The organism is Asticcacaulis sp. AC466, from assembly GCF_000495815.1.
In the GTDB taxonomy this organism is placed as follows: domain Bacteria; phylum Pseudomonadota; class Alphaproteobacteria; order Caulobacterales; family Caulobacteraceae; genus Asticcacaulis.
Map to the genome: position 1 here is coordinate 114,393 of NZ_AWGE01000013.1, position 56,388 is coordinate 170,780.

A 56,388-nucleotide genomic window follows, 5' to 3' on the forward strand; every position below is an offset into this window, starting at 1 on the left:
AAAGAACCAGGCCATCTTGTAGAGCGTTTTCTCTGAAAAGCCGTCCTTGCGCTTTTTCTCGATAAATTCGTGCGCGACGACACGCAAGGTGCTGCTCTTCTCCAGAATTTTTGCCTTTTCCTCGCGTTTCCGTTCCTCGTAGGGATCGACCGCGTTGGCAAGCAGGAGGCGGGCGTCGTCACGCCTCTGCCGCGCATCTTTAAGACTTATCTCCGGATAAGAACCGACGGACAGCACTTTCTCAGTGCCTTGCCATCGATACTTCACCCGCCAGAATTTTCCACCCGACGGCGTGACAAAAAGATAGAGACCGCCCTCATCGTAGAGCTTGAATGGCTTAGTTGTCGGCTTCGCATTGCGTGCCGTCATTTCCGATAGAGCCATGTTCCCTCCTGGAACTTAATAGCAACGTACCGTGTGACAGCTTTCGGGCTATACCCCCAATTATGCCCCAAAATCGCGTGGATGGGGGTGGAAACTGGTGGACGGCCGTGGCCTGCGACACGTATAACCTACCAGATTTTAAGGGATTTTTCAAGTAGTCCACAGGGCCTGTGGATAACCTTGGTGCCCCCGGTCGGACTCGAACCGACACTCCTCTCGGAACCGGATTTTGAATCCGGCGCGTCTACCAATTCCACCACAGGGGCAACTGAGGAAGAGCCGGGTTGATAATGGCTTTTGCCGCACCGTGCAAGCCGAAAAAACGCCTAAAATCAGAGAGACTTGTGCATGCTTATGTGGGGTAGGGTGACTTCGTCGAAGACATTGCCCTCTGCGGCGTACCCGTGCCGTTCATAGAAGGCCTGCGCCGTTAGGCGGGCGGCCAGGGTGATGCGGGTTTTGCCGGCGGCGCGGGCTGCGTCTTCGGCCGCGCTCAAAAGCTGCGCGCCTATGCCCTTGCCCTGCTGCTCATCGTCCACCGCCATCTGGCGCAGCTTGGCCGTCACATCGTCATAGGGCGCGATCAGCACCGTCCCCACCAGATCGTCGCCGTCAAAGGCCCCCAGATGCGTATCGTCTGCTTCGGCGGCCAGTTGCGCCGAGGTGAAGTCCAAACCGAGCGGCGTGCGCAGGATGGCGCGCCGCAGATTGATGGCAGCGGCGTAATCGGCGGAGCCGTGGGCAATGGGGCGAACGCGGAGGGGCATGGGCTTTTTCCTGAGTGTCGCGCCCTTTTAACGACCGCCCGTCCACTAGACAAGCGGCGCCCCGACAGACGCAGGCCGGTCAGACTTTCTGATGAGATGTTTATAAAAAAGCCTTAGGCCGGACATGGTTTCGTGAGACCATCCTCCCTAAATCTGCAAATCGAATATCGTCCCAGGAGACACCGCATGAGATCGTTCGGCAAGACCGTTGCCTTAGGCAGCGTCGGCATGGCGTTGGCCGCATCCACCCTGCTGGCCGGCTGTACACCGAAGCCAGGCCCGGATGAAGCCGCGTCGTCTCAATCCTCCGAATCGGCGGCCATGTCGATCACCGCCGCCGAAGCCGCGCAACACGCCGTGTCCAGCGCCATGTCGAGCTTCGATGCCACCGGCTATGTCGGCAAATGGACCGGGCCGGAAGGCACGTCGCTCACCATTACGCCATCCGGCACCCCGGCAGGCAGCGAATATGAGGTCGTCATCCAGAACCTCGACGGGCCGCGCACCTTCAAAGGCACCCTGGAAGGTGACGGCATCCACATCACTCGCGACGGCGCGCCCTTGGTCATCCATAAGGGCAATGGCGCGGCCACCGGCATGAAGTGGCTGGCGGAAAAAACCGATTGTCTGGTCGTTGCGGCCAACGAAGGCTATTGCAAGGGCTAGTCAAGAGGCCCCACATGTCGTAGGGGCTTTTGCCATCCGGGGCGGCATTTCGCGGCCCCAACCCAGTGAGGGCCCTATGGCGAACGACGAAGATGAACTGATTGTAAAAGATTCCAACGGTACGCAGTTGCACGATGGCGACAGCGTCACCCTGATCAAGGATCTTAAGGTCAAGGGCAGCGGCGGCGTGACCCTGAAACGCGGCACCCTGATCAAGAATATCCGCCTGACCTATGACGAGGCGGAAATTGAGTGCAATGCCGATAAGGTCAAGGGCCTGGTGCTGCGGACCGAATTTGTCAAGAAGGCGTAATCGCCCATAGTTTAAGCCCCGCCCCGTTTGCACGAGGCGGGGTTTTTTATGGGCGGGGTTTCTGTTTACGACAGGTCGCGGGTGGCCTGGACCTCGGCGTCGCCGCCGTGGCTGAGCGCCGTGCGGATGCCGGCGCCATAGGCCGGGTCGATCCGGTCGAAGTGGGCCAGGGCCCGTTCAACGATATGTTCCGGCACGCCCTTCATCGACCCGGCGATGTTTTCGCAGGTCCGGCGTTGCTGGCCTTCGTCGAACAGCCGGAACAGATTGCCGGCCTGGGTGTAGTCGTCATTGCCGTCGCGGTGGTTATACCGGTCGGCGTCGCCCGAAATCCGCAGCGGCGGTTCGCGGTATTCCGGCGCCTGGGTCGGGCCGCCCATGCTATTGGGTTCGTAATAGGCGTCCGGGTTCTTGAAGTTATCGAAGAACCGCATCTGCCCATCGGCATGATAGTGGTTGACCGGGCATTTCGGCGCATTGACCGGCAGGGCTTCGTAATGGGTGCCCAGACGGTAACGGTGCGCATCGGCGTAGGAAAAGATGCGCGCCTGAAGCACGCGATCCGGCGAAAACCCGATCCCCGGCACGATGTTGGAGGGCGAATAGGCGGCTTGCTCCACTTCGTTGAAGTAGTTGTCGGGGTTGCGGTTCAATTCCATGACGCCGACCGGAATCAGCGGATAATCGCCGTGCGGCCAGACCTTGGTGAGGTCGAACGGATTGTACGGCGTCGTTTCCGCTTCCAGTTCGGGCATGATCTGGACGAACAGGTCCCACTTCGGATACTTTCCTGTTTCTTGGCCGGCTTCGATCGCACCGAACAGCGCTTCCTGATAGCTTTCGCGGCTCTGGCCGATGATGTCCGCCGCCTGGGCATTGGTGTAATTGACCTTGCCCTGACGCGTCTTAAAGTGGAACTTGACCCAGAAACGTTCGCTGTCGGCATTGATGAAGCTATAGGTGTGCGACCCGTATCCGTTCATATGCATGGGCGAAATCGGCAGGCCGCGATCCGACATCAGGATCGTCACCTGATGCAGCGCTTCGGGGCTCAGCGACCAGTAGTCCCACATGGCCGTCGCCGACCGCAGATGGGTTTTCGGATGGCGCTTCTGCGTATGGATGAAATCCGGAAACTTGTACGGATCGCGGATGAAAAAGACCGGCGTATTATTGCCGACCAGGTCCCAATTGCCTTCCTCGGTATAGAACTTCACCGAAAAGCCGCGCACGTCGCGTTCGGCATCGGCCGCGCCCAATTCGCCGGCGACGGTCGAAAAACGCGTGATGAGCGGCGTCACCTTGCCGACTTCGCCAAATATCTTGGCGCGGGTATATTGGGTGATGTCGTGGGTGACGGTGAAGGTGCCATGCGCGCCCCAACCCTTGGCGTGCACAACGCGTTCGGGGATGCGTTCGCGGTTCTGGTGCGCCAGCTTTTCGAGCAACTGATAGTCCTGCATCAGAATCGGCCCGCGCGCTCCGGCGGTCAACGAATTCTGGTTATCGGCGATCGGCGCGCCAGCGGTGGTGGTTTGGTGAAACGGACATTTTGCGTCAGACATGGCGATCTCCTCAAATAGGCTCAGTTGATGAAGACCGTTGTGCCGGGTTTTGCCGCATAAATGAAATCAATACTATTTGTTTTTTATATAAGGAAAATCTATAAGGTTGCGCGGGTTCGGACGGACGATTAAATCGGTCGGGCGCAAGCGATGACAAGGACAGATCATGATGCATATCGAACAGGCCGCTCTGGCGGACAAGAGCGCGTGGTGGCCCTTATGGCAGGCCTATCTGACCTTCTATAACCATCCCTTGCCGGATGAGATCAGCGACCTGACCTTTGCGCGTTGTCTCGACCCGGAAGAGCCCATGCAGCTATTGCTGGCGCGCGAAGACGGCGTAACCCTGGGGTTCGTCACCCTGGTCTTTCATCGGTCGACCTGGGCGCGCACGACCTATTGCTACCTCGAAGACCTCTATGTCGATGAACGGGCGCGCGGCAAGGGCGTGGGGCGTGCCTTGATCGAAGCGGTATCCGATATCGCCCGCGCACAGGGTTCGGAACGGCTGTACTGGAATACGGACGCTGCTAATACGACGGCGCAGGGCCTGTACAACACACTGGCGGAAAAGACGGATTTCCTCGTCTACCGCCGGATGCTGGATTAGCAAAAAAGCCCCGGACCGCCGTCCGAGGCCTTTACTTATTTCAACGCCCCGTCCAGAGCCGCGTAAAAGGCGTCCGGCTGGTCCAGCATGACGAAGTGGCGGGCCTTGGCGATGCCGGTAAAGGTGATGTCGGTCTTACCGGCATAGTTGGCCTTGTAAATCGCCTCGGCGCCGTCATCGCTGGCGAAGATCACCGTGGCGGGAGCGGCGATGGCCTTCAGGTCGGGCCGCAAGTCGATGATCAGGTCTTCGTACAGAGCCTTAGCGAAGACGCGGCGGTCAGAGGTCAGGGACCAGTTCAGCACACGCGCCTGATTGTCCGGCGCGGTGACCAGGCGGGCGGTGCCGGCGGTCTGCTGAGCGGCAAACCCGTCGGCCGATGCGGCGATCAAGGTGTCGCGCATGACGGCGGCCTGAGGCTTGACCATATCGACCGTGGCCATCGGGTTGAATATGACGCCGACATAGGGCAGGGCATCGACGATAACGATCCGGCCGGTGTCTTCCGGGTGCGCCTTGGCCAGCATCAATGACATCAACCCGCCCAGCGAATGGCCGACCACGGTGGGTTTGTTGAGGTGGTTGGCCTTGATATAGGCGTCAATCGCCGCAACGGACGGCGCCAGGACCTCGCCATCGCCATTGGCCCCGGCGGGCACACCGGCGAACCCGGCCAGATTGATCACATGCAGGCGGTAATGCCCTTTGAGATGCGCGACCGTGCCGTCCCACGTGGCGCCTGACGACCCCAGCCCGGGAATGAGAATGACATCGGGGCCCGTGCCACTGACCTCAACCGTGAAACGGGCGTGGGCGGCGTCGGGATAGGGTGTGGCGGCGCGGGAATGGCCCGCCGATATGGCGGCCACAATCCCGACGATGATGGCGATCAGGGCCATGGGCCGGTTGAAAATACCGCGGCGAGGAAAAGAGCCGCAAAAGCGATTGAACATGAGAAGCTTCCTTTGGACGAAAATGAGGAGATCGGCAGGCAAGGGGGCGCTAAGGCGGTCTGCAAGGAGACGCCAGGGCTGAGACGGGATAAGACGGGGTGGCTTAGCTTTGGGACGGACGGTACGGGTTTTCGAAAATCTCTTCGACCGGCCGGTCGAACACGCCCGAAATCTTGTAGGCGAGGTCGAGCGATGGGGAATGCTTGTCGGTTTCCAGGGCGATGACGGCCTGGCGAGAGACGCCCAGTCGGGTGGCGAGATCGGCCTGGGTCAGGCCCATCTCGGTACGCAATTCACGCAGGATTTGTTTCATCAGCGCCCCCGCAGAATGAGGCTGATGATGCCGAAGGCTGCCCAGAACAGCACATAGACATAGTAGAGGTCGAAATGCTGGAGCCCGGCATAGTTTTCCAGAAAGCCATAGGCCGTGCAGATGAATAGCGTGATGCCGGTGGCCAGGATGAAGCGGCGCGTGATCTGGGCGCGAATGAACTCATCGCTCTTTTCGATATAGCGCAACATGGTCAGGATGGTGCCGCCGATCGGCAGGGCGGGCATGACGGCCAGCGCGTAGAGCAGGGGGCCTTCGGCGGTATAGCGGCGGAAGAAGATGCCATTGAAAATAATGGCGGCCATATACAGGACCATCCAGACACTCATGCCTATGGTATATTGGGCGGCGGGAGAACGAGAGGACATGCGGGCATCCATGGGATGAAGGGGTGATGTAAGGCTTACCTTACATCGGCATCATGTAATGTCAACCTTACATCTGGAAAAAATGTAAGGTGGAGGTGACATTTTAATTGGTACTGTATTGGGTATTACCTGGGCAACGCCACTTTCATCTTGGCAAGCCTCCTCGTCTATGACAGTGTTCCCCAACAGAAAACCAACAGGGGATGCGCATGGCGGCCGATATTCTGAAATTCGAAAAAAAGGAAAAACCGGCCGTAAAGCGAACCGCGTCTCAGACGCCGGGCAAGACGCGTTTCGAAGCGCTCGATATCCTGCGCGGCTTGTTCATTATCGGCATGTTGCTGGCCAACAATGCCGGGGACTGGTCGCATATCTGGGCGCCGTTCGACCACGCCGAATGGCATGGCTTCACCATGACCGATCTGGTCTTTCCCGGCTTCATGGTCTGCGTCGGTATTTCCATGACCTTGTCGATGGGGCGGCGCATGGAAGACGGCGGCAAAGCCCAGATGGCGGTACATATCGTTCGTCGGGCGGCCATTCTGATTGCGATTGGCCTGTTCCTGAACCTGCTGCCCAATTTCGATTTCGCCACGTGGCGCTTTCCGGGCGTCCTGCAACGCATCGGCCTGTGTTACGCTCTGGCGGCCGGGCTTGTGCTGATCCACAGTCACGCAGCGGGCGGTAAGCTGGTGCTGCACCCCCGGCCTTTGGCCATATGGGCGTTCGGACTGCTTGTCGGTTACGTGCTGCTGGTGAAGTTTGTCCCGGTGCCTGGCTATGGCGTCAACCGCTTCGATCCGGAAGGCGCCTGGTCATCCTATATCGACCGCATCATTCCGGGAATCCACCACATCTATCAGGGCGGCACCAATGAGAAAGGGCAGGTGGTCTATGACCCCGAAGGCCTGCTGTCGACCTTCCCGGCCATCTTTAATATTCTGGCCGGTATCCTGATCGGCCTGTTCATCCAGAAACAGACACCGGCCCGCGCCGTTGGCGGCACCCTGGTCGCCGGGCTGGCCCTGGTCATTTGCGCCCTGGCCATGGATGGCCAGGTGCCGATCATCAAGAAGCTGTGGACCCCGTCCTTTGCCCTGCTGACCAGCGGCCTGGCCATGATGATCCTGTCCGTTCTGATGCTGATTATGGACAAGATGGGCCACACCAAATGGGCCATGCCCATTCGCGTATTCGGCACCAATGCCATCTTGGCCTATGTCTTCGGCTGGCTGTTCTCGGTCTTCATGGGCGTGACCGGATGGACGCATCAGATGATCGTCTTCCTGACGCGCCTCATACCCGATCCCTATGCCATGTCCTTCGCTTACGCTCTGTTCACCGTCATCGTCTGCTGGTTGTTCGTACTGCCCTTCTATCTCAAGAAGATATTCCTCAAGGTATAGGTTTGGCGGTAGGGGCACTCTGCTTTAGCCCGGAACGTGCATGGCGCGTTTCGGGCTCAAAGGCAGGTGTAATAAAAGGGCAGGGGCGCTTTTACGGCAGCTTGGCCGAATCCATGGTCGCCACGACGTTTTTCAGGTTGGCGGCGTAATAGTGCTCTTCCGGCGCGATGTAGACGATATAGTAGTTCAATCCCTTGTCGGACACGGCCTGAGCCAGTCCGTGCAGATTGAGTCCTTCGGCCGTGCGCGCAGTGAATTCAAAACGCACGCCTTTGGCGCCGCTGATCGTCACCGGCTTCGGATTGCTGGTCTCGACCTTGAGGTAGTCCATGGTGGCCAGGGACGACGAGACGAATTCCATCTGCTCTGACAAAGACATGCTGAGCTTGCCGCGCGGCGCGGGGCTGTTCTTGGTGTCCCCGCGCATGGCGTTCACCATCAATGGATCGACGAAGGTCAGCCCGTCCGAAACATAGAGCCGGTTCAGCAATACCCCATCGATGGACAGGATGCGCACCTTGGGCGCGCGCCGGAAGAACAGCTTGCTGACATCCGCCCAATTGCGGTCCAGAGTCACGCTATATTTGCTGGCGACCGACATCTTGCCGGCCGGCACCAGGGGCGGTCCGGAGGCGCAGCCCGCCAACAGGATAGCAGCGGCGGCCGTCGCGGCGCCGAGTTTTAGCACGGTTTTCATGGTCATTTGGTTCCCCCAGATTTCAGTTCAGCGCCGGATTTCGGTTCGGCGCCAGATGTCGATTCGGCGACGCCGGCAGGCAGCATCAGATCCTTGGACATGGTATCGACCTGGTCCTGCACCATCCAGGCATCTTCGGCATTGGGCGCCAGGGCCAGATAGTGTTTGAACGCATCAATTGCCCCCAGAAAGTCGAACTGGTGACGATGGACATCCCCCAATTGGCGCCAGGTTTCCACAGGGGCATCGGGAAAGGTCAGGGCGGCCTTGTAGGCCAGGACGGCGTCGTCCATGTCCGTCGGTAACCCGCCGGCGCGGCGACCATTGCGCAGCCGTAAGGCCTCGCCCTTGTAGAAGTTGAGCAGGCCCATGTCCTGGCCATCGACGCTCAGGCGATTGACCAGATACAGCGTCTGGCCATAGTCCAGGCGACGCAAATCGTCCTTGAGCCACGCGCCGAGATAGGGCCGGATATGGTCGCGATAGGCGAGGCGGGCGGCCTTTTGCTCCTCCGCTGTTCTGAGCGACGGTTTGCCACCATTGAGTTCTGCGTCGCGCGCCTTGGCGGCGGCGATGCGGTCGGCTTCCACGGGATGGCTGTCGAAAATTGTCGCCCGCCCGCCCATGCGGCGAACCCGTTCGTAATCGGAGGCGGCTGTTTCATCCTGGATTTCGTGCCACAGATCGGCGGCGCTTCCGGTGAAATAGCCTGCCTTGTGGGCGTAGGCCAGTCCATAGGCATCGGCTTCACTTTCGCGCTCGCGCGAATAACTCATAAGGGCGGAAACCGTACCCAGATAGGTTAGGTCGATCAGCCCGCGCGTGATGTCGTTGATGCTGCGCATCGCCGAATAGGAATTGGCATTGGCGGTGGCCCCGGCGGAGATCGTAGCGATGACCAGGGTGGCAGCCAGGGCGAGATTCTGGCCGGTCCGGGTTGCTTCAAACTGCTTTAAGCTGTGTGAGTGACGAAAATGCGCTGTTTCGTGACCCAGCACCCCGGCCAGTTCATCCTCCGTCTCACACCGAAGCATCAGACCGGTCCAGACTTCGGTATATCCCGTTGGCGCCATGCTGGCGTTGAAAAAGGGGCGATCCATGACGTAAAGGCGGACGTCGCCATCATAGGGACCAGCGACGCGGCTAAGGACGCCGCGCACATAGCTGTTGAGCGCGGGGTCGGCGTTGCGTTCGCCAGAGGTTTTTGCGGCATGTTCCGCCTTTGCGACTTCGGCCCAGATGCCGCCTTCCAGCGTATCCGACGCCGGAGTCTGGCTCGGCTTGCGGTCCAGCGCGTCCAGCCCGGCATTCCCCGGCGCGGCGACCGCTACGCTTTCGCCCGCCCGCGCCTGTGAAATCAGGCAAGGCGTAAGAGCGATCGCCAAAGTCATGGGCAGGGCTATCGACGAGCGCCACGCCGTCCGGCCTCTTCGGCGTGTCCGTGCGAGCGGCCTTGCGCGTGTCACAGCGGCATCTTCTTGGCGAGTTCGTTCATCCAGACCTGCGCGCCGGCGGGTTCACGGATATCCACCCCGGCAGGCACGGCGACATTACTGTACCACACGACCTTGCCGGTCTTCATATCGACCAGGGTCATCTGGATCACCTGACCGCCCATAGGCATTGCGACGCCCAAGGCGGCCATGCCGACCATCATGGCGGCCCGGCCACCACTGGAATAGGTGCCTTTGGCGTCTACGAACATGACGTAGGACGGCGATGTGCCGTCGGCCGGCATCAAGGCTTTGATGCCGTCGCCCAGCGTCCAATCAAAGGTCGGCTTGGTCGGCATGATAAGGCCGGGTGTGATGTTCGATGTGATCGAGTTGCTCACCGCTTCGTTGAGCTTGAGCAATTGCACCGCATCGGGGTCTTCGTAGCTTTGGATATCGACCGTGGAGACCTTATATTTGCGCGTCGTCAACAGGTCGGTCAGCGCGGATGCCAGATGCTTGCGCGCGTCACGCGACCATTCTTCCTTCGGTTCCTGACCGCCGGCCGCTGTCAGAAGAGACAACGACACTTCGGGCTGAATCAGCAATATCGGTGTGCCTTCGGCCGGCTTTTCCATCTTCACGGATTGGATGCGGTCAATCGGACCGGCGTGAGCGGCAGGAACGGCAGCGGTCATGCCGGCGCACAAAAAAGCAAGCGCAAGCGCGCCGGTGGTCAAGGTACGTTTCATAAATTCCCCCATCAAATCGGTGCGGTCCGCGGATCTCGACGGTGCGCAAGAGCGATTCTGCTTTTTTCATATCGCGGCACGCGTATTTCGACAAGAAGATTGTTTCACAACTCTGACTGCCCCTTGTGGACAACGCGTTTGCCCCTTATAGTACTGACCGGTCAGTACTATAAGGTCGCCTGAATGTCCGAACCCTCAACCTCGTCCCGCCGCCGAGAGGCGCCGGAAGTCCGCCAGGCCGACATTCTCAATGCGGCTCTGGACGAATTTTCACGGCACGGATTCGAAGGCGCGCGCATGGAGGATGTGGCGCGCAATGCGCGCGTATCGAAAGGCACGGTCTACCTCTATTACCCAACCAAGCAGGCCTTGTTCGAAGCCTTGGTCATGCGCGATATCGCGCCGCGCGTCGCCACGGCGTCTCTCTTTCTCAAAGGCTATGATGGGCCTATCGAACCGGCGCTGATGCGGATGACCGAAATGGCCGCGGCGGCTATCGAGGCCGGCAAACTGCCGGTTTACCCCAAGTTGCTGATCGCCGAAGCCGGACGTTTTCCCGATCTGGCTGCCTTTTACCGCCGCGAAGTGGTGGGCAAGATGATCGATGCCCTGACCACCCTGTTTCAGCGCGCGCTTGACCGAGGCGAAATCAGCGGCATCACCGGCGAAATGGCGGCGCATCTGTTCATCGCGCCGCTGTTGAAATCGCTTATGTGGTCGCTTGTCTTTTCGCGGACGGACGCCGCGCCGTTTCCGCCACTGCCTTACCTGCAAACCCACGTTCAGGTCTTTCTGAGGGGACTCAATCATGGTGCGTAAATGTCTGCTTTTGGCAACCTGTCTCGTCCTGGCGGGGTGTCAGCAAACACCGGACAACAGCTATAGCGGCTATGTCGAAAGCCAGACGGTCAGTATCGCCGCCCCGCAATCGGGCTGGCTGTCGGCGGTCAATGTCGATCGTGGCGATACGGTGCGTGACGGTCAGCCCCTGTTCCGGCTCGATGCAACGCAGGCGCAATACGCCCTGAGCGGGGCGGAAAACCGCGCCACCTCGGCCCAAGCCCAGGCGGCGGATCTGGCCAAGGGCGCGCGTGACGCCGATATCGCGCCCCTGACGGCCCAGCGCGTCCAGGCCCAGTCACAGCTCGATCTGGCCCGCGCCAACGAAGCCCGCTACGCCCAACTGGAGCCCAAGGGCTACGTTTCGGCGACCCAGATGGACAGCTTGCGCGCCGCCACCAAATCGGCGCTGGCGCAACTGGCCAATATCGACCGTCAGATCGAAGAAAAACGCCTGGCCTCGCGCGTGGATCAGCAACGCTCCGCCCAGGCTCAGGCGGCGGCGGCCAAGGCCGACGTCGCCGGGGCGCAATATACGGTGGACGATCGCGACGTGAAGGCGCGCCTGACCGGGCTGGTCGATGAACGCCTGCGCGAACCTGGTGAATTTGTCGCGGCGGGCTCTGCGGTGCTGACCGTGCGCCCGCAAGGCCGCGAATTCGTGCGCTTCTACGTGCCGCAATCGGACCTGGCAAAATTCCGCGTCGGCGGTTCGGTGCGGATAGCGTGCGACGGATGCAAGGGCCAAACGGCCAAGGTGCGTTTCATTTCGCCGTCCGCCGAATTCACCCCTCCGGTGATTTATAGTGTGCGTGAACGCCAGAAACTGATGTTCCTGATCGAAGCCACGCCGGAAGCGCCCGACGCGCTCCATGCCGGCCAGCCCGTGGATGTGCGGCTGTGATGGGGGATGATTTCACCTTATACCGCCCCGCTGGCGGGGCGGGGTGTTGGGGGGCTGTCTGGCATCACCCCCAATATCGCACCCCCACATCTCAAGGGGTTCACCATGTCTGAGCCGGAGCTTGCCCCCGAACTGGCCCCCGAACTGGCCCCCGAACTGGCCATCGACGTGCGCGGCCTGACCAAGAGCTTCGGCAAGCTCAAGGTCGTGGACAATGTCGATATCGCCATGCCGCGCGGCCAGGTCTGGGGCTTTCTTGGCCCCAACGGCTCAGGCAAGACAACGACGATCCGCATGTTGTGCGGCCTGCTGCGGCCCGATGCGGGCGAGGGGACGTGTCTCGGCTACGACATCCTCAAGCAGAGCCGTCAGATCAAGAACAATGTCGGCTACATGACGCAGAAGTTTTCCTATTGGGAAGACCTGTCGATCCGCGAAAACCTCGAATTCGTCGCCAACCTGTACGGGCTGAAAAACCGCCATGAGGTGGTGGACCAGGCGCTCGAGACCCTGGGCCTGGCGTCACGCGCCAAACAATTGGCGGGCACCCTGTCCGGCGGCTGGAAGCAGCGTCTGGCCCTGGCGGCCTGCACTCTGCATAGCCCGAAGATGCTGATGCTGGATGAGCCGACCGCCGGTGTCGACCCCCAGGCGCGGCGCGATTTCTGGGACCAGATTCACCGCCTGTCGTCCCAGGGGCTGACCGTGCTGGTCTCCACCCACTACATGGACGAAGCCGAGCGCTGCGATCAGATCGTCTATATCGCCTACGGCAAGCTGATGGCGCAGGGACGGGTCGAAGATATCATTACGCAGTCGGGCCTCTATACCTTCATCGCCGAAGGCACCGGCGTGCGTGATTTGATGGAGCGCTTGCGCGGTGAGGCGGGCGCGGATCACGTCGCCTATTTCGGCAATGCGCTGCACGTCAGCGGCAGCGACCTGGCGGGCTTGCGCGATCTCGTTGCCCGTCATGCGGTGGCGGGCATTACCTGGCGCCAGGAACGGCCGAACCTTGAAGACGTCTTCATCCACCTGATGGGACAGTCCAAAGACAATAGTGTGAGGACCTGACATGAACTGGCTGCGTCGTATCCTCGCCATCCTGACCAAGGAATTCATTCAGATGCGGCGGGACCGCCTGACCTTCGGCATGATGATCGTCGTGCCGGTGGTGCAACTGGCCCTGTTCGGTTTCGCCATCAATTCCGATCCGCGCCACCTGCCGACCCTGCTATATCTCGAAGACAATTCGGCCATCGTCCGGTCGCTGACGGCCGGGCTGCAAAATTCCACCTATTTCGACATTACGGGTCAGGTCAGTACGGCCGAAGCGGCGACCCGCGCCTTGCAATCGGGGGACGCCGCCTTCGTCGTCACCGTGCCCGCCGGCTTTACCCGCGCCATGCTGCGCGGTGACCGGCCGCAATTGCTCATCGAAGCCGACGCCTCAGATCCGTCGGCCGCCAGCAATGCCGTCGCCATGCTGGATCAGATCGCCACCTCCGCCCTGAAACAGGACCTGAAGGGCGAATGGGCCGGCCTGGCCCAAGGACCGCCGCCCGTCGATATCGTCGTCCACCGCATGTATAATCCCGAAGGCATCTCACAGTACAATATCGTGCCGGGGTTGCTGGGGGTCATTCTGACCATGACCATGATCATGATCACCTCCATCGCCATGACGCGCGAAACCGAACGTGGCAATATGGAAAACCTGCTGGCCATGCCTGCCCGGCCGTGGGAGGTGATGGCGGGGAAAATCACCCCCTATGTCGGGGTCGGCCTGATCCAGACCGGCATTGTGTTGCTGGCGGCCTATTACATCTTCCATGTCCCGTTTGTCGGCTCGCCGTGGATCATGGCCTTGGGCGTGGGGTTGTTCATCATCGCCAATCTGGCGGTCGGCTTCACCTTTTCGACCATTGCGCGGTCCCAGATGCAGGCCATGCAGATGACCTTCTTCTTCTTCCTGCCTTCCATTCTGTTGTCGGGTTTCATGTTCCCGTTTCGCGGCATGCCCGGCTGGGCGCAGGACATCGGGCAGATCTTCCCGCTGACTCATTTTCTGCGGGTCGTGCGCGGGGTGATGCTGAAAGGCGCGGACTTCCATGCCCTATGGCCGAATATCTGGCCGATGCTGGTCTTCATCGTCGCCGCCATGACGGTGGCCATGCTGCGCTATCGCTCGACTTTGGATTAAATCGCTCGTCCACAGCTGTGTCGCGGACTGCCTTGACTCTCACTGGCAATGAGAACAAAATAAGAACAATTGTTCTGAGGAAGGCTGCCCATGTCCACGTCCTGGTTTTGTGAAACGCAGTTGCGCGACCTGCCGCAGGAGACGCGCATCCTGATCACTTGCGATAAGTGCGGCCGCCAGCGCGAGGAGGGCGTGCGGCAACTGGTCAACGAAGCGCGGGTCGGCGCCATGTATCTCGACCTCATCGAATGGGCCTTCAGTTGCGCCGATTTTCATTGCGGCGGCAGCGTCTCGTTCGGCGTGTTCACACCGGTCGTCCTGCCTGTCGTCCTGCAAGACAGGCCACCGGTGCGCCGGTGGGCCTGACCGGCCTTACCGTTCGGTCGGCAGGCCCGCCATCACCCAGGCGCGCAGACCGCCGGCCAGGTGGTGATGGATATCGATGCCCGCCGCCTGGCAGGCATTGGCGGCCGTCACCGAACGCACGCCGCCGGCGCACGACAGCACGACCGTCTTGCCCGCCTCAGTCGGCAGGTTGGCCGGGTCGAGCGTGGACAGCGGGTGATTCACCGCGCCCGCGATACGCTCGGCGGCGAATTCATGCGGTTCGCGTACATCGACCAGCAGGATTTCACCGGCGGCCAGCGCGGCATTGACCTGTTCGGGCGTCAGATTTTCGATGGGAGTGGACATGTCAGGACCTTTCACGAAGCGAGTTCGCCTCTATGCCATTTCGACGCGCCGTAGGGAAGCGCAAGCAAGGATATGGCTGTGATCGCGGATTGACTTTCGCGCCCAACCGCCTACGTTTAGCCGACAAGCTAATCGTTTTGCCCCGAAAGGCGTCACAGTATGCGTACCGTTCAGGCCGCCAAGATTTTCGCCGCCATGGCGTCCGAGCCCCGGCTGAAGATACTGGCCTATCTGTCGAAGGCGACGATGACCGCCGGTGAAATCGCCGAACGCTTCGATATGACCAAGCCATCCCTGTCCAAACACCTCGGCATACTGGAAAATGCCGGACTGATCACCGGTGTGAAGACGGGCAAATATATTCACTACAGCATCGTCGAAACCCATATCGTCAATGCGCTCGATGGCTACCTTCAGGAGGTCTGCCCCACGCGCAAGCCGCTGCGGCGCGAAAGTGCCGCCCGCGCGCATACCCCGGACGTCTCCGACGCCTGATTTTTTGCTTTGCCTGCCCGCAGATAGCGCTAACATGGCGGCAATCAATAATCGCGGGAGAGACGGATGCCAGGTAAACCGAATGGCAAGCGTGTTTGGGCGGGACTGCTGGGCGGGTTGTGTCTCCTGGCGGGGAGCGTAGGCGCGCACGCCGAATCGTATAGTTGGAAAACCATTCCCTTCCACGGCGGCGGCTTTGTCGACGGCTTCCTCTATCATCCGAAACAGCCTGGCATTCTCTATGCCCGCACCGATGTTGGCGGCATGTACCGCTACGACTATGCGGGGCAGCGTTGGGTGCCGCTGATGGACGGCTTCGGTAAGGCCGACTGGGACTGCTTCGGCACCATGACCATGGCGGTCGATCCGCAACATCCGGACCGGCTCTATGCCACCTGCGGGCTCTACGTCAACGATCACGCGCCGGATGGCGCGGTCATCCGCTCTGACGATCGCGGCGCGACCTGGGCCATCACCCGACTGGCGGGCGTCAAGCTCGGCGGCAATGCCATGGGCCGTGGCACCGGCGAACGGTTGCAGGTCGATCCGGCCAATGGCGACACCCTGTGGCTCGGCACCAACCGCGATGGCCTGTGGGTCAGCCACGACCGGGGCGTGACCTTTGCCCGCGCGGCCGGTTATGCGCCGAAATCGGTCAGCGTAGTGCGGATTTTCGACAGCACGATCTATGTGGGTTCGGGCGAAAGCGGCGACGGGCTTTACCGCTCGCTCGATGGCGGCAAGACGTTTGCGCGCGTACCCGGTTCGCCGAAACTGATCCCGCACCAGATGGCGGTCGCCGCGGACGGCACGGCCTTTATCACCTTCGCCGATGGGCTAGGGCCATGGGGCGTCAAAAACGGCGCAGTCTTCAAGCTAAACGGCGATGCCTGGACCGACATCACGCCGCAAAAGCCAGACGCAACCACCTCGTTCGGCTATTCCGGGCTCGACCTGTCGCCGGATGGCACCCTGGTCGTCTCGACCTCGTGCCGCTATGCCAGCCATGACGACATCTATGTCAGCCACGACGGCGGAGCGACGTGGCGCGCGGTCGGCGACACGGCCCGGCATGACCTTGGGGACCACGCGTGGCTGAAAGCCTATATGGGCGGATCGGACAAGGACGCTGGGGCGCGCAACCATATGGGGCACTGGCTCGACGCGGTGAAGATCAATCCCTTCAATCCGAAGGAGTTGATCTATGGCACCGGTTACGGCGTCTGGGTGGCCGATAATTTCGGCGCGAAGACCACGGACTTCGCCTTTCGCAATGATAATTTAGAGGAGACCGTCATCCTGGGGCTGGAAAGCCCGCCACAAGGGCCGCGCGTCCTCATGGCGGCGGGCGATGTCGGTGGCTCCGCCTTCACCGATCTGACGCGTACGCCCCAGGACGGCCTGTTCACCCCGACCAACAAGACCAACCCGTCGGTGGCTTTCGCGGCGAAAAAGCCCAACCTGATCGTGCGCAGCGTCGATTTCGAGGCGGCGCGCGGCTTCATATCGCAGGATGGTGCGCACACCTGGACGCCGCTGCCGTCCGCGCCACCGCCCATAGCGACACGCGACTGGGAAAAACACCGGGCGGGCAAGATCGCGATTTCCGCCGAAGGCACGGCCCTGGTTTGGGTGCCGGAAGGTGAGGGCGCCTATTTTTCCCACGATATGGGCCAGACCTGGACCCTGTCGCAAGGCTGGCCCAAAACGGAACGCGGCCAGGAAGCCATCGCCGACACGGTGAACGACGCCATCTTTTACGTCTACGACCGGGCGTCCGGCGTCGCGCATGTGTCACGCGACGGTGGCCGGACATTTACCGCTTTGTTCACAATAGACAATTCTGCTGGGGGAGGGCAATTGCGCGCCGTGCCCGAGCATACCGGGGACCTGTGGCTGGCCACGCCGTCGGGGCTTTACCACAGCGTCGATGGCCGACCGGCGAAGATGGCGGGTATCACCACAGCCTGGCAGGTCACGTTTGGCAAGGCCGCGCCCGGCCGGGTCTATCCGGCGGTCTTCCTGTGGGGCGTGGTCGGCGGCGTCGAAGGTCTGTGGCGCTCCGACGACACCGGTGCGACCTGGGAACGCATTAATGACGACGCGCACCGCTTCGGTCAGATGCGCGCCATCGCCGGCGATCCGCGTGAATATGGCACCCTCTATATCGCGCCGGATGGCCGGGGTATCATGGTGGGAAAGCGCGATTAAACGAACGAGAGCGGCCAGAAAAGGAGCTTCGCCATGGCTATCGTACTTACGGCGTTTGAACGTTCACCCGACGGAGGCCGGGGACTGGCGCGCGACACGCGTGTCCGTTGGGCGCTCGAAGAGGTGGTGCAGCCCTACGATGTGCGCCTGGTTTCGTTTCAGGACATGAAGGCGCCGGCGCATCTGGCGCTTCATCCCTTCGGTCAGATACCGACCTATGAGGAGGGGGATCTGGTCCTGTTCGAAACAGGCGCGATTGTGCTGCACATCGCGGAGCATCATCCGGGCCTGCTGCCTGAGGATGCCAACGCACGGGCACACGCCATCGCCTGGATGTTTGCCGCCCTCAATACCGTCGAGCCGCCCATCCTCGAATTTTCCACGGCCAAGCTGTTTGAAAAAGACCGGCCCTGGTCCGCCGAACGATTGCCCCTGGTCGTCGATCGCGTACGGGACCGGTTGAGGCCCTTGGTTGCCCATTTGGGCGAGGCCGAATGGCTCGACGGCGCGTTTAGCGCCGGCGATCTGTTGATGGTGTCGGTACTGCTCAGGCTGAAAACCTCCGGCCTATTGGACGAATTCCCGAACCTGGCCGCCTATGTCCGCCGGGGTGAGGCGCGACCGGCCTATATGCGGGCCTTCGCTGCGCAACTGGCAGTCAACACCCGCGCGGTGCCGGGAACTTGATCCGCCAAGGCGAAATGGGCCGTATGCGCCGGGGCGGCTTTATTTCGCCCCGAACGCATATAACCCGATCACCGTGCCGACAAAGCCGCCGGCCTTGGCCGTTGACAGATTGGTCGCGTCCACATCCGCCGTCACGACCGTGTCGCCTGAGCGGAAGGTGGCCTTGCCGTCCTTGAAGTCCGCCGTGAGCGTCACTTTTCCCGCAGGGGCGGGGATCGATGCCACCACCACGCCGTCGCGCGGATCGGTCGGCCCGGCGCGGCGGGTCACTTCCAATCGTTTCTGACCGTCGCGCAAGGCAATGCCGAAGAACAGGAAAAAATTGTCGTTCTGCAGCGCCAATATGCCCGCGCGGTCGCCTTCGGCATGGGGCGTGTAACTAAGCGTGGTCCGGAAGGTGGCTTCGTTATGCCGCTGGCGCAGGCCGATGAAGGCCGGATGCGACGACAGGTCGCCAAAGGCTTCGGGCAAGGCGGTCAAGCCCACGGTGGCGGTGTCGAACACCTCAAGGAAGGGCGTCTTCGGCGTCCGGACCTGAAGCCAGTCCAGCGGCGCCTGAACGGAATAGCTGTAGCCATAGTGATGCGAGAAGCGCGTGTAATGCGTCTCGGCCTCGGGTGTCTGGGCGGGCAGTTTGGGCCAGTCCACCAGGCGCGGGATCGCCTGGCCGTGCGGCAGGATCACCGGCCAGCCATCGGTCCAGGTGACGGGCAACAGGAAGGTTTCGCGCCCGGTATTGTACAGGTCACCCGTATAGGGCTGGGTGGCCAGGAAGACGGCGTACCAGTCGCCGGTCGGCGTTTGGACCAGATCGGCATGGCCCGCTGAGGTGATAGGGGCCGGCCGCGCCGGGTCGAGGTCGCGCTGCGTCAGGATGGGGTTGCCGCTCCACGGCACGTAGGGCCCGGTTACGCTGTCGGCGCGCAGAATGACTTCGCTGTGGTTTACGCTGGTGCCGCCTTCGGCCGCCATCAGATAGTAGTGGCCGCCCGTCTTGTAGATATGCGGCCCTTCGATCCATACCGGCTTTTTCGAAATATCGACCCCGCCATTGATCACCACCTTTCGCGGTCCGGTAAGGGTATTGGTCTTGGGGTCGAATTCCTGCAACCAGATGGCGCGGTGGCCGTCATAAAGCGGCGTGCCTTCCGGCGCGTCATTATAGACGATCCAGGCGCGGCCATCGTCGTCCCAGAACAGGCTGGGGTCGATGCCGCCGAACGGCAGCCATATCGGATCGCTCCACGGACCGGCGGCCGATTTGGCGGTGATCAGGAAGTTGCCCATGCAATCGACGCAGGTGTTGAGGATGTAGAAGGTATCGCCATGGTGGGTGATGTCGGGTGCAAACACGCCGCGCGATGTCGCCAGGCCCGAAAAGTCCAGCATACCCGGCCGGTCGATGGCGTTGCCGATCTGGGTCCAGTTGACCAGGTCGCGCGAGTGGAAAACCGGAATGCCGGGATAGTAGGCAAAGCTGGAATTGACCAGGTAATAGTCGTCGCCGACCCGCGTGATCGACGGGTCGGGATAGTAGCCGGGCAGGATCGGGTTTTCGTATTGGGGGCCAAGACGCGGCATGGTCGGCTTGGCCAGGCCGGGGCGCTGGCTGTCGAGGCGGATATCCGAAAACACGGCCTGTCCCGCCTTGGGTGTGGGAAGGGGACCGGACGCGGGCAGGGTGGTGCAGGCCGACAGAGCGGCGGCCAGGCTAAGTGCGGACAGGCTGAGTGCTGCGCGGGTGATGGCGATCTTCATGACTATCTTACCGGGCCGGGGCGTGAAGGAAGGCCTGGGCGATGGCTTCGCGCAGGGGCTTGGGGCGGAACTGGTCGTCGTACGGCGTGGGCCGCAACGGCAGCTTGTCGGCGCGCGGTGTGAAGCCCTGCAACCAGTTATACTGGTCGGGCATACCCCAGAACAGCACGTCCTTTGTTTGCTTGTAGCTCAGCATCTGGTCGAGATAGATGCGGCCGACCGTGGCGACGATGGCGTCGCGCTGTTCGATATCGCCCGTCGCTATTGTCTGGTCATCGACATCGAATTCGGTGATCAGCAGGTCGAGGTCTAGCGCCACCGTGGCGTCGAGGAAGTCTTTCCACTGGTTGACCTGACCGCCCAGAAGATCGTAGCCGTTGCCGATATGCGACTGTACGCCCAGGGCGTCGATCGGCACCTTATTGTCGCGGAACCAGCGCAGCAGCTTGAGCACGCCCTTGCGGTGGTTTTCATTGCCGGCTTCCCAGCTCATATAGTCGTTATAGACAAGCTGCGTCTTGGGCAGATGCTCGCGCGTCGCTTCGAAGGCGATACGCATCGTGTCCATGCCGAGCACGCGCGAAAAGGCGTTTTCGCGCACCTCGCCGGTCTTCGGATCGATGGTTTCGTTGACCACGTCCCATGAGGTGAGGCGATCGCCGTAATGATCGGCAACCGTGGCGATATAGTCGCGCAGCAGCTTTTCGGCGGCGACCTTCGGCTTGGGGCCAAAATCGTAGGTCTTCAGCCAGTTCGGCGTGAATTCGTCGCGCGCCCAGAACAGATTGTGGCCGCGCATGGCGATGTGATTGGCCTGCGCCCAGGCGAGCAATTCGTCGGCCGGTTTGAAATTGTAGTCGGTCGCGTTTTTGTTGTGCGTGACATACATCTTCAACTCGTTTTCCGGTACGATGATGTTGCATTCACGCAGGATCAGGTCGCGCACTTTCGGGTCGGCGAAAGCCTTCATGCCCACGGCCGTGCCGTAGCGAATCCCCTTGGCCGCAGCCAGATCCTTGAGCGCCGCCTCTGTGCTGGCAAAGGCGGGAAGGGCCGCAATCGCGCCGGTTGCGGCGCCGGCAGCCAAGGCCGCCCGGCGGGTGAGATTTCGATTCATGACATTTCCCTGTTGAATTTTTCTTTGTTACCGCTAACAGTGTCATTCTTCAATTGCGGCGTCAAGCGCAGGGGGGCATCAATCCCGGTACGCCTGACGTCTAACAAAAAAACACAGCAGGGATACCCCATGACGAAGATCACCGCCCCGGTCCTGACCCGCCGTTTGTTCGGCGCCTCCACGCTCGCTCTGTCCGCCGCCACGGCGTCGGGCGCCTTGGCCGCTTCGAAGAAAAAAGCGGAAAAGCTGCCGTACAAGGATGCGACTCTGCCGGTTGACGCGCGGGTTGATGACCTGCTTGGCCGCATGACCCTGGAGGAAAAAGTCGCGCAGATGCTGTGCGTGTGGCAAAAGAAGGGCGACATTCAGGACGCGGACGGCAAGTTCAATCCGTCAAAGGCGTCCGCCGTTTATCCGAATGGTTTGGGCATGGTGGCGCGTCCGTCCGACCAGCAAGGCTTGGCCACCACGACCGGCGCCGGTGATTCGGGCGCCATGGGCAACCGCAACGCCTTTGAAACCGCCACCCACGTCAATGCCATGCAGAAATGGGCAGTCGAACAAACCCGCCTCGGCATTCCCATGATCATGCACGAAGAAGCCTTGCACGGCTATGTTGCCAAAGACGCGACCTCCTTCCCGCAGGCGATCGGCCTGGCGTCCTCCTTCGATCCTGTCCTGGCGGAAAAGATCTTCTCGGTCGCTGCCCGTGAAATGCGCGCCCGCGGCGCCAATCTGGCCCTAGCGCCGGTTGTCGATGTGGCGCGTGAGCCGCGTTGGGGCCGCATCGAGGAAACCTATGGTGAAGACCCGTACCTCAGCGGCGAGATGGGCAAAGCGGCCGTCATCGGCTTCCAGGGGGAGACCCTCCCGCTGGCCAAGGACAAGGTGTTCGCCACCCTGAAGCATATGACCGGCCACGGCCAGCCCGAAAACGGCACCAATGTCGGTCCGGCCGAAGTGTCGGAACGCACCCTGCGCGAAGAGTTTTTCCCGCCGTTCGAAAAGATCGTCAAGGAAACCAATATCCGCGCGGTCATGCCGTCCTACAACGAAATCGACGGCGTGCCGTCCCACGCCAACAAATGGCTCCTGACCACCATCCTGCGTGGGGAGTGGGGCTTCAAGGGCGTCACCGTCTCCGACTATTTCGCCATCAACGAAATGATCACCCGGCACAAGCTGGTGCCCAATGTGACCGAAGCCGCCTATCGCGCCTTCAAGGCCGGGGTCGATATCGAAACCCCCGACAATCAGACCTATGGCACGCTGATCGATCTGGTGAAGGCGGGGCGCATTTCGGAAGACGAAATCACCGCCGTCGTGCGCCGCATCCTGGAAATCAAGGTGCAGTCCGGCCTGTTTGAAAACCCGTATGTCGATGCCAAGAAGGCCGACAGCCTGACCGCCACCCCGGACGCCGTTGCCCTGGCGCGTGAAGCGGCCACGCGTACGGTAGTGCTGTTGAAAAATAACGGCCTGCTGCCCCTCAACGGCAAAAAGGTCGGTAAGCTGCTGGTGCTCGGCGCCCACGCCAAGGATACGCCGATCGGCGGCTATTCCGATAAGCCGCGCCATGTCGTGTCCATCCTCGAAGGGCTCCAGGCCGAAGGCAAGGCGCAGGGCTTCGACGTCGCCTACAGCGAAGGTGTGCGTCTCACCGAACAGCGCATCTGGGGCCAGGACGTCATCAACTTCACGCCCGATGCCGTCAATGACAAGCTGATCAAGGATGCCGTCGAAGCCGCCAAGAGCGCCGACACCATCGTCATGGTTCTGGGCGATAACGAACAGACCTCGCGTGAGGCATGGGCCGACAATCATCTGGGCGACCGCGACTCGCTCGATCTGATCGGACGTCAGAACGATCTGGCCGCCGCCATCTTCGCTTTGAAAAAGCCAACCGTCGTCTTCCTGCTCAATGGCCGCCCTTTGTCGGTCAACATGGTCAACGAAAAGGCCGACGCCCTGATCGAAGGCTGGTATATGGGCCAGGAAACCGGCTGGGCCGCCGCCGATATCCTGTTCGGACGCGCCAATCCGGGCGGCAAGCTGCCGGTGTCGATTGCGCGCAATGTCGGGCAGCTGCCCATCTTCTATAATTACAAGCCGACCGCGCGCCGCGGCTATATCGACGGCGAAACCTCGCCGTTGTTCCCGTTCGGCTATGGTTTGAGCTACACCACCTTCGATATCTCCGCGCCCCGGCTGTCCAAGGCGACGATTGGCGTTTCGGATAGCGTCACCGTCTCCATCGACGTGCGCAATACCGGCGCGGTCAAGGGCGACGAAGTGGTCCAGCTCTATATCCGCGACGACATCTCCTCGGTCACGCGCCCGGTCAAGGAACTGAAACGCTTCAGCCGCATCACCCTCAATCCGGGCGAAAGCCGCACCGTGACGTTCGACCTGACACCGGCGGACCTGCAATTCTACAATATGGACATGCAGCGCGTCGTCGAACCGGGCACCTTTACGATTTCGGCAGGACCGAATAGTGTCGATCTGAAAACGGCGACTCTCACTGTAGCCTAAGGCTTTGTCCGGACATTCCGGACCTTTGCCGGACCAGGTGAGGGGCGCCGCACAGGCGGATCGTCCCTCATCTCACCCCTTTCCCGCTCGGGAAGGGAGGGGGGACCCTATTTGGACAGAGGCATTTATGACGGATATCAAGCGGCGCCACTTGTTGACCGGCGCACTGGCGGGTGGGGCGGCCATGACCCTGGCCGGCGCAGCGGCGGCCCAGAACAAGGGGCAGGACACATATGAATCCCAGGCGGTTCAGGCCGCCTTGCAGGATTACAAGGACCCGGCGACCCTGACGGTGCAGCCGGTCGGACAGGATTGGGCCCAGATGCGCCGTTACCGCCTTGCCAACGCCGATGCGATGAAATTGCCGGACAGTGCGCGCAAGGTGGTGATGATGGGCGATTCCATCACCGACGGCTGGCCGGGACAATCGGGCACCTTCTACGCCGATAACGGCCTGATCGGCCGCGGTATCGGCGGTCAGGTGACCGGACAGATGCTGGTGCGGTTCATGGCCGATGTGGTCGCCCTGCGCCCCAAGGCGGTCCACATCATGGCAGGCACCAATGACGTGGCCCAGAACCAGGACCCCTACGACCCGGTGGCCACGACCAACAACCTCCAGGCCATGGCCAATCTGGCCACCATCTATGGCATCAAGGTCATTATGGCGTCGGTCCCGCCTGCCGATCATTTCCCGTGGCGCCCCGAAGTCGGCAATCCGCATGAAAAATTCGTGGCGCTGAACAACTGGATCAAATCGGTCTGTTCGGCTCAGGGCTATACCTATGTCGATTACTGGCCGGCCCTGGCGACCGAAGCCGGCGCCCTGCGGCTCGATTTCGGCAATGACGGCGTGCACCCCAACAGCATCGCCTATGCTGCGATGGCGCCCTATACCCTGGCGGCCATCGCCGCCGCGCTTGCGTCCTGATGCGCCCAATCCCGGTCGTGACCGGCGTCGACCGTGCGCGGTTCGATGCCGACATCCTGCCGGCGGGCCAACCGGTCATCATGAAGGGGCTGGTCAATGACTGGCCCGCCGTTGCTCGGGCCCGTCAATCCGATGCGGCCGTTCGCGACTATCTGAAAGCCTTTGCCGCCCCCGGCAAGACCGTGCCCGTCTCGGTCCTGCCGCCGCTTTTCAAAGGCCGCTTCTTCTATAACGATGAGGTCGACGGCTATAATTTCACGACCGACACCCGGCCGCTGGCGGCCTTGCTCGACTGGCTGGTCGAAAATCGCGAGCGTGAGGATTTCGTCACCATCTACGCTCAGTCGATAATCCTCAAAGACTACATGCCGGGCTTCGAAGATGAAAACCGCCTGTCCCTGCTGGATACCTCCTTCGGACCGCGCATGTGGATAGGCAATCGTGTCCGCACCCAGACCCATTTCGACCCGTCGCATAATATCGCCTGCTTGGTGGCGGGGCGCCGGCGGTTCACCCTGTTTCCGCCCGATCAGATCGATAATCTCTATCCCGGTCCCTTCGACTTTGCGCCCGGTGGTGTGCCGGTCAGCATGGCCTCGTTGGAAGACCCGGATTTCGAACGGTTCCCTCGACTGAAAGACGCCCTGGACGCCGGTTTGCAAGGCGATCTGGAACCGGGGGATGCTCTGTTCGTGCCCTATGCGTGGTGGCACCATGTCCAATCGCGCGAAGGCTTCAATATTCTGGTCAATTACTGGTGGAACGAAGCGGGCAGCGACTGGTTGTCGCCGAACACCGCCCTCTATGCCGCCATACTGACCTTGCGCGACCTGCCGCCCGCCCAGAAACAGGTGTGGCGGCATATTCTCGATCGCTATGTCTTCGATGCGCCGGATGAGGCGGTGGCGCACCTGCCCGATAGCGGCAAGCACGGTTTCGGCCGGATAACACACGCCGTTCGTGACAAGTTACGCGCCTTGATCAAGGGGAGCTTACGCCTATGAAACTCTGGCTTATCGCTGCCATCTTGATGGTAACACCGGTGCGCGCCCTGGCCTGCGAGGGCGCTGTGGCGGTATGCGAAGGGACCGGCGACGGGTTCGCCCTGATCCGGGACGGGCAGCCGGCCAAGGTCTATGTCGATGCAGATGCCGCCGCTCCGGTGCGCCGGGTGGCCACGGACTTCGCCGCCGATCTGGAACGTGTATCCGGGCGCAAGGCCGATATTGTTCATGACCTGACGGGCGGCGGCGATATCGTGATCATCGGGGAACTGGGCCACTCCCAGGCTCTGGCGCAACTGGGCATCGATTCCGCCGCGATCGCGGGCAAGTGGGAAGCTTATTCCCAGACGGTGGTCGCGCGTAAGGCGGGCGGACAGCTTCTGGTCATTGCCGGGGCCGATCCGCGCGGCACCATTTACGGGACCTATGACATTTCCGCCCGTATGGGCGTTTCGCCCTGGTATTGGTGGGCTGACGTGCCGGTGGTGCACAAAGCCAACCTTTACGTCACGGCGGGCACGCGCAGCGACGCGCCCAAGGTCCGCTATCGCGGCTTTTTCATCAATGACGAAGAACCGGCCTTTGGCGGCTGGGCGCGTCAAAAATTCGGCGGCATCAATCATGATCTTTACGGCCACGTCTTCGAACTGAACCTGCGGCTGAAAGGCAATTATCTATGGCCGGCCATGTGGGGCAAGGCCTTTGCCGATGACGATCCCGAAAACCTGAAAACGGCGCAAGCCTATGGCATCGTGATGGGGACGTCGCACCACGAACCCATGACGCGCGCCCAGGAAGAATGGCATCGCCATTTGGATACAGGCATTACCGGCGGCAAATGGGACTACACGCAAAATGGCGACAATCTGAGGGCCTTCTGGCGCGGCGGCATCGAACGCATGCACGCCGGCGGCTTTGAAAACGTCGTAACCCTGGGGATGCGTGGCGACGGCGACGAGCCCATGACCGAAGGCACCGCGACGCAGCTTCTGGAAACCATCGTCGCCGATCAGCGCCGCATCATTGCCGATGTGACCGGAAAGCCGGCCTCGCAAACGCCGCAGGTCTGGGCGCTCTACAAGGAAGTGCAGGACTATTACGATCACGGCATGCAGGTGCCGGATGACGTGACCCTGTTGTTTTCCGACGACAACTGGGGCCAGATCCGCCGCCTGCCGCGCCTGATGGAGGGGAAGCCCGGTGAGACGCGGGCAGGGGGATATGGCGTCTATTACCACTTCGACTATGTCGGCGTGCCGCGTAACTATAAGTGGGTCAACACCAACCAGATCGAAAAGACCTGGCAGCAAATGGACCTGGCCTACGCCTCCGGCGCTGACCGCCTGTGGATCGTCAATGTCGGCGATATCAAGCCGATGGAATTTCCCTTGAGCTTCTTCATGGATATGGCCTGGAACCCCGAAGCCATGACGCCGGAGGCTTTGAAGGCCTATCCGGCGCGATGGGCCGCGCAACAATTCGGGCCGGACCATGCGGCGGACATCGGTGACATCCTGACGCGCTACAGCCAGTATAATGCGCGCAAGAAGCCGGAACTGATCGATGCCGCCGTGTTCGATCTGCCGTCGCTATCGGGTATGGAACGAGACTACGGAAAGTTGGCGGACAGAACAGAAACTCTGTCGGCCGCCCTCCCTGCCGATGCAAAAAATGCCTATTATCAGTTGGTTGAATATCCGGTTGTCGCCAGTGCCAACCTGTACTCCCTCTATTTCCATGTCGCTGAAAATCACCGCTATGCGGCGAAGGGAGAGCCCTGGGCCAATGTCGAAGCCGATGCCGCCGAAGCGGCTTTCCGAAAGGACGGCGCCTTGGCCGATGCCTATCACGCCCTGGCGGGTGGCAAGTGGGACCGGATGATGAGCCAGGTGCACACCGGTTACGATAACTGGCAGCAGCCGGACGCCCGGATCATGCCGCCCGTCAGCCGTCTGACGGTCAAACCTGGTACTCAGCTCGTCCGCCCGAAAGATCGCGTCCGACAAACCGTCAGCCCGACCGCCGCATCTGACGGACAGATTGCCATTGAAGCGGAACACTTCACGCGCAAAGCCGAAGCGGACGGCGTGCGCTGGCAGGTCATTCCCAATCTGGGGCGCACTCTGTCGTCCGTCGTGTCCCTGCCGCAGACGGCGGCTGCGACGACCGACCAGTCGGTTCGGCTGGAATACGACATCGACGTTAAGACGACGGCCGATGCGATGTTGCATCTCTATCTCGCTCCGACCTTCGACACACGTAACGCCGGCGGTTTGCGCATTGCGGTGGCGATAGATGACGGTCCGGCCCAGACCTTGAGCTTCGACCTCAAGCCCGACACGCCGCAATGGAGCCAGGCGGTAAAGGACAATATCGTTATCCTATCCGCGCCGTTCAAAGGCCTCACGGCAGGCCGCCATACGATCAAGGTCTTCCGCATCGACGGCAATGTGGTGCTGGAACGGCTTGTGCTTGATACCGGTGGTCAAAAAGCCTCCTATCTGGGGCCGCCGGAAACCCCGAGAGCGAAGTAATTAGACGTCAGACGTGATGACGCAAGGTCAGAGAACCTTGCTATGCTTAGTCAATAATCATAATGCCACGGCCTTCCATGACCTCTCCCAACGACCATGATCTGAGGCGCTCCCTCAGCGACCTCATGCATGAACGCACCTTGCCGATATACCGCACCCCTGTTGCGGTGCGCAGTTGGGTGTATCTGGTGACTGAGGCCGAGCGCGCGGCGGAAAGCGCCTGGATCGACCACCTCGATCCGGGGGCAGGCGATCGGTCGCGGCTGGCGCGCATCGGTGACACTGGCGGTGCGATATGGGAGCGCCACGGCGAATTTTCGACCTGGCTCAAATACGACACGGATATTTCCCTGTCGGCCGATGTCAAGAAAACGCTCGGCTTCGGCAAAATCCGCATGGCCGAGTTCGACTGGCTTGACGCCGCCCCCGGGTGGGTTTTCCGCAGCGTCGAGATTTCTGTCCTGCCTTACGAGCCCAAGGACGCCCAATTGCAGACGGTAATCGACCTAACCCAGGCGGTCTGTTGCGACGTGTTCGACGGCGCGGCCCGCATCTGGAGCGACTTCCGTATGCACGCCAAGGAAGACAAGCCGGGGGCAGGGCGCATCTACGTTCACGACAAGGGGCTGGAAAACGACGAAGCCTCGCGCCTGTTGCAGACTCTGCTAGAGATCGGCCATTACCGCAAGCTGGCCCTGCTGGGCTTTCCGGTGGCGCGCGAATTGATGACGTGGCTGAAGGGCGCAGAAGACCGTCTGGCGGCGCTCACCTCGGACATGGCCAGCCAGAGCGCATCCCAGGAAGAATTGCTGGAGCGCCTGATGGCGTTGTCGGCGGAGGTCGAGCAGCGTGTCAATGCCGTCCGGTTCCGCCAGGGCGCCACCGAAGCCTATGCCCGTCTGACGGCAGATCGTCTGGTGTCCTTACGCGAAAGCCGCGTCGCGGGCTTTTCGACCATGCAGGAATTTATCGAACGCCGCCTGCAACCGGCCATGCGGACGTGCGAGGCGGCGTCACGCCGGCTGGACGACATTTCGGCCCGCATCGGCCGCGTCAGTGACCTGTTACGGGCGCGCATTTCCATTTCGCTGGAGGTGCAGAACCAGGGGCTGCTCAAAAGCATGAATGTGCGCTCCAAGCTGCAAATGAAGCTGTCTGCCTTGGTCGAGGGACTGTCCGTCTTCGCCGTCAGCTATTACATCTTCAGCCTGGTCAAATACATCATCGATCCGCTGGTCGATCCGCATCTGTCCCATCTGCTTTATGGGCCGATCATCTTGGTCATACTGACGGCGGCATGGTTGTTCATCACCCACCGCAAGAAGTCGATCGGCCACGGCGAGGATTAGGGCTTGGAGACCTTGCCCAATCGCTTGGCGTTGGCCATGGCGCGCGAACGGATCGGTTGCAGGGCTTTCAACGCCGCCGTAGCGGTATGGTCGGACAGGCCGTTAGCACTCGTCGCCGCCCGTCGCAGCGACCGGGTCAGCTTGGCGTTGCGCGCCATGGCCTGGGTCAAGGTGGCGCTGGTGGCCAGGCTGAACAGGTCCGACTGAACCGCTGACATCCGACGCCAAACCTGCGCGCTCATCAACGGATTCAAAGTCATCATAGACAGGGCGACGGATTGCAAAGACTCCATGGCCGCCTCGACCTTTTCGGCGCCCATCAGGGTGAATTCGGCCGTATCCTTGGCGCTGGGCGGCCAACTGGATTGCGCCATGCGCGATGTCCGGTGGGTGATAACCTCCGCCGAGGCCAGCATCATGCCTGCAGTTTGCATGCCGAGATCGACCCAGAGGGCGAAGGGATTGAACAGTGAGGATTTTGCCATGGTGGCACTAAGCGCCTTGCCGTATAAGAAAGCCATGCGAAGGGGCGGGAAACTTACAATCGGGCGACGTATTAGCCGTCCATGGATGGGGCTGTGTCTGGCGGCGGTTCTTCTGCCTGGCGTAGCCTGCGCCGCTGCCGTGCAGGACGGTACGAAACCGTGGCCGGACGCGGTCGTGCCCTATCATTTCAACAGCGATCTTTTGAAACGCGCGGGCGCGAAGGGTGCCGACTGCACAGGATGGCAGACGTGGTCTGCCGCGACGTCGGCCGCCAAGGCCTGCCGCGCCATGGACGAATGGTCCACGGAAACGGGCGTGCGTTTCGTGCCCGACGAAAAGCGTCTGGACAGCCTGTATATCGTCGGCAGCGCCGACGCCACAAACGCGACGCTGGGGCACTTGCCCGCGTTCAACCAAGTCCAGATCGAACCTAAGGCGTCATACGGCTCTGTGTTGCACGAATTCGGCCACGTTCTTGGCCTCATGCATGAACATCAGCGGCCGGATCGCGATGCCTATCTCACCCTGTCGCCGTTCCTGAAAACCTATCTCGATCAGTGCTGGCTGTCTCTAAGTGATGTCTGCCGCGACGTTCGCAATGCCTTTCCGACGCTCAAGGTTCAGATGTCTTCGCCCTACGATCCCTGTTCCAACATGCATTACCTGGCCAATCAGGCGCCGCGTCATCGTGAGGACGCGCGCTGGTCGCGCATCTTTACCCTGACCGCCAAAGGCGAGGCAGCGCTGAAGGCATGCTTGCCGCAGTTTGCCGCCAGCCCGGCGCGTTGCCGGACGGTGGGGCAAAAATGCGCGATTGCGCGGGATGACGCAGCCATCGTCAGGCGGTTCCAGGGTGTTACGTCGTCGCGGTGATTTTCCGGTTGACACGGCGGTAGCTCTGCGAACAAATGCCGAACGCAGGTTGGGCTGCGGACACTCACCAGAAGGCGGGTAATAGAGACCGGTGCGGACGACGAAACGTCACGCGGGGCGAGTACCGTCATGAGTAAACTTTACGATTGCTGCTGGGTTGAGCTGGAAGGCCGCCCGCGCCCTGAACTGGTGATCCAGAAGAAGCTCAAGCCACGCCTCTTCGTCATTGGCGCGCATCTGTACGACGAAGATTGTAATCCACTGCCGGTCAATCCGGAGGCGCCGCGCGTCTTGGCCATTATGCACCCCCAGATGCGGGGCCGCAGCCGCGCGGGCTGATCCAATCCCTATCGTTTCCTTACGGCCTTTTCAGGTATTTGATGCGCAAAACGTCGCACAGGTGTCGGCTAGCCCTGTCAGATATAACTGTGCCGCTCTCATGTTTTATGTAGATATTTAAGTTTCCGAAGTAACGTTTCAAGCCTTTTGTTCTAAAAGAAACTGTGTCCTTGGCGATAACAGTGTTCGATTTAGTATTTGAATCGATTTCTCTATGGGTAATCCGCGGTACGTAGGGGGCGCGCATTACAATTTGGTAATTTATTTCCGCGTGAGTCCAAATATCGAAATAATTTTGGCCAAATAGCACTGTTCTGGATTAAATTTTCGTAATGTTACGCTAATTTGGTCAAATTTGCGACTAAATTGTACTAATTTTAATATACTTTGTCACACAGTTGTGACATTTGAGACTTGCCGCTTGCGGGGTACAGGCCGGCACACGCCTATAAATTGCAAACCCGGAGATGAAATTGAAAAAAGGAACTGCCCGTCGCACGCTGATGGCGACGACGACCATCTGCACGGCCCTTATGGCCGCGCCAGCCTTCCTCGCAACAATTGCAATCCTCGCGCCGGCTACGGCCGTTGCCCAGGACTATACCTCAGGCGCCCTGACCGGCACCGTCACAGATGCCGACGGCAAGCCCGTATCAGGTGCCACCATCACCCTGACCAATACCGCGCAAGGCCAGGCCCGCAACCTGACGTCCAATGCGTCCGGCGGCTTTTCGGCCAGCGGTCTGGCGCCCGGCAATTACGACATCGTCGTTTCTGCCGACGGCTATGACAATTATCAAGCCAGCGTCAACGTCGTCATTTCGCAGGAAGTTCGGCTCGAAGCCGCGCTGCAGGCGACTGGCGCAATTCAGACCGTCGTAGTCAAGGCCAAGCGCGTCCGCCAGGACTTCACCAAGACGACGACCGGCCTGGTTGTCGATCTCGACACCCTGATGTCGCAGCAACCGATCGCGCGCACCCTGACGGCCGTAACCATGCTGGCGCCCACCGTCACCAAGGGCAACCCCGGATTCGGCGACGTCGCCTCGTTCGGCGGCGGTTCGGTCGCTGAAAACGCCTACTATATCAACGGCCTTAATGTCACCAACCCCGACACCTATGTCGGCGGCGCCGATGTTCCGTTCGATTTCTACAAGACTATCGAAGTCAAGACCGGCGGTTATGCCGCCGAATTTGGTCGCGCCACGGGCGGCGTCGTCAATGCGACGACCAAGTCGGGCTCGAACGAGTTCATGTTTGCCGTCCATGGCAACTACCAACCGTCCGATCTGCGCTCCGACCAGGCCGATGCCTATAACCGCAACGGCAAGTTCGCCACCGCCCAGGACAACTCCTTGTCCGTCGAAGCTGGCGGCGCGATCATCAAGGATCACCTGTTCGCCTACGGTATGTATCAGGCGAGCGACACCTACACGACCCTGGCCAATACGCAGTCTGGCTACTACCAGAAGACCAAGAACACCGATCCCTTCTACGGTCTGAAGCTGGACGGCTACATTACGCCGACGCAGCATCTGGAGTTCACCTATTGGAATACACGTCGTACCGACAAGATCAACAAGTGGGACTTCGACGATGTCGCTGAGACCATTGGCGCTCCGAACGGCTATTCGACCGAAGCCCTGGGTGGCGAAAACTGGGTTGCCAAATATACCGGCAACGTCACGGACTGGTTCACTGTGTCCGCCGCCATCGGCGACATGAAGACGCGTGATAATATTATCCCGACCGACACAGCAAGCTACGCCGTCAAGGATCGTCGTACCGACGGCACAAACCCAACCATTTCGGCACAAAAGAACACCGGCGTCTCGATCGACAATGTCGAGCGCAAGTTCTGGCGCGCTGACGGCGACGTACGCTTCGACTTCGTGGGACGTCACCACGTCCGCTTTGGTATCGACCACGAAGAAAACAGCATGTTGAAGCAGGACTACCTGACCGGCGCTGTGCCTGTTCAATATAATTTCCGTACGCTCACCAAGACCAATGAAGACTATGTGCGCGTCATCTATGAAAATCTCGGCGGGCATGTTTCGGCTGAAAACCAGTCCTACTACCTCCAGGACTCGTGGGACGTCACCCCGAATCTGAACCTGCAGATCGGTGTGCGTAACGACGACTTCAAGCAGAACAACCTGTCGGGTCAGACCTATCTTGACCTCAAGAATAACATTGCGCCGCGTCTTGGTTTCTCGTGGGACCCGACGGGTGAAGGCCAATGGAAGGTCTATGGATCGTACGGCACCAACTTTATCCCGCCGGCTATGAACCTCGGCTATCGCGGCAAGGACCTGTACTACTACGCGGCCTTCAAGGCGCCGGTTGGGGGCTTCGTCCTCGATCCGACGACCGGCTTGCCGCAAGCGGTTGGGGAGCAGTTTGCCGAACTCGGGGATGCGCCGTGCCCCACCTCAAACATCACCAGCGCGCCGGGCCTTTCGACCGCCCAGGCGGGATTCGCGGGTTGCTACGTTCTGGGTAATGGCACTCAGGAAGGCGCCAACTCCAAGACGGCGCTTGGCCTCAAGGCCACAAAGGAAGACGAAATTGTCTTGGGCACCACCTATCGTGTCAACGATCTGTGGAGCCTTGGCGTCAGCTACACCAATCGTGAGCTGAAGCGCGTGTCCGAAGATTCCGACTTCCAGAATGCTATCATTACCTATCTGGATGCCAATGGCCTCGACAGCTCGATCTATACCGACGGCACTATCTCCAACTCCTACTATGTATGGAATGTTGGCGATCACGACGTAACGGTCAGGCTGAAGCAGCCGCTGGCTAATGAAACCGAGCAACGGACCATTACCCTGACGGCTGACCAACTCGGCCACTTCCATAATCCCAAGCGTGAATATCAGGCGCTGGTGTTCGACTTCAAGCGCGCCTTCGACGGCAAGTGGGGCCTGCAAGGCTCCTATACCTGGTCGAAGTCCTACGGGAACTATGAAGGCACGGTGAAGTCTGATTCGGGCCTGCAAACCCAAAGCGATGCCGGATCGACGATCGCCTTCGATTCGCCGGGCTTCGAAGACTACGCCACGGGTCTGCTGCCGAATGATCGTACCCATACCTTGAAGGTCTGGGGCTCTTATGCGATCAACAGCAACTTTATGGTCGGCGCCAATGTGCTCGTCCAGTCGCCGGTTCATATCGGCTGCCTCGGCGTTCACCCGACCGACGACTACGCCTATGGTTACGGCGAGGCGCTGACGCACTACTGTGGCGGCAAGCCCGCGCCGCAAGGCAAGGGCTTGAAGGGCGACTGGCTCAAGACCCTGGACGTTTCCATGCGCTACACCGTGCCTGAGAAATATGCCATGGGCGGAAATCTGGTCCTGCGTGCGGACATCTTCAACCTGTTCGATCAGCATGCCGTCGTCGGCCGCTATGCGGAATACGAATTGGATCGTGATTACGGGAACCCGGATAATCTCGACCCGAACTACGGACTGCCGTCGTATTACAACACACCGCGCTATATGCGTCTGGGCTTCGACCTGACCTACTAAGCGCCGAAAGCCGGGCGAAGCCTGTCTTCGTCCGGCGATCACCCCTTTTGTCCGGTTTGGCTTCCTCTCCGGGTTGCCGCAGGCCGGATGAAAACGGGGGAGGGTGTTGGCGCGCCCTTCCCAAAACCAGGAACACCCCGCCCTTGAAAAAGGGCGGGGTGTTTTTGTTATCGATCATAATGGGGAGACGAACCCTGGGGGCCGTCATCCGTATCTCCATTCTGCGTCTGTCTCGTCGACATCGGCGTCCGCCGTGTTGTCTCCGCGACGTGCAGAAGAAAGGATCAATCGATCATGTCGGCGACCAGGCGGCGCAGTTCACGCGGACTGAAGCCGAGCGTGGTCTTCACCGTGCGCGCGGCCCGGGCCGAAATGACGCGCAGATCGGGACGCACGGGATAGTTCAGGATTTTGTTTTGGTTTTGCATTGTATATCTGCTGGCGGTTTGACCCGCGCAGTCCTTTTTTATGTAGGGATACATCAGCCCGGCAGCGGTTGAAAACACGCGCCCTGTCACGACTGACCTTCCCTATATAGGCGAAACTCTTTCGCTTTACAAGTTGCAATGGAAACATTTCTGGCGATGGCCCGCACACGGTATGGCGGGCATGAAAAAAGCGCAGGCGTTTTGCGCCTGCGCTTCACTTGCGACCAATGTTGCGTCGTGCGCCTTATTCGGCGGGGACGTCGATTTCGGACCCTAAAGCCTTGAACTTCTGCGACATCTCGCTCATGCCCGATTGGATATGGCTGTTTTCGATATCGGCGCGCTCATTGTCGGTCAGGCCGGCGGCGAAGTCACGCACCTCCTGGCTGATCTTCATCGAGCAGAACTTCGGGCCGCACATCGAACAGAAATGCGCCGTCTTGTGCGCTTCCTTGGGCAAGGTTTCGTCGTGGAAGGCGCGGGCCGTTTCCGGATCGAGCCCCAGGTTGAACTGATCCTCCCAGCGGAATTCGAAGCGGGCGCGGCTCATGGCGTCGTCCCACATACGTGCGCCGGGATGTCCCTTGGCCAGGTCGGCGGCATGGGCGGCGATCTTGTAGGCGATGACGCCGTCCTTGACGTCCTTACGGTCGGGCAGGCCCAGGTGCTCCTTTGGCGTGACGTAGCAAAGCATAGCCGTGCCGTACCAGCCGATCATGGCCGCGCCGATGGCCGAGGTGATGTGGTCGTACCCCGGCGCGATGTCGGTGGTCAGTGGCCCAAGCGTATAGAAGGGCGCTTCGCCGCAGGTCTTCAGTTGCTTGTCCATATTGGCCTTGATCTTGTGCATCGGCACATGGCCGGGGCCTTCGATCATGACCTGGCAGCCCTTGGCCCAGGCGATCTTCGTCAACTCACCGAGGGTATCGAGTTCGGCGAATTGGGCCGCGTCGTTCGCGTCGGCGATGGAACCCGGACGCAGGCCATCCCCCAGCGAGAACGACACATCATAGGCGCGCATGATGTCGCAGATCTCTTCGAAATGGGTGTAGAGGAAGTTTTCCTTGTGATGGGCCAGGCACCACTTCGCCATGATCGATCCGCCACGCGACACGATGCCGGTGACGCGCTTGGCGGTCAGATGGATATAGGCCAGACGCACGCCGGCGTGGATGGTGAAGTAATCCACGCCCTGCTGGGCCTGTTCGATAAGGGTGTCGCGATACACCTCCCACGTCAGGTCCTCGGCCACGCCATTGACCTTTTCCAGCGCCTGATAGATCGGCACTGTGCCGATGGGGGCGGGGGAATTGCGGATGATCCATTCGCGGATATTGTGGATATTGCGGCCGGTAGACAGGTCCATGACGTTGTCGGCACCCCAGCGGATCGCCCACACCATCTTTTCGACCTCTTCCTCCATAGAGGACGTCACGGCCGAATTGCCGATATTGGCGTTGATCTTGACCAGGAAGTTGCGGCCGATGATCATCGGTTCGACTTCGGGATGGTTGATGTTGGCGGGGATGATGGCGCGGCCGCGTGCCACTTCATCGCGGACGAATTCCGGCGTGATATAGTCCGGGATCGAAGCGCCGAAATCCTCACCGTCGCGAATGACTTCGGCGTCGGCGGCACGGCGCAGGTTTTCGCGGATGGCGATATATTCCATTTCCGGCGTGATGATGCCGCGGCGAGCATATTCGAATTGGGTGACGGATTTGCCGTCGCGGGCGCGCAGCACTTTGGGCAGGTTGGGGAATTGCGGTGCCAGCTTGCCTTCGGAGACATTGCCATTGTCTTCCGGCTTGACCTCGCGGGCCTCGATATATTCGACATCGCCGCGATCAACGATCCACTGTTCGCGCAGACGCGGCAGCCCCCGGGCGATGTCCGGTGTGAAGGTTTCATCCGTATAGGGACCAGATGAATCGTAGATGGTGAGCGGGGCTTCGCGGGCGGTGTGGTGGACGCAAACCTCGCGGAACGGCACCTTGATGTCGGGAAACAGCGTGCCCGACTGATAGACCTTATGCGAGCCGGGAATGGGGGAATTCTCGACCTTGATCGCCTTGGCGACAACTGGCTTGTTCATTGTAAAATCCTTCCAAATTCAGAAGGATCATGCGCGTAGATCGCGGGCGCTATTTTTGTTGCCCTACCGCTTCGCTGCTTGAGGGCTGTTTTGTTGCCCTATCGCCTCGCTGCTCGAGAGCCACTTTTCACCCTGTCGCTTCGCTGCTTTAAGGCTACTTCTCGCCCCATCGCGTCGCTGCTTCAGGACTACTCTTCACCCTATCGCTTCGCTGCTTTAGGGCCATAGCGTATCCATCTCCCTTCGCCGGCATGACCCGGATCAGGTTCGGCGGTTTTAGGAGGCGGCTTCAAGCCTCCAGTCTCAGCCCGCATAGGCTTGCGGACACTCCGGTGAACTGCGGCGGAGCATAGGGGACCAGGCGAGGGCGTCAAGATGTTTCGTGCCCGCGCCCAGGGGCTGAGGCCTGCGACGACGTTAAAGAGGTCTGGGCCTACCTTAAATATGCGTAATCCTCTTCAACATTGTCTTCGCAATCCCCAAGTCTGAAGTCCCAACCATTGAGAGGACTCCCATGTTCGGCACCCCATCCGTTCCCGTCACCCATCATCATGCCAAGTCGGGCATCGCGGACGATATCGATTTCGACATCAAGGGCCAGGAATTGCAATTCCTCGAGATCGAGCTCGACCCCGGCGAGAGCGCTGTCGCGGAAGCGGGCGCCATGGTATGGAAGGATGCGTCGGTCGGCATGACCACCGTTTTCGGTGACGGTTCGGGTCAGCAGGGAGGCGGTTTCATGGGCGCGTTGCTCGGCGCCGGCAAACGCCTCGTCACCGGCGAAAGCCTGTTCACCACCGTCTTCACGCATAATGGTCATGGCAAGGCGCGGGTCGCCTTCGCCGCGCCGGTGCCGGGTGCGATTATCCCGATCAAGCTCGATCAGGTCGGCGGCCGCCTGATCTGTCAAAAGGACGCCTTTCTGGCGGCGGCCAAGGGTGTATCGCTCGGTATTGCCTTTCAAAAGCGCATCATGACCGGGCTGTTCGGCGGCGAAGGGTTCATCATGCAGAAGCTCGAAGGCGATGGCTGGATCTTCGTCCAGTTCGGCGGCATGGTCATCGAACGCGAACTGAAGGCGGGTGAACAACTGCATGTCGATACGGGCTGCGTGGCGGCCTTTACCGATACGGTCGATTTCGACCTGATCCAGGCGGGTGGCGTCAAGTCTATGATCTTCGGCGGGGAAGGGGTCTTCTTCGCGCAACTGACCGGGCCGGGCAAGGTGTGGATACAGTCCCTGCCGTTCGCGCGTCTGGCCGGGCGCATTGGCGCGGCGATTGGCGGTGGCGGGCCCTCGCGCGGCGAAGGCTCCGTCCTGGGCGGGCTGGGCGATCTGATCGGCGGCCGCGGCTAATACCATGTGCGCGGTGTAGAACCGCTTCATTGGTATTCGCCTTTTTTTAGCTCAAATGCCGCATGGCTCGCCGCATAGGCGGCGGGCGGTCGCCCTTACCAAACGTCATGGCCAAACGTCATGGCCAAACGTCATCAGTTGACGGCCATGACGTTTGTATAAAGGCACTCCGCGCATCCGGGGTGGTTTTCTTGCGTAAAGATGCCGCTCTGCTAAGGATGACGGTTTCCCCGATTCCAGAAGCGTTGGTGCATGTCCGATAATTTGCCGATTTCCGATCAGGAAGCCTATGATCCTCTGGTCCCCGTGCCGGTCAACAAGCGCAAGCTGTCGGCGCTGGATGCCTTTTCCTTGTGGTTTTCGCTCGGTATAGGCCTGCTGGTGCTTCAGGCCGGGGCGGCGCTGATCCCCGGCCTGTCGCTTGTCGAAGCTCTGGCGGCCATCGCCGTGGGCTCATGCGCCGGCGCGGTTCTGCTGGGTCTGGCCGGGGTGATCGGTGCGGATACCGGCCTGGCCACCATGGCCGCGCTGCGCCCGACCCTGGGCGTGCGCGGCGCCTCGGTCGCGGCGGTGCTCAATATCGTGCAACTGGTGGGCTGGGGCGCGTTCGAAATCATCGCCATGCGCGATGCAGCCAACACCCTGTCGCAGAACACCTTCCAATTTGGCGCGCCGGCCATATGGACGCTGCTGTTCGGTGCGGCGGCAACGGGGCTGGCTATAATGGGGCCGCTCGGCTTTATTCGCCGCTTCCTGCGCAGCTATGGCATCTGGCTGCTGCTGGCGGGTGCGGCCTGGCTCACTTTCACCCTGATTTCGGGGCCTGACCTCACCGCCGCCCTGGCGCGCAAGGGCGATGGCTCGCTGTCATTGGGCGGAGGCATCGATCTGGTCATCGCCATGCCTTTGTCGTGGCTGCCGCTAATCGCCGACTATGCCCGCTTCGGCAAAAGCGCCAAGGGCATGTTCCGCGGCAGCGCCGCCGGTTACGCTATCGCCAATATCTGGTTTTTCGCGCTCGGCGCCGCCTATGCTGTGAGCGCCGCCTACAATCCGGACAATATGCTGCTGTCGGCCCTGGCCATGACCGGCGGCGGGCTGGCCCTGTTGTTCATCCTGATCGACGAGACGGACAACATCTTTGCCGATATCTTCTCGGCCGCTACCTCTTTGGGGGCGCTACTGCATTTCCGTATCAAGCATCTGGCGATCCTGTTCGGCATCGTCTGCACAGCGATCGCGCTCTTCGTGCCCATGTCGGGCTTCATGACGTTTCTATACGCTATTGGATCGGTGTTTACGCCGCTGTACGGTGTGCTGCTGGTCGATCATTTCCTGATCCGAAAACGGCAGGTAGAGGTGGGGCAAATCCGCAATCCGAACGGCATATATGGCTTTACGTTCGGTCTACACCTGATCGCCTTTGCGGCGTGGGTGATCGGGATCGCCACCTATTACATCGTGCTGGCGCGTATGCCAGCACTCGGCGCGACCCTGCCGGCCTTTTTCGCGGCGGCAGTCGTCTACTGGGTGTTATCCCTCTTTCGAGTCCAGCCGCGTCCGACGGCGGCCCCTTGAGGCATTTTAGTTCTGACGGCATGCCGCGACGGCTTGCGCGGTATGGCTCTGTGATCACTGACCGCCGTGTGCTATGCGCCTGGGGATGAAACTGAAGCTGAACCTGCCGCTCGCCACCATCTTCCTGACCGTCACACTCGACATGGCCGGAATAGGCTTGGTGCTGCCCGTCCTGCCGGACCTGTTCGGAGCCAATGAAACGGGGGCGACCACCGGCCTTGCCTATGGTTTGTTTCTGTCGCTCTACGCCCTCATGCAGTTTCTCTGCGCACCGCTGCTGGGCGGTTTGAGCGATCGCATCGGCCGCAAGCCTGTCCTCACGCTGTCCCTGGTCGGGGCGGTGGCCAACTATGCCGTGATGGCTTGCCTGCCGCCGCTCTGGGTCTTGTTCGTGGCGCGCGCCGTCGCGGGAATTACTGGCGCCAACATGTCGGTCGCTTCGGCCTATCTAACCGACATTTCCACACCCGACGAACGGGCGAAACGGTTTGGACAGCTTAGCGCCTGCATGGGCGTCGGCTTTATTCTAGGGCCGGCCGCCGGCGGTATGTTGCGGGAAATCGGTCTGATGTGGCCCTTCGCCGCTGCGGCGGTGCTTACCGGCCTTAATCTGGCGATGTGTCTGTTTGTTCTGCCTGAAAGCCGCGCCGCAGAGCCATCGACGGAGAAGCTTAATCCCCTCGCACCGCTGGTCGAAATCGGGGCTTTTAAGGGAATAGTCGCCTTGTTGATGGCGGCAGGGCTATTTGCCGTCATCGGCGAAATTGGCGGCAGTGTCTGGGTGCTATATGTCCATCACCGCTATGGCTGGGAAGGCCTGACCGTCGGCCTGTCGCTCACTTTGTTTGGGCTGTTTCATGCCTTGGCCCAGGCCTTTATGGTCGGACCGGTGACGCAACGTCTGGGCGAGCGTGGCGCCTTGCTGCTAGGTATTGTCGCGGATATGGCATGCTATGTCGCGCTCGGTCTCGTCACGAAGGGCGCGTTCATCTGGCTCCTCATTCCATTGTTATGTATTGGCGGAATAGGACCAAGCGTGCTTACAGCCGTTATCAGCAAGCAGGTGTCCGAAGATCGTCAGGGACAGTTGCAAGGTGTCCTCGCCAGCCTCCAAAGCCTTGCCGCCATTATCGGACCCATCCTCATCCTGAACATCTATTTCTTTTCCAGAGATCATTTTCCCGGACTGGTCTGGATAATCGGCGCGGGGCTCTATTTGCTTGCCCTGCCAGTGGTGCTGAAAAAGGCCAATTACCGGTGATCAGTCCGCCGTCGCGTGGAGGTTGGCGCGCAACTGTTGCTTCAGCGCGTCCATCTGCAAGGCCAGCCTGTGGGCATCGAGCGGTGAGATGATGTCCTTCGCGCGGACGAACACTTCGCCTTCCTCCTTGGCGACATGGTGCTCGATGGCAAACTTCAGTTCGCCGAACTTTTCCATCCATTCTTCGCTGGAAATCGACAGGCGGCTCATGACGTGCAAAATCGCCTTGACCTCATGGTGCTCGTGCTCGGCGCTCTCAAGCCGGTTATTCATATCCTGGGTCTGGGTGGCGTGTTCCAGCGCGGCATAGAAGGTGCGTTCCTCGCTATCATTATGCAGGATCAGTTCGGCTTTTATCTGGTCGAACAGGGTCTGACGCACAGTGGGGAGACGGATGGCCATTAGCTCTTCCATCAGACCGGCGACCTTACGGTGATCGCGGATGATATAGGTGTAGATGTCCATGGCTGCGCTCCTTATTCCCAGCCAGAATACCCCTTATCCACATCGGGATAATATGAGAGACGAAACGTATCGCATAAAGACTCTGTAAATACAGATGGATGCGATCTTATCCCCAGGCTGTGTAAAATTGGACCTGTGGAAAGTTTTAATCCTTAAGGTGTATGGTAATGGCAAGGCGGTTGTCGAATCGCGCAGGGAGTAATGCCGGGCCATGGGCGTACGCACGTCTTGCCTGATTATATTGACCGCAGGGCTTACCCTCAGCCTCACGGGTTGCAACCGTCTGGGCCTCTGTCACGAAGAGCATCTGAAAACCATCGCCTCTCCGACCGGACGCTATACCGTCGATATTGTCGCCAAGACCTGTGTCGGCTCATCCGCCGTCAAGGAAGTCGTGCTGCGCCGAAACGAAGGCCTGATGAAGGGTGGCAGGACCGTCGCCACTTTCGATGACGCCCACCCCGACAGGCCTGCGGATATTTCGGTCGGCTGGCGCGGCGATCGCCGGATCGTCATCGCGGCTCATGGCGCCAAGATCTGGTCGTTTCAACCCAACTGGCGCGACGTCCGCATCATGGAGCGGTAAGCCGCGCATACGTATTCAACTTCCCAAGGCGGATATGACCTGTCACCCTGCGCCAAAACAGGGAGCTGATCATGTCTTTTACGCGTATGGCGTTTAGCGCCGCCGTCTCCGTGCTCGCCCTACTGGGGGGCAACGCCCGCGCCCAGATCGACGTGTCGGCGGTCGCTGTCGAACATAAGGCCAGCGCCCTGCCCAAGGACTGGAACAAGACCGCCGCCTTTATGGAAATCTTCGTACGGTCATATAAGGACAGCGATGGCGATGGCGTCGGCGATTTCAATGGCCTGACCTCGCAACTCGACTATCTGCAATCCCTCGGCGTGACGGGCATCTGGCTGATGCCGATGATGCCGAGCCAGGACGGCGACCACGGTTACGCCGTCAACGATTATCGCGCCGTCGAGCCGGCCTACGGCACCATGGCTGATTTCGACCGCTTCATTGCTGAAGCGCACAAGCGGGGCATAGGCGTCATCATCGATTTTGTCATAAACCATTCGGGCAGCGGCAACGCCATTTTTCAGGACGCCGCCCGCTCGCGAACAAGCCCGTATAGGGACTGGTATGTTTTTGCCGACAAAAATCCGGGCTGGTACGACAAGACGATGGCCGGCGTCAGCGGCGCCTATTGGACCGATCCGTGGAAGCCCGTAGCAAAAACCGTTCCCGGTGGTGTCGGCCAGTACTACGGCGTCTTTTCCGACAGCATGCCCGACTGGAACCTGAAAAACCCTAAGGTCATTACCTATCTTCAGGATACGATGCGCTTCTGGATGAACAAGGGCGTCGACGGCTTCCGGCTCGATGCCGTCACCATGCTCATCGAAGATGGCAAGACAAGCTATTTCAACAATCCGGCCAATCCCGGCATTGTCGCAAAGCTGCGCCATACCCTGGACGAATACGATAATCGCTACATGATCTGTGAGGCGTCGGAAGGCGCGGATATGTACGTCCACGCCTGTAGCGCGTTTGCCTATGGCGTACAGCAATCGATCATCGAAAGCGCCAAGACCGGCATCGTCCAGGCGCCGCTGATCCGCCAGCTTGCCAATCCTAACGAAGCCGTGATGCCGTTGGCGTTGCAAAGCCATGATGCCTATGTCGGTGACCGCCTGACCAACCAGTTTGGGGTCAACGGCTTCGCCGGCTACCGGTTGTCGGCGGCGATTTCCATCCTGGCGTCCACCACGCCGTTTTCCTACTATGGCGAAGAGATCGGGATGAGCAATGGCGGCACCCATAACGATCCGGGACTTCGCTCGCCCATGAGCTGGACCGGTTATCCTCGCACGGCCGGCTTTACGAACGGCACACCGTACCGCGACGTCGCGATTAATGTCGCCAGCCAGAACGTCGCCATCGAAGCAGGAGATCCGTCCTCTATACTTGAATATTATCGCGCGCTCTACACCTTGCGCCGCGACCATCCGGTGTTCGGGACGGGCCGGTTGGAGGTCCAGTCCAAGGCCGGCGATTCGGCGCTGATCTTCACCCGCACCAATGCTGACGACAAGGCGGCGGTGCTGGTCAACCTGTCGGATCTACCGCAGGGGGTGACGGTGTCATTGGGGGAGGGGACATTCGTGCAGTCGCTTCGGGTCACAGGCGAGCTCACGCCGACACCGCTGACCAGCCAATCGGGCAAGCTTACCGTCATCGTGCCGCCGCGCACGACCTATGTTTTCACCCCTGTCAAATAACGGCGATATATAAGGCGTTAATCGTGCGCGTGCCGGTCCGGCCGACATTAAAAATTGGTAACAGCTGCAATTTCTTTCACGATTTTGCCACATTCGGGTTGACGGCCTGTCAGGGGAGGGTCAATTCTCTGCCGCAAATCTGTTCAAATGGAGTGCCGCAGCATGCGCAGGTCGTCCACCCTTTCTATGAAACTCTTGAAAACGGCCGCCGCCGTGGCCTTTGGCACCGCGCTCGGCTTGGGCGCCATGGCCGGTCAGGCCAGCGCCGCCTACACGCCGCCGGCAAAGCCTTTGTCGATTGCCGACCTGGCGCAATATGACGCCATGACCGGTGTGACCATTTCTCCGGACGGCAAGCACATCGCCGCCCTGATCGCCGTCAAGGGCCAGCAATGGCCGGTTATTTCGATCTGGGACACGTCCGACCTGTCGAAGACACCGATCTGGATACCGTCGAAGACGCAGCGCATCGATGCGGTGGAGTTCTTCTCGAACGACAAGATCTACTTCATGACTGAACAGCCGATCACCGGCTACGACGGCAAGCCGACCTTCATCCGCAAGGTCTACTATTCCGATCTGGAAGGTAAAAAGATTGAAGAGCCGTTTCGCATCACGGGTACGCTGAACAAGGATATGCGCGACGCCATGGATCGTGGCGTCTCCGCCAGCATCTTCAATCGCAATCTCTACGACGACAGCAAGGTGCTGATGCAAACCATCGATCCGGATGACGGCGCCCAGAAAATCTTTGAACTGGATACCAAGACCGGCAAGACGCGTACCGTTGCACTCGGGTCGACGGAATTCAGTTATGTCGCCGCTGGTGTGGATCTGGCGACGGGCGAACCGCTGATCAAGGAGCAGCTGGATACCGTGAACGGTGAGTTCTGGTACAAGGTCTACATCAAGGACAAGGCGACCGGCCAATGGGTATATCAGGCGCCGCTTAGCTATATGGTCAAGGACCGCAAGCTGGTGTCAATCCTTGGCTTTGATACCGATCCGAACCAACTGGTCGTCGCCTCCAACCTCAATGGCGACCACGCCGCCATCTATGATTACGACATCAAGGCGCAGACCTTCTCGAAGGAACCTCTGTTTGCCAGCGATCGCTACGACATCAGCAGTGTTGGTTTCCGCATCGACCGCGCCGCCAAGAAGACGGAAATTTTCGCGGTTCGGGTGAACGGCCCGTCGGCGACGATCAGCTATCTCGATGAAAAATGGGCGGCGATACAAAAATCGATCGAGGCCAGTTTCCCCGGCAAGAATGTATATCTGACCATCAACCGCGACACCTATGATATGGCCGTGGTCGACGTCGAAGCTCCGGACATGCCGCCGCAATATTACCTCTACAAGGATGGCAAGCTTCAGCCGATCGGCGCGGCCAAGCCATGGATCGACCCGAAAACCCTCGGCAAGTTCGAATATGTGACCTATAAGGCGCGCGACGGTCTGGAAATTCCAGCCTTCATCACCTATCCCGCCGGCTGGACGCCTGATCAGGGACCGGTTCCGCTGATCGTCATGCCGCATGGCGGCCCCTGGTCGCGCGACGAAGCAGACTGGGATCCGGCGGGCTGGACACAGTTCTTCGCCACCCGCGGCATCGCCGTCATCCAGCCGCAGTATCGCGGTTCGGAAGGCTGGGGCGACAAGCTGTGGAAGGCGGGCGACAAGGAGTGGGGCAAGAAGATGTCGGACGACAACGACGACGCGGCCGCCTATCTGGTGTCCAAGGGAGTCGCCGATCCGAAGCGTATGGCTATTTTCGGTTATTCTTACGGCGGCTTCGCGGCGATTGCCGCCAGTGTACGGCCGAACAGCCCTTATAAATGCGCCATCGCCGGGGCGGGCGTTTCCAGCCTGCAACGTATCGGCAACCTGTGGGGCGACAGCCATATCCAGCGTGACATCCAGGGCAAGACGGTTGACGGCATGGATCCACTTAAGAATGTCGATAAGGCCAATATCCCTATCATGCTTTACCATGGTGACCACGATCGCCAGGCCGATACCGAGCATTCGCGCATGTTCTACGCCGCTATGAAGTCGGCGGGCAAGGATGTCGAATACCACGAGATCAAGGGAATGTGGCACACCCTGCCATGGCATACCGAATGGCAGGAGGAGTCGCTCGGCCTGATGGAAGACTATCTGAAGTCGCCGAAATGCGGTTTGATCAAGTGATGTGGTAACTGCGTTACATTAATGTTTTGTAATAAAACAAGGGCTCCGCAAGCAATTGCGGGGCCTTCGTCGTTCGCAAGTGCGACAAAGTCATCACACCTGCCAATGATCTTTCAAATGAAACCGTTTCGCTATTGCGTCAAATTTGTGTCGGCATAGTGTCACTTTTGTCCGGGGGGATGGCGGCTTATTTATTTGGAGGCATTATATGTCGAAATCGACAATTTCTACCCGCAAGGTTCTGCTTGCGGGAACTATCCTGACAAGTCTGGCCTTTGGCCTGCCGGTCTTCGCGCAGGACGCGACCACAACGACGACCGCCACCACCACTACGACGGATACGACGACGCCCGAAAAAACGACCGAAATCGTTGTTACCGGTTCGCGCATTCGCCGCAGCGAGTTCACCTCGGCGGCGCCTGTTCAGGTCATCACGTCTGAAAAATCGACCATGGCTGGCATGATCGATGCCGCTCAGGTTCTGCAAAGCTCCTCCATCGCCGCCGGTTCCGGCCAGATCAACAACACCTTCACCGGCTATGTCGTTGACGGTGGCGCGGGCATCAACACCCTGTCGTTGCGTGGCCTTGGCGCTCAGCGTACTCTGGTCCTTATCAACGGCCGTCGTATGCCGCCCGCCGGTGTGTCCGGCACGGTCGGTCCGGTTGACCTGAACTTCATCCCGCAGTCGCTGGTCGCCCGCTACGAAATCCTGAAGGATGGCGCATCGTCGATCTACGGGTCCGACGCCGTCGCGGGCGTTGTGAATATCATCACTACCAAGAACTTCGATGGCTTCCATATCGAAGCGTCGGGCCTGAAGTCCGAAAAGGACGGCGGCGATAGCTCCTCTGTCTCGGCCATGTATGGCAAGACCCTCGACAAGGGCAGCTTCCTGATCTCCGGCGAGTATTACGAGCAGCAAGCGCTGACGTTCAAGCAACGTGACGGCCTGGCCTGTCCGCAATTGCTGCGTTACAAGACGTCGGACGGATCACGTAATGACCGGATCGATCCACGGACCGGCAATTACAAGTGCTACAGCGCGGCAGGCATTTTCGGCGGTGCCGTTATCGACGGTTATAAGGGTGACTACTACTTCTACGCCCCAGGGCACACGAGTGGGCCGCTGAATGACTACGTGAAATATGACGGCACAGGTGCGACCGTTGTCTGGGAAGACGACAACCCTGCCGCCGCCCTCGACACGACCGCCATTTCTCCGGTCAAGCGCGGGTCGATATTCGCTCAGGGCCAATATCGCCCGGATTGGCTGGGTGGTGCCGAACTGTACACCGAACTGATGTTCGGTGAGCGCAAGTCGTCGCAACGCAGCTATGGCGAACTGTTCCCCTATTATTCGTCCTTCTCTTCGGTCAACATCCTGCCCTCGCAATTCACGCCGGCGCAACAGGCTGCCTTCGGCCTTGGGCCACACGGCCTCTATGCTCAACCGGTCAGCATCTATCAGGTCAACTCGTCTCAAAAGGTTGATCTGGGCCGCGTCCTCGGTGGTGTCCGTGGTACGCTGAAGACCTGGAACTGGGATGCCTACGTGTCCTATTCGAAGAGCGTCGGCAAATATGACAGCACCGCCGTCTATGCTGACCGCGTCAACTGGGGCACCGGCTTCGATCAGAACGAATTCGTGGACATACCGGAATGTGGCGCTGGTGCACCGGCCGGCTGCGTGCCGCTCAACCTGTTCTCGGTGACGTCGCAAACGACGGGGCGTCTGAGTCCGGCCGAAGAGGCCTATTATTTCACCACAGATCACGGCAAGACCGACTATTCGCAGTTGACCGCTGAAGCCACCATTACCGGTGACATTATGCAACTGCCGGCCGGTGCCCTGGGTGGTGCCTTCGGTATCAGCTTCCGCGAAGACAAGATCAACGACGTGCCGGGTGAACTGTCGCGGGCGGGCAATTCCTATAACCGCACGTCTTCGGGCATCACCAAGGGCTCCGATCGCCTGTCGGAAGCCTACGGCGAATTGGAAATCCCGGTCATCCGTGGCAAATTCCTTTTCGAAGACCTGACGGTCAGCCTGTCGGGTCGTTACAGCAACTATGACTCTGTTGGTGACGCCACCACCTATAAGGCGGGCTTCAACTGGGCGGTCGATAATATCTTCCGTATTCGCGGCACAGCCGGCAGCTCCTTCCGCGCCCCGGCATTGTACGAGCTGTATCTGAACAACCAGAGCGGCTACCTCAGCCAGACCTCGGTCGACCCGTGTATCAACTACGGTCAAAAGGGTGCCGATGGCGAGTACAAGGTCAATGCCACTATCCGAGCCAACTGTGCCGCAGACGGCATTCCGGACAACTACACCGGCAGCAATCCGTCCGCCAAAATCATCACGGGTGGCGGTAAGTACCTGGAACCGGAAACCTCCTACGCCACGACGCTCGGCTTCGTCGTGACGCCGCCGAACACGGGCTTCAAGCTCGCGATCGACTTCTGGAAGACCAAGATCAGCAATCAGATCACTTCGAGCGGTGGTGCAATCGTCGGCGCGTGCTATGGTCGTCCCGAATTCCGGTCGCAACCCGGCTTCTGTGACCTGTTCACCCGTAATCCAGGCACCGGGCAAAATGCGTTTGCGATCACGACCATCGATGGCAGCTATCGCAATATCCCGACGGAAACCACGGCAGGTATCGACTACACGGTCGGTTATGAGCATGAATTTAACTTCGGCCGTCTGTCGTCCGATGCGCAGTTCAGCTGGTACAAGTACTACATCTCGCAGTCCTACCCCGGTGGCCCGATCGTCAACTCGCAAGGCACTATCGGCCAGCCGAACTGGGTTGGTGACGTCCAAACCAAGTTCCGCCATAAGGATTGGACGATGGCCTGGACTGTCAACTACACCGGTTCCGCCTCGAACCTGGGCTTCTACGGTGAAACGGGCGGCAATGCTGCCGGCACCTACACCTATAAGGCCTCGGTCCCGCCGTTTGTGACCCACGATCTGTCGCTGCGTTACCGTGGCAAGCAGTTCGAAATCATCGGTGGTATCAACAATATCGCGAACAAAATGGCGCCTGAAATCGGCTCCGGCATCTACGCAGGTTCGGCTAGCCGCCTCGGCAACTATCCGTTCTCGAGCCAGTATCTGACGGGCATTATCGGCCGTCAGTTCTACCTGAACGTTTCCAAGGACTTCTAAGTCCGAGGACATATAAAACGGAAAGCGGCGAGGGTAACCTCGCCGCTTTTTTGTTGCGCGCGTCATATGATTGGGCACAAAAAACGGCCGGAGCGATCCGGCCGTTTCACTTTATAACGTTGAAACAGTAGGTTACAGTACCCCAAGCATCTGCGCTACCAACGGATGGCGAACGATGTCGGTATCCTTAAGCCGCACTACCTTGATGGTTTCGACCGCTTCGAACCGGTTCGCCACGTCCGCCAGACCGGAAATGCCGGGCAGAAGGTCGGACTGTGCGGGATCGCCGGTGACGATCATGGTTGAATTCCAGCCCAGGCGCGTCAGCAACATTTTGAGCTGGGTATAGGTGCAGTTCTGCGCCTCGTCGATAACGACAAAAGCATTGTTGAGCGTGCGGCCGCGCATATAGCCGACCGGTGCGATTTCGATCAGCCCTTCCTGCATCAACGCCTTGACGCGCTTCATGCTGAGGCGGTCGGTGAGGGCGTCGTACAGCGGGCGCAGATACGGCGCCAACTTGTCTTCCATATCGCCGGGCAGGAAGCCGATTGATTCCCCGGCTTCGACGGCCGGTCGCGACAGGACGATCCGGCCGACCTTGCCGGCTTCCAACGCTTCCACGGCCTTGGCGATGGCGAGGTAGGTCTTGCCGGTCCCTGCCGGCCCAAGCGCCAGCACCAGGTTTTTCTCATCGATGGCGGCCATCAGGGCCGCCTGACCTTCCGACTTCGGCTTGATGGTTTTCACGTAGCTCTGGTCGCGGTCCTCGTTGGCAGGACCGCCATTCCCGTTCATCGGAGACCAGCCACCGCCGACATGAACATTCAACCGGCGCACCTTGGCGTCTGGTTGATATTGTTCGGCATCCAGGGTTCCCTCGCGCATGAAACGCTTGGCGGATCGCTTGGTCATGGGTGTCTCCTTTGAGGCATGAAAAAAGGCGACGCCATGAACGGCTCGCCTTCGGGTAAACGATACAGGATTGGGGAGGAAATTCGGCGACAGACAGGAGAGGCGCCATCGCCGAAAATGGGCGGTGGAGGGGAAGCAAGGGACGAGAACGCTACTCGAATTGCCACATCTACCTCTAAGGCTGAAACCTTATGTTCAGTCAGTTTTGGGGAAGTGATTCCCCGTCACTGACGGTATCCAGATTCGTCCCAGATGGTTAGCGAGAACTTAATGGACGAGCGGTTGATGACAATTTCGCAGAAGCGTCATAAAGAAGCCGTAGGGAGGTCGCGCCATGGCCATATATAAGTTGGGAGACAAGCAACCGGTTCTGCCGGAAGACGACCGTTTCTGGATCGCCCCTTCCGCCGATATCATGGGGGATGTGACCCTGGGCGATGACGCCAGTGTCTGGTTCAATGCGGTCATTCGCGGCGACAATGACCCCATAACCATCGGGGCGCGCACCAATATCCAGGACGGTGCGGTCCTGCACTCTGACGACGGTCTGCCGCTGCATATCGGCGATGACGTGACAGTCGGACACAAGGCGATGATCCATAGCTGCACGATCGGTGACAATTCGCTGATCGGCATTGGCGCCGTCATCCTGGGCCGCGCCACGATCGGCCGCGACAGCATTGTCGGTGCGGGGGCCGTGGTGCCGGAAGGCAAGGTCTATCCGGATGGGGTTCTGCTGCTGGGTGCGCCGGCGCGGGTGGTGCGCGAACTGACGCCGGAACAGATCGGCAAGCTCAAACAGTCGGCGGCCCACTATGTCCGCAACTGGCGCCGGTTCAAAAGCGACTTGACACCTGTGTAGCTGGATTTGACATTTCTGTTATCGCTCTTGATCGCCGCGGTGGCGGCCCAATCTCGGACAGGTATCACTATCTGAGGAGCCGCCATGTCCGCCTTGATCTGCCCTGTCTGTAAGGGCGCTTTTCGTGAAGTCATTCGCGAAGGCATATTGATCGACATCTGCACGCAATGCCAGGGCGTCTGGCTGGACCGCGGCGAACTGGAAAAACTAATCTCCCTGACGCAGGACGCCAAGGAAATTCCGTTGCCGCCACCGCTCCAGCCCCGCCCTCAGCAAGCCTATAGCCGCGATCATGACGACGATGATGAGCGTCGATATGAATCGCGCGACCACTATGACAAGTATGGCCGCAAGAAGAAAAAGAAGGGATTCGACCTGTCGGATATCTTCGACTTCGGCGATTGAGGACCTAAGCGCGCTGGCGTGCCTCGGCTATGCCCCTATTGGCCAATTGGTCGGCGCGCTCATTCATTTCATTGCCGGCGTGGCCCTTGACCCAGATCCATTTGATCTTGTGCGGCTGGCACGCGGCATCGAGACGTATCCACAGGTCGTCATTCTTGACCGGCTTCTTGTCGGCGGTCTTCCATCCGCGCGCCTTCCAGCCGCGGATCCATTCGGTCATGCCTTTGAGCACGTACTGGCTGTCGATGTAGAGCTTTACGTCGCACGGTTTTTTGAGCGCTTCCAGCCCGGCAATGGCCGCCATCAATTCCATGCGGTTGTTGGTCGTTGACGGCTCATAACCGTACAATTCCTTTTCATGCAGGCCCGACATGAGAATGCAGCCCCAGCCGCCCGGACCGGGATTTCCCTTACATGCGCCGTCGGTATAAAGCGTCACGTGCGCGCGTGGCGTCCCGCTCATCAGGCAACGGCTTTCGGTAGCTTGAACGTCACGGTTTCACGCACGCCATTGCTTTCGATGACCTCGGCGTCGAAGCGCGCCGATACGGCCGCCACCAACCCCTCGATCAGGTTTTCCGGCGCCGATGCGCCCGCCGATATGCCCAATGTCCTGACATTTTCGAACCACGTCCAATCGACGAAGGACGCATCATCAACCAGATAGGCGGCCTTGGCCCCGGCGCGCAGGGCGACCTCGACCAGGCGCTGCGAATTGGATGACTTGGCCGAGCCGATAACCAGCACCAGATCGCAATCGCCGGAGACCTGCTTGACCGCGTCCTGACGGTTGGTGGTGGCGTAGCAGATGTCTTCCTTGTGCGGCACCTTGATGGCCGGGAAACGGGCCTGCAAGGCGCTGACGATTTCGGCCGTGTCATCGACCGACAAGGTTGTCTGGGTGACGAAGGCCAGGTTCTGCGGATCGACCGGAACGAACTGGCGCGCCTGCTCCACCGTTTCGATCAGCTTGACCGTGCCGGGCGGCAATTGCCCCATGGTGCCAATGACTTCCGGGTGGCCGGCATGGCCAATCAGGATGATTTCGCGTCCTTCGTCGTGATGGCGTTCAGCCTCGACATGGACCTTGGACACAAGCGGGCAGGTGGCGTCGAGGAAGAACATCTGGCGGTCGCGTGCTTCTGCGGGCACGGATTTGGGAACGCCATGCGCCGAAAAGACAACCGGACGGTCCGGCGGACACTGTTCCAGTTCCTTGACGAAAATGGCGCCCAACGATTTCAGCCGGTCGACGACGTGCTTGTTGTGCACGATCTCATGGCGGACATAGACCGGCGCGCCGTAACGCTCAAGCGCGCGTTCGACGATCTGGATGGCGCGGTCGACGCCGGCGCAAAAGCCGCGCGGCGTGGCGAGGTAGACTTTCAAGGGAGCGGAACTCATGTTCAGACACATAATCATTTTCGTGCCGCATGGGAATATGCCGCACCAACTATTGCCGCGCAATCGGTGGACGACTGTGTCGGCGGGGCATAGGCCGGCGTCAACAAGTCACAGGTGATGAAGTTCCGCCGCACTTTGGCCGCAACTGCTCCATAAAACCCTTTGAAAAGTGAAATCGAGGCGCTACACATCCTTAACCGATGCGCGCCGCGCTTCGCTCGACCGATTTCTTTGGGGATTTCTCGCCTATGTCCGTTGTTATGCGTCGTATTCTGGCAGGGGTTTGCCTGGGCGTTTTCCTCAATGCTGGCGCCATGGCGGCGCTCGCTCAGCAGCAAGGCGCCGATGACGACAGCGATACGGCTGCAAAGAAGGCCAAGAAGGACGAAGAGTGGGGCGATCGCTCCCTCCGTCTAAAGGCCGTGAAGGCCGAAGGGCCATGCCCTTACGTCAAGGTGCTCTACGACGCCGCCCGCTACCATGAATTCAAGGACGACAAGGAAACGACCTCCGCCGCGCAATGGACGGGCGAGATCAACGGCATCGAATCGGAATGCGCCTATAAAGGCACCGATCCGATCCAGGTCGGCATGGATATCAGCTTCTCGCTCGGCCGCGGGCCCGAGGCTGAAGGGCAAACCAAGGTTTACAAGTATTGGGTCGCCGTAACCGAGCGCGACTCGGCGGTTTTGGCCAAGCAGGAATTCGAACTGCCGGTTACCTTCGCGCCGGGCCAGGAACGGGTGGATTTGAACACCCGCCTCCAGGGCATCTACATCCCGCGCAAGGACATTTCGGTGTCCGGGTCCAACTTCGAAGTGCTCGTCGGGTTCGACGTCACCCCGCAGATGGCCGCCTTCAACCGCGAAGGTAAGCACTTCCGCTATGTGACCAATGCGGAAAAGAAGTAGGGCCTCCAGAATTGGGTCCTGAAGAACTAGGACTTGAAACAGGCAGGCGGCGTGGCGTAAGAGCGGGGACGATTTGTACCCGGATAGACATATGCCCGCCTTCACCGAAGCCTTCACCGACACTCACGATTTCAAGACGCAGCTGAGCGACAGCGCCCAGGCCGCCTTTGTGGCCGAAGGGTTCGATGCCGCCGCCGGTCGCGTCAATGCGTCGGACCGTCCGGACCTCGCCGATTTTCAATGTAACGGCGCGCTGGCCGTCGCCAAGGCGGCCAAGGCCAATCCCCGCGAGGTGGCGGGCAAGATCGTCAGCCATTTCACCGACGACGCGCGCCTGTCTAAACTCGAAATCGCCGGTCCCGGCTTTCTGAATTTCACCCTGTCTGACGACGCTCTGTCCGCGCGCGCCAATGTGCTGGCGGGCGATGCGCGCCTGGGGGCGCCCAAGGTAGCGCAACAGCGCAAGATCATCATCGATTTCGGCGGCCCGAATGTCGCAAAGCCCATGCATGTCGGCCACCTGCGCACCGCCGTCATCGGCGAAAGCCTGAAACGCATCCTGCGCTTCCTGGGCGACGAAGTCATGGGGGACGCCCACTTCGGCGACTGGGGCTATCAGATGGGGCTGTTGATCGTCGCTGTGTCGGACGAACAACCCGATCTGCCCTATTTCGATGCCGATTTCACCGGTGACTATCCCACCGATGCGCCGGTCTCGCTCGACGATCTGGAACGCCTCTATCCGCTGGCCTCCAATAAGGGCAAGGCCGACGAAGCCTATCGTGACCGCGCCAAGAAGGCGACGCGCGAATTGCAGCAGGGCCGAAAAGGGTATCGCGCCCTGTGGCAGCATTTCGTGACGGTCAGCCGCACCGCCCTGATCCGCGACTACGGCGCGCTCAGCGTCGAATTCGACTGGTGGAAGGGCGAAAGCGACGCCGATCCCTTTATCGAAGGCATGATCGCCGACCTGAAAGCCAAGGGCCTGCTGGAACCCGATCAGGGCGCACAGATTGTTCGTGTGGCGAAGCCCGATGACAAGAAGGACGTGCCGCCCTTGCTCGTCGTGTCGTCGGAAGGCTCGTCCATGTACGGTACGACCGACCTGGCCACCATCGTCCAGCGCAAAACCGAATATCAGCCTGACCTGACCCTCTATATCGTCGATCAGCGCCAGTCCGACCATTTCGAACAGGTCTTCCGCGCCGCCTATCTGGCCGGCTATGCCCACGAAGGCCAACTGGAACATGCCGCCAACGGCACGGTCAACGGCACGGACGGCAAGCCGTTCAAAACGCGCGACGGCGGGACGCTGAAACTGCACGACCTGATTTCACAGGCCGAGGAAAAGGCTACGGCGCGCCTGCATGAAGCGGGCCTGGGGGAGGGCCTGTCCGAAGCAGCCTTCGCCGACACCGCGCATAAGGTTGCCATCGCCGCGCTTAAATTTGCCGAACTGAGCAACCATCGGCTGACCAATTATATCTTCGATCTTGACCGCTTCATGAGTTTCGAAGGCAAGACTGGGCCGTATCTGCTGTATCAGGCGGTGCGCATGAAATCGATCCTGCGTAAGGCGGTCGATCAGGGCGTCGCCGCCGGTGTGATTACGGTTGGCGAGGTGGCGGAACGCGAACTCGTCTTGCTGCTCGATGGCTTCGACAACGCCTTGAAGGAAACCTATCTCAAGCGCGCGCCGAACATTCTGGCCGACCATGTCTATAAGCTGGCGCAGGGCTTCTCGAAATTCTATGCCGCCTGTCCGGTCCTCGTGGGTGACGATGCGGGCGTCAAGGCGTCGCGCCTGGCCCTGGTCCGCCTGACCTTGCGGCAACTGGAACTCGGCCTCGACCTGATGGGCCTGTCCGCGCCGGAACAGATGTAACCGGAGAGGGCTTTTCTTATACCGCCCTGCTTGCGGGGCGGGGGACCGCACGAGACAGCGTTTACGCTGGCGAGATGTGGTGGTGGGGGCCTTTGTTTGCCCGACACCCAATAGCCAGGTGGTCCTTGGTAACAGCCTATTCAGCGCATTTCGAAATGCCCGTAAAGGCCCCCACCACCACATCTTGCGCGACGGAAGCCTAAGGGCTTGAATATGTTCCGTCCGTGCGTCGCGCTTCGTGCGGTCCCCCGGCCCACAGGTGGGGCGGTATAAAGGCGTGATCATCTTTCACTTTTCGTGTTTTACCCCTCGCAGGCCGCCTTACGTAAAACCTGCTGACAAACGCCCGGACTTGCGCTTAACTGTTACCGAAGCGTTAACGGATGGTGTTGGGGTATGGCCAAGGGGCGGGAGACAGG

Annotated in this window: 51 protein-coding genes, 1 tRNA gene and 1 riboswitch (2 of these 53 running past the window's edge); of the genes, 32 read left to right on the forward strand and 20 right to left on the reverse strand. The window is 60.2% G+C overall.

Translation table 11 applies throughout. From position 1 onward, the window contains the following. The 3 genes from AEAC466_RS35995 to AEAC466_RS36005 form a co-directional block, all read right to left on the reverse strand. Window positions 1-384, reverse strand: partial view of a tyrosine-type recombinase/integrase gene (locus tag AEAC466_RS35995; RefSeq protein ID WP_023458738.1) — the 5' end (the start) only. Its footprint begins 585 nt before the window's first position; 384 of the gene's 969 nt are visible here — the first part of the coding sequence; it begins with the start codon at window positions 382-384; its stop codon lies beyond the left edge, outside the window. A 181-nt stretch (window positions 385-565) separates the two neighbouring features. Continuing rightward, window positions 566-650, reverse strand: a tRNA-Leu gene (locus tag AEAC466_RS36000). Window positions 651-716: 66 nt separating this feature from the next. Next, window positions 717-1,151 carry a GNAT family N-acetyltransferase gene (locus AEAC466_RS36005; RefSeq protein ID WP_023458739.1) on the reverse strand — a complete coding sequence of 145 codons (435 nt, stop codon included), beginning with the start codon at window positions 1,149-1,151 and terminating at the stop codon, window positions 717-719. Between the two features lie 186 nt (window positions 1,152-1,337). Here AEAC466_RS36005 and AEAC466_RS36010 point away from each other — a divergent pair, with 186 nt between their 5' ends. Then, complete coding sequence (locus AEAC466_RS36010; RefSeq protein ID WP_023458740.1) at window positions 1,338-1,817, forward strand: hypothetical protein; 480 nt, start codon at window positions 1,338-1,340, stop codon at window positions 1,815-1,817. Window positions 1,818-1,893: 76 nt separating this feature from the next. Beyond that, entirely contained in the window at window positions 1,894-2,130 is a 237-nt protein-coding gene (locus AEAC466_RS36015) for an alkylphosphonate utilization protein (protein WP_023458741.1), read from the forward strand. Window positions 2,131-2,195: 65 nt separating this feature from the next. Here AEAC466_RS36015 and AEAC466_RS36020 read toward each other — a convergent pair whose 3' ends face one another. After that, window positions 2,196-3,695, reverse strand: coding sequence for a catalase (locus AEAC466_RS36020; protein ID WP_023458742.1), 1,500 nt, complete (start codon window positions 3,693-3,695; stop codon window positions 2,196-2,198). 166 nt (window positions 3,696-3,861) lie between these two features. Between AEAC466_RS36020 and AEAC466_RS36025 the strand changes: the two genes are divergently transcribed. Then, window positions 3,862-4,305, forward strand: a complete 444-nt coding sequence (locus tag AEAC466_RS36025; protein ID WP_023458743.1) for a GNAT family N-acetyltransferase — start codon at window positions 3,862-3,864, stop codon at window positions 4,303-4,305. 35 nt (window positions 4,306-4,340) lie between these two features. Here AEAC466_RS36025 and AEAC466_RS36030 read toward each other — a convergent pair whose 3' ends face one another. From AEAC466_RS36030 to AEAC466_RS36040, 3 genes are all read right to left on the reverse strand, one after another. Next, window positions 4,341-5,258, reverse strand: coding sequence for an alpha/beta fold hydrolase (locus tag AEAC466_RS36030; protein WP_023458744.1), 918 nt, complete (start codon window positions 5,256-5,258; stop codon window positions 4,341-4,343). Between the two features lie 103 nt (window positions 5,259-5,361). Then, window positions 5,362-5,571, reverse strand: coding sequence for a helix-turn-helix transcriptional regulator (locus AEAC466_RS36035; protein ID WP_023458745.1), 210 nt, complete (start codon window positions 5,569-5,571; stop codon window positions 5,362-5,364). Further along, window positions 5,571-5,957: a hypothetical protein gene (locus AEAC466_RS36040; protein WP_031239000.1), complete on the reverse strand. Its 387-nt coding sequence runs from the start codon at window positions 5,955-5,957 to the stop codon at window positions 5,571-5,573. The genes AEAC466_RS36035 and AEAC466_RS36040 overlap by 1 nt, the downstream gene beginning before the upstream one ends. A 209-nt stretch (window positions 5,958-6,166) precedes the next feature. Between AEAC466_RS36040 and AEAC466_RS36045 the strand changes: the two genes are divergently transcribed. Then, entirely contained in the window at window positions 6,167-7,363 is a 1,197-nt protein-coding gene (locus AEAC466_RS36045) for an acyltransferase family protein (protein WP_031239001.1), read from the forward strand. A gap of 91 nt (window positions 7,364-7,454) precedes the next feature. Here the strand turns inward: AEAC466_RS36045 and AEAC466_RS36050 are convergent, their stop codons facing one another. The 3 genes from AEAC466_RS36050 to AEAC466_RS36060 form a co-directional block, all read right to left on the reverse strand. Further along, window positions 7,455-8,066, reverse strand: coding sequence for a hypothetical protein (locus AEAC466_RS36050; RefSeq protein ID WP_023458748.1), 612 nt, complete (start codon window positions 8,064-8,066; stop codon window positions 7,455-7,457). Further along, the gene (locus AEAC466_RS36055; protein ID WP_023458749.1) at window positions 8,063-9,451 is read right to left on the reverse strand and encodes a M48 family metallopeptidase; all 1,389 of its coding nucleotides are present in this window, start codon (window positions 9,449-9,451) and stop codon (window positions 8,063-8,065) included. Before AEAC466_RS36055 ends, AEAC466_RS36050 begins: the two co-directional genes overlap by 4 nt. A 71-nt stretch (window positions 9,452-9,522) precedes the next feature. Continuing rightward, on the reverse strand, window positions 9,523-10,245 hold the full coding sequence (locus tag AEAC466_RS36060) for a hypothetical protein (protein ID WP_155913692.1): 723 nt from the start codon (window positions 10,243-10,245) through the stop codon (window positions 9,523-9,525). 183 nt (window positions 10,246-10,428) lie between these two features. On the opposite strand from AEAC466_RS36060, the gene AEAC466_RS36065 reads away from it, so the two are divergent. The 5 genes from AEAC466_RS36065 to AEAC466_RS36085 all read left to right on the forward strand — a co-directional run bounded on the left by AEAC466_RS36065 (window position 10,429) and on the right by AEAC466_RS36085 (window position 14,558). After that, complete coding sequence (locus AEAC466_RS36065; RefSeq protein ID WP_023458751.1) at window positions 10,429-11,064, forward strand: TetR/AcrR family transcriptional regulator; 636 nt, start codon at window positions 10,429-10,431, stop codon at window positions 11,062-11,064. After that, window positions 11,054-11,989 carry an HlyD family secretion protein gene (locus AEAC466_RS36070; protein WP_023458752.1) on the forward strand — a complete coding sequence of 312 codons (936 nt, stop codon included), beginning with the start codon at window positions 11,054-11,056 and terminating at the stop codon, window positions 11,987-11,989. Before AEAC466_RS36065 ends, AEAC466_RS36070 begins: the two co-directional genes overlap by 11 nt. Window positions 11,990-12,094: 105 nt before the next feature. Then, window positions 12,095-13,063: an ABC transporter ATP-binding protein gene (locus tag AEAC466_RS36075; protein WP_023458753.1), complete on the forward strand. Its 969-nt coding sequence runs from the start codon at window positions 12,095-12,097 to the stop codon at window positions 13,061-13,063. A 1-nt stretch (window position 13,064) separates the two neighbouring features. After that, entirely contained in the window at window positions 13,065-14,192 is a 1,128-nt protein-coding gene (locus AEAC466_RS36080; protein WP_023458754.1) for an ABC transporter permease, read from the forward strand. Between the two features lie 90 nt (window positions 14,193-14,282). Next, window positions 14,283-14,558, forward strand: a complete 276-nt coding sequence (locus tag AEAC466_RS36085) for a hypothetical protein (protein WP_023458755.1) — start codon at window positions 14,283-14,285, stop codon at window positions 14,556-14,558. Between the two features lie 6 nt (window positions 14,559-14,564). Here AEAC466_RS36085 and AEAC466_RS36090 read toward each other — a convergent pair whose 3' ends face one another. Further along, complete coding sequence (locus AEAC466_RS36090; RefSeq protein WP_023458756.1) at window positions 14,565-14,885, reverse strand: rhodanese-like domain-containing protein; 321 nt, start codon at window positions 14,883-14,885, stop codon at window positions 14,565-14,567. Between the two features lie 159 nt (window positions 14,886-15,044). Between AEAC466_RS36090 and AEAC466_RS36095 the strand changes: the two genes are divergently transcribed. The 3 genes from AEAC466_RS36095 to AEAC466_RS36105 all read left to right on the forward strand — a co-directional run bounded on the left by AEAC466_RS36095 (window position 15,045) and on the right by AEAC466_RS36105 (window position 18,278). Continuing rightward, window positions 15,045-15,380 (forward strand): metalloregulator ArsR/SmtB family transcription factor, encoded by a 336-nt coding sequence (locus tag AEAC466_RS36095; protein ID WP_023458757.1) that lies wholly within the window; start codon window positions 15,045-15,047, stop codon window positions 15,378-15,380. Window positions 15,381-15,446: 66 nt separating this feature from the next. Then, a complete protein-coding gene (locus AEAC466_RS36100; RefSeq protein WP_023458758.1) occupies window positions 15,447-17,591 on the forward strand; it encodes a WD40/YVTN/BNR-like repeat-containing protein in 2,145 nt (714 codons plus the stop codon). A gap of 33 nt (window positions 17,592-17,624) precedes the next feature. Next, window positions 17,625-18,278 (forward strand): glutathione S-transferase family protein, encoded by a 654-nt coding sequence (locus tag AEAC466_RS36105; protein ID WP_023458759.1) that lies wholly within the window; start codon window positions 17,625-17,627, stop codon window positions 18,276-18,278. 39 nt (window positions 18,279-18,317) lie between these two features. Here the strand turns inward: AEAC466_RS36105 and AEAC466_RS36110 are convergent, their stop codons facing one another. Then, complete coding sequence (locus tag AEAC466_RS36110; protein ID WP_023458760.1) at window positions 18,318-20,036, reverse strand: glycoside hydrolase family 43 protein; 1,719 nt, start codon at window positions 20,034-20,036, stop codon at window positions 18,318-18,320. A gap of 7 nt (window positions 20,037-20,043) precedes the next feature. Continuing rightward, complete coding sequence (locus tag AEAC466_RS36115) at window positions 20,044-21,153, reverse strand: endo-1,4-beta-xylanase (RefSeq protein WP_023458761.1); 1,110 nt, start codon at window positions 21,151-21,153, stop codon at window positions 20,044-20,046. A gap of 129 nt (window positions 21,154-21,282) precedes the next feature. Between AEAC466_RS36115 and AEAC466_RS36120 the strand changes: the two genes are divergently transcribed. From AEAC466_RS36120 to AEAC466_RS36140, 5 genes are all read left to right on the forward strand, one after another. Next, a complete protein-coding gene (locus AEAC466_RS36120) occupies window positions 21,283-23,688 on the forward strand; it encodes a glycoside hydrolase family 3 N-terminal domain-containing protein (protein WP_023458762.1) in 2,406 nt (801 codons plus the stop codon). A gap of 127 nt (window positions 23,689-23,815) precedes the next feature. Continuing rightward, window positions 23,816-24,619 (forward strand): GDSL-type esterase/lipase family protein, encoded by an 804-nt coding sequence (locus AEAC466_RS36125; protein WP_023458763.1) that lies wholly within the window; start codon window positions 23,816-23,818, stop codon window positions 24,617-24,619. Beyond that, window positions 24,619-25,623: a cupin-like domain-containing protein gene (locus tag AEAC466_RS36130; RefSeq protein ID WP_023458764.1), complete on the forward strand. Its 1,005-nt coding sequence runs from the start codon at window positions 24,619-24,621 to the stop codon at window positions 25,621-25,623. Before AEAC466_RS36125 ends, AEAC466_RS36130 begins: the two co-directional genes overlap by 1 nt. Further along, window positions 25,620-28,157 (forward strand): glycosyl hydrolase 115 family protein, encoded by a 2,538-nt coding sequence (locus AEAC466_RS36135; protein ID WP_023458765.1) that lies wholly within the window; start codon window positions 25,620-25,622, stop codon window positions 28,155-28,157. The genes AEAC466_RS36130 and AEAC466_RS36135 overlap by 4 nt, the downstream gene beginning before the upstream one ends. Before the next feature lie 77 nt (window positions 28,158-28,234). After that, window positions 28,235-29,506 (forward strand): DUF3422 domain-containing protein, encoded by a 1,272-nt coding sequence (locus AEAC466_RS36140; RefSeq protein ID WP_031239008.1) that lies wholly within the window; start codon window positions 28,235-28,237, stop codon window positions 29,504-29,506. Here the strand turns inward: AEAC466_RS36140 and AEAC466_RS36145 are convergent. Next, entirely contained in the window at window positions 29,503-29,991 is a 489-nt protein-coding gene (locus tag AEAC466_RS36145) for a polyhydroxyalkanoate granule-associated phasin (RefSeq protein ID WP_031239009.1), read from the reverse strand. The two genes, AEAC466_RS36140 and AEAC466_RS36145, sit on opposite strands and share 4 nt — an antisense overlap. Here AEAC466_RS36145 and AEAC466_RS36150 point away from each other — a divergent pair. The 3 genes from AEAC466_RS36150 to AEAC466_RS36160 all read left to right on the forward strand — a co-directional run bounded on the left by AEAC466_RS36150 (window position 29,990) and on the right by AEAC466_RS36160 (window position 34,740). Then, window positions 29,990-30,865: a M12 family metallopeptidase gene (locus AEAC466_RS36150; RefSeq protein ID WP_235074300.1), complete on the forward strand. Its 876-nt coding sequence runs from the start codon at window positions 29,990-29,992 to the stop codon at window positions 30,863-30,865. The two genes, AEAC466_RS36145 and AEAC466_RS36150, sit on opposite strands and share 2 nt — an antisense overlap. Before the next feature lie 129 nt (window positions 30,866-30,994). Continuing rightward, on the forward strand, window positions 30,995-31,204 hold the full coding sequence (locus tag AEAC466_RS36155; RefSeq protein WP_023458769.1) for a hypothetical protein: 210 nt from the start codon (window positions 30,995-30,997) through the stop codon (window positions 31,202-31,204). Window positions 31,205-31,677: 473 nt separating this feature from the next. After that, entirely contained in the window at window positions 31,678-34,740 is a 3,063-nt protein-coding gene (locus AEAC466_RS36160) for a TonB-dependent receptor (protein ID WP_162148956.1), read from the forward strand. A 284-nt stretch (window positions 34,741-35,024) separates the two neighbouring features. Here AEAC466_RS36160 and AEAC466_RS36165 read toward each other — a convergent pair whose 3' ends face one another. Both AEAC466_RS36165 and thiC read right to left on the reverse strand, forming a co-directional pair. Then, window positions 35,025-35,168, reverse strand: a complete 144-nt coding sequence (locus AEAC466_RS36165; RefSeq protein WP_155913694.1) for a hypothetical protein — start codon at window positions 35,166-35,168, stop codon at window positions 35,025-35,027. 244 nt (window positions 35,169-35,412) lie between these two features. Then, the gene (gene thiC, locus AEAC466_RS36170) at window positions 35,413-37,263 is read right to left on the reverse strand and encodes a phosphomethylpyrimidine synthase ThiC (protein ID WP_023458772.1); all 1,851 of its coding nucleotides are present in this window, start codon (window positions 37,261-37,263) and stop codon (window positions 35,413-35,415) included. Window positions 37,264-37,483: 220 nt separating this feature from the next. Beyond that, window positions 37,484-37,605: riboswitch (TPP riboswitch) on the reverse strand. Window positions 37,606-37,777: 172 nt separating this feature from the next. Here thiC and AEAC466_RS36175 point away from each other — a divergent pair. The 3 genes from AEAC466_RS36175 (at window position 37,778) to AEAC466_RS36185 (ending at window position 41,459) form a co-directional block, all read left to right on the forward strand. Then, window positions 37,778-38,620, forward strand: a complete 843-nt coding sequence (locus AEAC466_RS36175) for a TIGR00266 family protein (RefSeq protein ID WP_023458773.1) — start codon at window positions 37,778-37,780, stop codon at window positions 38,618-38,620. 252 nt (window positions 38,621-38,872) lie between these two features. Then, window positions 38,873-40,198 (forward strand): putative hydroxymethylpyrimidine transporter CytX, encoded by a 1,326-nt coding sequence (gene cytX, locus AEAC466_RS36180; protein ID WP_023458774.1) that lies wholly within the window; start codon window positions 38,873-38,875, stop codon window positions 40,196-40,198. Window positions 40,199-40,283: 85 nt separating this feature from the next. After that, the gene (locus AEAC466_RS36185) at window positions 40,284-41,459 is read left to right on the forward strand and encodes a TCR/Tet family MFS transporter (protein ID WP_081714656.1); all 1,176 of its coding nucleotides are present in this window, start codon (window positions 40,284-40,286) and stop codon (window positions 41,457-41,459) included. Here AEAC466_RS36185 and AEAC466_RS36190 read toward each other — a convergent pair whose 3' ends face one another. Continuing rightward, window positions 41,460-41,924 (reverse strand): hemerythrin domain-containing protein, encoded by a 465-nt coding sequence (locus tag AEAC466_RS36190; protein WP_023458776.1) that lies wholly within the window; start codon window positions 41,922-41,924, stop codon window positions 41,460-41,462. Between the two features lie 211 nt (window positions 41,925-42,135). Here AEAC466_RS36190 and AEAC466_RS36195 point away from each other — a divergent pair, with 211 nt between their 5' ends. The 4 genes from AEAC466_RS36195 to AEAC466_RS36210 all read left to right on the forward strand — a co-directional run bounded on the left by AEAC466_RS36195 (window position 42,136) and on the right by AEAC466_RS36210 (window position 49,587). Then, window positions 42,136-42,510 carry a hypothetical protein gene (locus tag AEAC466_RS36195; RefSeq protein WP_023458777.1) on the forward strand — a complete coding sequence of 125 codons (375 nt, stop codon included), beginning with the start codon at window positions 42,136-42,138 and terminating at the stop codon, window positions 42,508-42,510. Window positions 42,511-42,581: 71 nt separating this feature from the next. Then, window positions 42,582-44,213, forward strand: a complete 1,632-nt coding sequence (locus tag AEAC466_RS36200) for an alpha-amylase family glycosyl hydrolase (protein WP_023458778.1) — start codon at window positions 42,582-42,584, stop codon at window positions 44,211-44,213. A 186-nt stretch (window positions 44,214-44,399) separates the two neighbouring features. Then, window positions 44,400-46,409: an alpha/beta hydrolase family protein gene (locus AEAC466_RS36205; RefSeq protein WP_023458779.1), complete on the forward strand. Its 2,010-nt coding sequence runs from the start codon at window positions 44,400-44,402 to the stop codon at window positions 46,407-46,409. A 208-nt stretch (window positions 46,410-46,617) separates the two neighbouring features. Continuing rightward, window positions 46,618-49,587 (forward strand): TonB-dependent receptor plug domain-containing protein, encoded by a 2,970-nt coding sequence (locus AEAC466_RS36210; protein WP_023458780.1) that lies wholly within the window; start codon window positions 46,618-46,620, stop codon window positions 49,585-49,587. Window positions 49,588-49,719: 132 nt separating this feature from the next. Here AEAC466_RS36210 and AEAC466_RS36215 read toward each other — a convergent pair whose 3' ends face one another. Next, window positions 49,720-50,502 carry a PhoH family protein gene (locus AEAC466_RS36215; protein WP_023458781.1) on the reverse strand — a complete coding sequence of 261 codons (783 nt, stop codon included), beginning with the start codon at window positions 50,500-50,502 and terminating at the stop codon, window positions 49,720-49,722. A 334-nt stretch (window positions 50,503-50,836) separates the two neighbouring features. Between AEAC466_RS36215 and AEAC466_RS36220 the strand changes: the two genes are divergently transcribed. Together AEAC466_RS36220 and AEAC466_RS36225 are read left to right on the forward strand one after the other, a co-directional pair. After that, window positions 50,837-51,364: a gamma carbonic anhydrase family protein gene (locus tag AEAC466_RS36220; RefSeq protein ID WP_023458782.1), complete on the forward strand. Its 528-nt coding sequence runs from the start codon at window positions 50,837-50,839 to the stop codon at window positions 51,362-51,364. Between the two features lie 84 nt (window positions 51,365-51,448). Next, window positions 51,449-51,769: a TFIIB-type zinc ribbon-containing protein gene (locus AEAC466_RS36225; RefSeq protein ID WP_023458783.1), complete on the forward strand. Its 321-nt coding sequence runs from the start codon at window positions 51,449-51,451 to the stop codon at window positions 51,767-51,769. Window positions 51,770-51,773: 4 nt separating this feature from the next. On the opposite strand, the gene rnhA is transcribed toward AEAC466_RS36225, so the two are convergent. Both rnhA and ispH read right to left on the reverse strand, forming a co-directional pair. Beyond that, a complete protein-coding gene (gene rnhA, locus AEAC466_RS36230; protein WP_023458784.1) occupies window positions 51,774-52,232 on the reverse strand; it encodes a ribonuclease HI in 459 nt (152 codons plus the stop codon). After that, a complete protein-coding gene (gene ispH / locus AEAC466_RS36235; RefSeq protein WP_031239015.1) occupies window positions 52,232-53,173 on the reverse strand; it encodes a 4-hydroxy-3-methylbut-2-enyl diphosphate reductase in 942 nt (313 codons plus the stop codon). Before ispH ends, rnhA begins: the two co-directional genes overlap by 1 nt. Before the next feature lie 248 nt (window positions 53,174-53,421). Here ispH and AEAC466_RS36240 point away from each other — a divergent pair, with 248 nt between their 5' ends. The 3 genes from AEAC466_RS36240 to AEAC466_RS36250 all read left to right on the forward strand — a co-directional run. After that, a complete protein-coding gene (locus tag AEAC466_RS36240; RefSeq protein WP_052025145.1) occupies window positions 53,422-54,084 on the forward strand; it encodes a hypothetical protein in 663 nt (220 codons plus the stop codon). 91 nt (window positions 54,085-54,175) lie between these two features. Further along, window positions 54,176-55,969, forward strand: coding sequence for an arginine--tRNA ligase (gene argS, locus AEAC466_RS36245; RefSeq protein WP_023458787.1), 1,794 nt, complete (start codon window positions 54,176-54,178; stop codon window positions 55,967-55,969). 396 nt (window positions 55,970-56,365) lie between these two features. Further along, window positions 56,366-56,388: the 5' portion of an NYN domain-containing protein gene (locus AEAC466_RS36250; protein WP_023458788.1), read on the forward strand. 709 nt of this gene lie beyond the right edge of the window; the window shows 23 of its 732 coding nt (coding positions 1-23); it begins with the start codon at window positions 56,366-56,368; its stop codon lies off the right edge, out of view.

Coding starts and splice junctions, on each gene's coding strand:
- AEAC466_RS36140 (WP_031239008.1), top strand. CDS start 28,235: ATGACCTCTCCCAACGACCATGATCTGAGGCGCTCCCTCAGCGACCTC.
- AEAC466_RS36005 (WP_023458739.1), bottom strand. CDS start 1,151: ATGCCCCTCCGCGTTCGCCCCATTGCCCACGGCTCCGCCGATTACGCC.
- AEAC466_RS36050 (WP_023458748.1), bottom strand. CDS start 8,066: ATGACCATGAAAACCGTGCTAAAACTCGGCGCCGCGACGGCCGCCGCT.
- AEAC466_RS36210 (WP_023458780.1), top strand. CDS start 46,618: ATGTCGAAATCGACAATTTCTACCCGCAAGGTTCTGCTTGCGGGAACT.
- AEAC466_RS36035 (WP_023458745.1), bottom strand. CDS start 5,571: ATGAAACAAATCCTGCGTGAATTGCGTACCGAGATGGGCCTGACCCAG.
- AEAC466_RS36120 (WP_023458762.1), top strand. CDS start 21,283: ATGACGAAGATCACCGCCCCGGTCCTGACCCGCCGTTTGTTCGGCGCC.
- AEAC466_RS36065 (WP_023458751.1), top strand. CDS start 10,429: ATGTCCGAACCCTCAACCTCGTCCCGCCGCCGAGAGGCGCCGGAAGTC.
- AEAC466_RS36145 (WP_031239009.1), bottom strand. CDS start 29,991: ATGGCAAAATCCTCACTGTTCAATCCCTTCGCCCTCTGGGTCGATCTC.
- rnhA (WP_023458784.1), bottom strand. CDS start 52,232: ATGAGCGGGACGCCACGCGCGCACGTGACGCTTTATACCGACGGCGCA.
- AEAC466_RS36165 (WP_155913694.1), bottom strand. CDS start 35,168: ATGCAAAACCAAAACAAAATCCTGAACTATCCCGTGCGTCCCGATCTG.
- AEAC466_RS36205 (WP_023458779.1), top strand. CDS start 44,400: ATGAAACTCTTGAAAACGGCCGCCGCCGTGGCCTTTGGCACCGCGCTC.
- AEAC466_RS36185 (WP_081714656.1), top strand. CDS start 40,284: ATGAAACTGAAGCTGAACCTGCCGCTCGCCACCATCTTCCTGACCGTC.
- AEAC466_RS36020 (WP_023458742.1), bottom strand. CDS start 3,695: ATGTCTGACGCAAAATGTCCGTTTCACCAAACCACCACCGCTGGCGCG.
- AEAC466_RS36055 (WP_023458749.1), bottom strand. CDS start 9,451: ATGACTTTGGCGATCGCTCTTACGCCTTGCCTGATTTCACAGGCGCGG.
- AEAC466_RS36045 (WP_031239001.1), top strand. CDS start 6,167: ATGGCGGCCGATATTCTGAAATTCGAAAAAAAGGAAAAACCGGCCGTA.
- AEAC466_RS36105 (WP_023458759.1), top strand. CDS start 17,625: ATGGCTATCGTACTTACGGCGTTTGAACGTTCACCCGACGGAGGCCGG.
- argS (WP_023458787.1), top strand. CDS start 54,176: ATGCCCGCCTTCACCGAAGCCTTCACCGACACTCACGATTTCAAGACG.
- AEAC466_RS36060 (WP_155913692.1), bottom strand. CDS start 10,245: ATGAAACGTACCTTGACCACCGGCGCGCTTGCGCTTGCTTTTTTGTGC.
- AEAC466_RS36125 (WP_023458763.1), top strand. CDS start 23,816: ATGACGGATATCAAGCGGCGCCACTTGTTGACCGGCGCACTGGCGGGT.
- AEAC466_RS36130 (WP_023458764.1), top strand. CDS start 24,619: ATGCGCCCAATCCCGGTCGTGACCGGCGTCGACCGTGCGCGGTTCGAT.
- AEAC466_RS36240 (WP_052025145.1), top strand. CDS start 53,422: ATGTCCGTTGTTATGCGTCGTATTCTGGCAGGGGTTTGCCTGGGCGTT.
- AEAC466_RS36215 (WP_023458781.1), bottom strand. CDS start 50,502: ATGACCAAGCGATCCGCCAAGCGTTTCATGCGCGAGGGAACCCTGGAT.
- AEAC466_RS36135 (WP_023458765.1), top strand. CDS start 25,620: ATGAAACTCTGGCTTATCGCTGCCATCTTGATGGTAACACCGGTGCGC.
- AEAC466_RS36030 (WP_023458744.1), bottom strand. CDS start 5,258: ATGTTCAATCGCTTTTGCGGCTCTTTTCCTCGCCGCGGTATTTTCAAC.
- AEAC466_RS36075 (WP_023458753.1), top strand. CDS start 12,095: ATGTCTGAGCCGGAGCTTGCCCCCGAACTGGCCCCCGAACTGGCCCCC.
- AEAC466_RS36040 (WP_031239000.1), bottom strand. CDS start 5,957: ATGTCCTCTCGTTCTCCCGCCGCCCAATATACCATAGGCATGAGTGTC.
- ispH (WP_031239015.1), bottom strand. CDS start 53,173: ATGAGTTCCGCTCCCTTGAAAGTCTACCTCGCCACGCCGCGCGGCTTT.
- AEAC466_RS36195 (WP_023458777.1), top strand. CDS start 42,136: ATGGGCGTACGCACGTCTTGCCTGATTATATTGACCGCAGGGCTTACC.
- AEAC466_RS36115 (WP_023458761.1), bottom strand. CDS start 21,153: ATGAATCGAAATCTCACCCGCCGGGCGGCCTTGGCTGCCGGCGCCGCA.
- AEAC466_RS36110 (WP_023458760.1), bottom strand. CDS start 20,036: ATGAAGATCGCCATCACCCGCGCAGCACTCAGCCTGTCCGCACTTAGC.
- AEAC466_RS36150 (WP_235074300.1), top strand. CDS start 29,990: ATGGTGGCACTAAGCGCCTTGCCGTATAAGAAAGCCATGCGAAGGGGC.
- AEAC466_RS36090 (WP_023458756.1), bottom strand. CDS start 14,885: ATGTCCACTCCCATCGAAAATCTGACGCCCGAACAGGTCAATGCCGCG.
- AEAC466_RS36085 (WP_023458755.1), top strand. CDS start 14,283: ATGTCCACGTCCTGGTTTTGTGAAACGCAGTTGCGCGACCTGCCGCAG.
- AEAC466_RS36200 (WP_023458778.1), top strand. CDS start 42,582: ATGTCTTTTACGCGTATGGCGTTTAGCGCCGCCGTCTCCGTGCTCGCC.
- AEAC466_RS36100 (WP_023458758.1), top strand. CDS start 15,447: ATGCCAGGTAAACCGAATGGCAAGCGTGTTTGGGCGGGACTGCTGGGC.
- AEAC466_RS36175 (WP_023458773.1), top strand. CDS start 37,778: ATGTTCGGCACCCCATCCGTTCCCGTCACCCATCATCATGCCAAGTCG.
- AEAC466_RS36025 (WP_023458743.1), top strand. CDS start 3,862: ATGATGCATATCGAACAGGCCGCTCTGGCGGACAAGAGCGCGTGGTGG.
- AEAC466_RS36155 (WP_023458769.1), top strand. CDS start 30,995: ATGAGTAAACTTTACGATTGCTGCTGGGTTGAGCTGGAAGGCCGCCCG.
- thiC (WP_023458772.1), bottom strand. CDS start 37,263: ATGAACAAGCCAGTTGTCGCCAAGGCGATCAAGGTCGAGAATTCCCCC.
- AEAC466_RS36220 (WP_023458782.1), top strand. CDS start 50,837: ATGGCCATATATAAGTTGGGAGACAAGCAACCGGTTCTGCCGGAAGAC.
- cytX (WP_023458774.1), top strand. CDS start 38,873: ATGTCCGATAATTTGCCGATTTCCGATCAGGAAGCCTATGATCCTCTG.
- AEAC466_RS36225 (WP_023458783.1), top strand. CDS start 51,449: ATGTCCGCCTTGATCTGCCCTGTCTGTAAGGGCGCTTTTCGTGAAGTC.
- AEAC466_RS36010 (WP_023458740.1), top strand. CDS start 1,338: ATGAGATCGTTCGGCAAGACCGTTGCCTTAGGCAGCGTCGGCATGGCG.
- AEAC466_RS36070 (WP_023458752.1), top strand. CDS start 11,054: ATGGTGCGTAAATGTCTGCTTTTGGCAACCTGTCTCGTCCTGGCGGGG.
- AEAC466_RS36095 (WP_023458757.1), top strand. CDS start 15,045: ATGCGTACCGTTCAGGCCGCCAAGATTTTCGCCGCCATGGCGTCCGAG.
- AEAC466_RS36015 (WP_023458741.1), top strand. CDS start 1,894: ATGGCGAACGACGAAGATGAACTGATTGTAAAAGATTCCAACGGTACG.
- AEAC466_RS36190 (WP_023458776.1), bottom strand. CDS start 41,924: ATGGACATCTACACCTATATCATCCGCGATCACCGTAAGGTCGCCGGT.
- AEAC466_RS36080 (WP_023458754.1), top strand. CDS start 13,065: ATGAACTGGCTGCGTCGTATCCTCGCCATCCTGACCAAGGAATTCATT.